Genomic DNA, 56,659 nt, shown 5'->3' on the forward strand with positions numbered 1-56,659 from the left:
CTCGTACTGGTTGTACGTGGGCTTTCGCCCGGTGCGGCGAGAGTGCGTGCCAGGCGTCGCGGGGCAGGCGGGACTTTGCGGACACGACCTAGGGCTTGTCGAGACAGGCCCGTACCGCCCGTACCAGCCCCTGCGCCCTCGGATCCGCCGTCACCGTCTTGCGGAAGCCGTTCGTCACATAGCCGAACGCGATCCCCGCCTCCGGGTCGGCGAAGCCGAGGGCGCCGCCGCGGCCGGGGTGGCCGAAGGAGCCCGGCCCCAGCAAGGGGGACGCGGTGCCGTGCAGCATGTACCCGAGACCGAAGCGGGTGTTGACGACCAGGACGCGGTCCGGGCCCGCCGACTCCTCGGCCCGCGCCCGTTCCACCGTCGCCGGGTCGAAGAGCCGCACGCCGTCGACGTCACCGATCAATGCCGCGTAGAAGCGGGCCAGGCCGTCGGCGGTCGCGATGCCGTTGGTCGCGGGGAGGGCGGCCGCCCGGTAGGCCGGGTCGTTCTGGTCGGGGAAGGGGGTGATCGCGGCGAACGCGCGGCGCGTGAGGGAGTCCGGGTTCCCGTAGGCCTCGGTGACCGAGCGCTTCGGACGCGCCCGCAGCCCCCCGGCCGGCTCGGGCCCCTCGACCCGGCCGGTACGGCCCACCCGGCCCGCCTCCGCCTCCGGCAGCCCCAGCCACAGGTCCGCGTCCAGCGGACCGGCGATCTCGGCCGCGATCCACTCACCGGCCCACCGCCCCGTCACCCGCCGCACCAGCTCGTCCAGCAGCCAGCCGTAGGTCAGCGCGTGATAGCCGTGGGCGGTGCCCGGCTCCCACGCGGGCGCCTGCGCGGCCACCGCCTCGGGGCCGCTGCTCGGGTCCAGTGCCTGTTCGGGGGTGAGCGGGCGGTCGAGAACCGGGAGCCCGGCGCGGTGGTTCAGCACATGCCGTACGAGCAGCCGTTCCTTGCCGTGCTCCTTGAACCGCGGCCAGTACTCGCCCACCGGCGCGTCCAGGTCCAGCTCGCCCCTTTGGTGCAGGAGCAGCGGTACGGCGGCGGCGACGCCCTTGGTCGCCGAGCGCACGACCTGTGCGGTGCCGTGCTGCCAGGGCAGTGTGCCGTCGACGTCCCTCGTGCCGGCCCACAGGTCGACGACCTTGCGTCCGTCCCGGTAGACGGCGACGGCGGCGCCCCGCTCGCCGAGCGTGGCGAAGTTCCGTACGAACGCCTCCCTGACCGGCTCGAAGCCCTCGGCCACTGTGCCGTTCACGTCCACGCCCGTGCTCCCTCTGCTGCTGACCGTCTCGCGTTCGATTCGCCTGCGACGGTCAGTCCACCATGGGGGTGCTGCCTACGATTTGGATGTGTGGCCGACGTCTCGCTAGCCCAGCACGATCGTGACGTCGATGTTGCCGCGGGTCGCGTTGGAGTACGGGCAGATCTGGTGCGCGGCGTCCACCAGCTTGGCGGCGATGCCCGCGTCCAGCACCGGCAGCGAGACGCTGAGGGCGACCGCGAGGCCGTAGCCGCGGTGCTTGTTGGGGCCGATGCCGACCTTCGCGGCGACCGTGGATCCGGTCAGGTCGTAGCCCTCGCGGTTGCCCACCAGGATCAGCGCGTTGTGGAAGCAGGAGCTGTAGCCGGCGGCGAAGAGCTGCTCCGGGTTGGTGCCGTTGCCGTCGCCGCCCAGCTGCGGCGGCATCGCGACCTTCAGCGCGATCTGGCCGTCCTGACTGGTGACATGACCGTCCCGGCCGCCGTGCGCGGTGGCCTCGGCGACGTACATGATCTTCGTCGGCCGGGAGTCGACGGTGGTGCCCTCGGCGGTCATGGTTGGCCCTCCCCCAGAAAGAACGCGCACAAATACATTGTGCACAAGGTACTGGCCGGTAGGAAGGGTGTGCTCACCAGGGGGTGAAACCGTGAGCGGTCCGAGGCCGGCGGTCAGCCGGTGCGGCCCGCGGCGGCCTCCGCCCGGTCGGCCAGCCGCAGCAACTCCTCACGCATCCGGGCGATTTCGGACATGCGAAGGTCCGTAGCCGCCAGCAACGCGCCCGACACGCACGCCGCGCGCCCCCGCAGCCGCGTCCCGCGCTCCGTCAGGGTGACGAGGACCGACCGCTCGTCCCGCGCCGACCGCTCACGCCGTACCAGGCCCGTCGACTCCAGCCGTTTGAGCAGCGGGGAGACGGTGCCGTAGTCGAGCCGCAGCGCCACCGCCAGCTCCTTGACCGTCGACTCGCCGCGCTCCCACAGCACCAGCAGGACCAGGTACTGCGGATAGGTCAGCCCCAACTCGTCGAGGAGCGGGCGGTACACCGCCGTCACCGCGCGATGGGCGGCGTACAGCGCGAAACACAGCTGCTCGTCCAGCAGCAGCGAACCCTCGGTCTCCTCGTTCGTCACGCGCCCATTGTCACGGACCGCGGGTCGAAGCCGAAGGGCAGCTCCAGCCGGTGGGCACGCATCAGCTCGTCGTCCGCCAACAGCCCGGCCGTCCTCCCGTCCGCGGCGATCACCCCCTCGCTCAGGATGAGCGAGCGCGGGCACAGCTCCAGGGCGTAGGGCAGGTCGTGCGTGACCATGAGGACGGTGACGTCCAACGAGCGCAGGATGTCGGCGAGTTCACGTCGGGAGGCGGGGTCGAGGTTGGAGGAGGGCTCGTCCAGGACGAGGATCTCCGGCTCCATCGCCAGCACGGTCGCCACCGCGACCCGGCGCCGCTGGCCGAAGGAGAGGTGGTGCGGCGGCCGGTTCTTGAACTCCGCCATGCCGACCCGCGCCAGCGCCCGGTCGACCCGCTCCTCCAGCTCCAGCCCTTTCAGCCCCGCCGCGGCCGGCCCGAAGGCCACGTCCTCACGGACCGTCGGCATGAACAACTGGTCGTCCGGATCCTGGAAGACGATCCCGACCCGGCGCCGGATCTCGGCCATGTGCTGCCGCCCGACCGGCAGCCCCGCCACCCTCACGCTGCCCGTGCCGCCGGTCAGGATGCCGTTGAGATGCAGGACGAGCGTCGTCTTCCCGGCGCCGTTCGGCCCGAGCAGAGCGACCCGCTCGCCGCGCCCGATGCGGAAGTCCACACCGAACAGGGCCTGGTGGCCGTCCGGGTAGGCGAAGGCCAGGCCCGCCACTTCCAGCGACGCAGTCGGTTCAGTCACAGCGACCATCCCAGCAGACAGACGACGAGGGCGGCGAAGGGGAGAGCGAGGGCGTACGACCACTGCGCCCGGGACGCGGTCACCTCGTCGATCACCGGCATCGACCCGGCGTACCCGCGGCTGACCATGGCCAGATGCACCCGCTCGCCGCGCTCGTAGGAGCGGATGAACAGCGCGCCCGCCGACTTCGCGAGCACGCCCCAGTGCCGTACACCGCGCGCCTCGAAGCCGCGCGACTCCCGGGCGACCCGCATGCGCCGCATCTCGTCGGTGATGACATCGCCGTAGCGGATCATGAAGGACGCGATCTGCACGAGCAGGGGCGGGAGCTTCAACCGCTGCAGACCGAGGAGCAGTTCGCGCAGCTCGGTGGTGGAGGCGAGGAGCACGGAGGCGGCGACGCCCAGGGTGCCCTTCGCGAGCACGTTCCAGGCGCCCCACAGTCCGCTGACGCTCAGCGACACGCCCAGCACCTCGATCCGCTCGCCCTCCGCGACGAACGGCAGCAGCACCGCGAACGCCACGAACGGCACCTCGATCAGCAGCCGCTTCAGCAGGAAGCCGGCGGGCACCCGCGCGGCGCCCGCGACGAGGGCGAGCAGCACGGCGTACAGCCCGAACGCCCACATGGCCTCGCGCGGCGTCGACACCACGACCAGCACGAAGGCGAACACCGCCGCCAGCTTGGTGTGCGGGGGCAGCGCGTGCACGGGCGAGTGCCCCGGCCGGTAGAGCCTGTGCGCGTGCCCGGCGCCCATGTCAGACCCCGGTGCTCGCGGGCGAGGTGTCGGCCGGCTCGTGCGTACGACGCCGGCGCACCGCCCAGAAGACGCCGGTGCCGGCCACGACCGTGGCGCCGACGCCGATCACACCGGCGAGGCCGCCGGACAGCCGGGCGTTGTCGATGCCCTTGACGCCGTAGTCGGCGAGCAGGGAGTCGGCGCCCGTGTGCTCCTCGGCGGAGTCTGCGAAGCCCTTGTCCTCGGCGACCTTCTCCAGACCGTCGGGGCTCGCGGAGGCGTAGAAGCTGACGAACCCGGCGAGGACGAGCGAGGTGACCAGACCGCTGATCCACACGGTGCGGCGGGAGGCCCGGGCCGGGACCGGCCGCTCGGCCTCGGGCGCGGGGGCGTCGACGAGTTCGTCGCCCACCCGCAGCTTGAGCGGCTGCCGCAGATCGCGGGCGCCGTACACGAGGTCCGGCCGCACCGCGACCACCGCACCGACGGTCAGCGCGGTGATCGCGGCCTCGCCGATGCCGATCAGCAGGTGGACGCCGCCCATGGCGGCGGCGACCTTGCCGATCGAGACGTCGGTGGTGCCGCCGATCCAGAACAGGAACGTGAACGCGAGGGCCGCGGCCGGCACCGACACCAGCGCGGCGACGAACGAGGCGGCGGTGATCGAGCGCCGGGTCCTGGGCAGGACCTTCACCAGGCCGCGGAAGACGGCGTAGGCGACGAGGACGCCGACGACCGCCATGTTGGTGATGTTCACGCCGAGTGCGGTGAGGCCGCCGTCCGCGAAGAGGACGGCCTGCATGAGCAGGACGACGGAGATGCACAGCGCGCCGGTGCAGGGGCCGACGAGGATCGCGGCCAGCGCCCCGCCCAGCAGGTGTCCGCTGGTGCCGGCCGCCACCGGGAAGTTCAGCATCTGCACGGCGAAGATGAACGCCGCCACCAGGCCGGCCAGCGGCGCGGTCCGCTCGTCGAGCTCACGGCGGGCGCCGCGCAGGCTCACGGCGACGGCGGCAGCGGCGACCACTCCGGTCGCGACCGAGGTCGGGGCGTCTATGAATCCGTCAGGTACGTGCACCGTTCGATGATAGTGGCTTGATGCGAACGGCTTGCAAGAGCGAGTACTTGTCTATCGCACAGATGAGATACCTACGGCTCCAGGGAGCGCTTTCCGGAAGATATGCGACATTGGAGGGGGAACGGATGCATGGATTTCGCATAGGTCACCCAGCGTGAGAGGGCCGTCCGATGTCTGTAGTCGAGCAGTACGCGCGAGCTCATATCGTCACGGACGCGGACATCCTGGCCGAGGAACAGGACGCGGTGCCGGTGATCCTGCGCTACGACCCCGATACCGACCCGCGTTCGGTGCGGATCCGGCTGCCCGGACGCGAAGCCCATGAGTACACGTTCTCCCGTTCCCTGCTGGAACAGGGGCTGCGGGCCCCGGTGGGCAGCGGTGAGATACGCGTCTGGCCGTGCGGGCGGGTGCAGGCCGTGGTGGAGTTCCACTCCGCGCAGGGGGTGTCCGTGGTGCAGTTCGAGTCGAAGACGCTGATGAGGTTCCTGCGGCGGACCTATCTGGCCGCCGCTCCCGTGGCCCGCTGAGTTTCAGCCACCCAGCTTGAGCAGCGCCGCCACGATCGGGCCCGCCGTCTCCCCGCCGTGGCCGGCCGCCTGGACCACACCCGCCGCGGCCAGGTCTCCCCGGTAGGCGGTGAACCAGCCGTTCGGCTTCTTCTGGCCGTCGACCTCTGCCGAGCCGGTCTTCGCGCCGACGTCACCGCTGACCCCGGCCATCGCCTCGGCCGCCGTTCCGTAGGCCGCCGTGTAGGCCATGAGCCCGCGCAGCTGGGAGAGCGTGGACGCCGACATCGTGCGCGCGGCCGTCGCCAGCCGCCGGCCGTCGACCTCCGGGGAGACCAGGTACGGCTGCTTGAACGTGCCCGCCTTGACGGTCGCCGAGACCGACGCCATGTTCAGCGGGTTCATCCGCACCCCGCCCTGGCCGATGAGCGAGGCCGCCATCTGGGCCTGGGACTGGACGGGGACGGAGCCGTCGAAGGTCGGGACCCCGACGGACCAGTTGTTCAGGGAGAGGCCGAAGACCTGCTGGGCCTGCTTGGTCAGGCTGTCGTCGTCCAGCTCGGGCGCCTGGCTGATGAAGGCCGTGTTGCAGGAGCGGGCGAAGCTCGCCTTGAACGTGCCGTCCTTGATCTCGAACTTGTCGTCGTTCTGGAACTTCCAGTGGCCGTACGTGAAGTACTTCGGGCAGGGGTGCTGCTTGTCCGCCGTCGCCAGGCCCTTCTCGATCAGCAGCGACGAGGTGACGACCTTCATCGTGGAGCCGGGCGCGAGGGAGCCCTGAAAGGCCGTGTTGAAGCCGTGCGAGGAGTTGGCGGCGGCCAGGATCTCGCCGGTCGAGGGGCGCAGCACCACCACCGACGCCTTCGGCTTCGCGGCCACCTGCTTCTCCGCGGCGGCCTGCAGCGTCGGGCTCAGCGTCGTCTTCACCGTGCCCGGTGTGCCCTTGCTCAGCTCCAGCAGCGTCTTGTCGGACAGCTCGGCCTTCTTGGACGCCTCCCCGCGCACCACCTGGAGTTCCACGCCCGCCTTGCCGCCGGCCTTCTTGCCGTACTTCTCGCGCAGCCCGTCCAGGACCGAGCCCAGCGACGGGTACTCCTTCTCGGTCAGCTCGCCGCCGTCCCGGTCGAGCGCCCTGACGGGCGGGGTGCCGGACTCGCCGGTGACGAGTCGGTCGCCGTCCTTCAGGTCGGGGTGGACGATCGCGGAGCGCCATGCGACGAGCGGCTTGCCGTCCTCGGCCCGGCGGGCGACGGTCAGTGAACTGTCGTAGGCCACCGGCTTGCTGGTGCCCTTGTACGACACCGTCCCCTTCACCGAGAAGGAGACCTTGTCGCCGGTGCGGGCGCCCGCGGTGAGAGCGACGTCCTCGATGTGGGCGTCCTTGGAGTAGGCCGCCAGCAGGGCCTTCGCGGCGGCGGTGTCGTCCGTGGCGGCGGCCGCCTCGGTCACCTTGCCCTTCTGCCAGGCGGTGAGGAAGGTCTCGGCCGCGGTGGTGACCTCCTCGGCCGACAACGGGCCGGTCTTCACGTCCTCGGCCTTGTCGTCGGCGGACGAGGAGGCCGACGTACGGCTGTCGGCCACCGCTCCGCCGCCGTACAGGGCGTAGACACCGAACCCGGCGCCGCCGACGACCACGGCGATCATCCCGCCGAGCACGGCGGGGTTGGTCTTCCGTCGCTCGGCGACGCGCCTTCTGTTGCCCACTGCTTTCCGTTCCCTCGCGAAATCCCAGGGGTCCCCGCCGCCCCGTTGCCCTCACGCATAACGACGACGACCACCCTAGAGTCCCGTGGCGCCGGCGATGACTTCAGCCGGACGCTCGTAGCACGGCTGCGACAATCGGCCCCGCCGCGTCGCCGCCGTGACCGCCCTGCTGGGACATGGCCGCGGCCGCCACATCATCGCGGAAGCCGGTGAACCAGCTGTCCGAGGTGGCCTTGCCGTCGACCTCGGCGGAACCGGTCTTGGCGCCGATGTCACCGCTCAGCCCGGCCATGGCCCGCACGGCGGTGCCCTGCGGGGCCGTCGCCGTCAACCGCATCATCTGCTTCAGCTGCGCGGCGGTGCTCGACCGCAGCCCCTGGGCGGTGGCGAGCTGCCGGTCGTCCAGCTCGGGCGAGACGAGATACGGCTGCCGGAACCGGCCGGTGATCGCGGTGGCCGTCACCGACGCCATGTTCAGCGGGTTCATCTGGACCTGGCCCTGGCCGATGGCGCCGGCCGCGCGGTCCGGTCCGCCGGCCGCGGGGACACTGCCGTCGAAGGAGGTGATGCCGGTCTTCCAGTCGTCCCCGCGCAGCCCGAAGCGCTCCTCGGCCTCGGTCGTCAGGGACGCGTCCGTGAGCGGCTTCTCGTCGACGAGCTTGATGAAGGCGGTGTTGCACGAGCGCATGAAGGCGTTCGCCAGGGTGGCGTCGGCGCTCTCGTCGGGCTGAAGACCCGTGAGGTTCTCGAAGGTCTGGCTCTGCCAGGTGGCGGTGGGCGGGCACGGGGCCGGTCCGTTCATCGACGTCACGCCGTTGTCGATGAGCATCGCCGCGGTGATGATCTTCATCGTGGAGCCGGGGGCGACACGGCCCTCGAAGGCCGCGTTGAAGGCGTCCGCACGGTGATTGGCCACCGCCAGCACCTCCCCGGTGCTCGGCTTGACGGCCACCACCGAGGACTCGGGGTGTTGCTTCACCGCCTTCTCGGCGGCCGCCTGCACACGCGCGCTGAGGGTGGTCTCCAGATTGCCGGGTCTGCCCTTGGCGAGGGTCAGCAGCGAGGTGTCCGGCGACTCGTCGGCGTGCCGTATCGCCAGCTCGACGCCGCCCTCGCCGCTGGCCTTGTCGCCGTAGCGGTCGCGCAGGGTGTCGAGGATCGGGCTGAGCGAGGGGTACTCCTCCTTCGTCAGCACGGTGCCGTCACGGTCGACGGCCTCGATCGGCGGGCTCGCGGCCTCGCCGGTGACGAGGGTGTCGTTCTTCTTCAGCCGCGGATGGATCACGGCCGGCTGCCAGTCGACGAGCGGCCGCCCGGTGGTGAGACCGCGTACGACGGTGAGGCTGCTCTTGTACGTCAGCGGCTTGGACTTCCCGTCGTAGGACACCTTCGCCTTCACCGTGAAGGGCACGGTGTCGCCCTTCGCCGCGCCCGGCGTGATCTTCACACCGGTGATGTGGGCGTCCTCGCCGTACGCCGTCAGCAGCGGCTCGGCGACCGCGTCGTTGTTCGTGTACGACGCCGCCCGCGCCGCCTGCCCCTTCTCCCAGGCCGCGAAGAACTCGGTCGTCGTCTCCTCGACCTCCTCCGCGCTCGGCGGCCCCGACCGCGCCGGCGCGGGCTCCCCGCCCGCCCCCGTCGCCCCGCCGCCGTCCAGCGCGGACATGATGTTGTACGCGCCGTATCCGGCACCCCCCACCATCACGGCGAACACCCCGCCTATGACGGCGGCCTTGACCCCCTTGGCCATGGTCCCCTCCCCGTTCGTCCTCCGCACTGTATGTGGCGCAAGGGGCGGTAGGGAGGAACGTTTTTTGTCACTCGGTTCAAAAGCGACTGCCTCCCGCCCCGTGGTGCCGGGGGCGTTCCGTCACATCCGGGGGCCGGCTCCGTGCCGCCGCGGGGGCGGCCGGTCGAGAACTTCGACGTAGACGATCCGGTGGTCCACGACGTCCAGGCACAGCATGCCCTGCGACGGCAGCAGCGGTACGCAGCGATGGCCGGCGCCGTAGGGCCGGCCCGGCGGGTGCGGCGCGGTGAGGAAGCTCTGGCAGAAGTCGTCGCCGCAGTCGCATTCGGCGACCAGGCGAAGGTCCCGGGCGCAGACGGCCAGCTCCCGTTCTCCCTCGCTCTCCAGGAGATCGATCAACTCCGCGACCAGATCGGGAAACACCTCGCGGACGAGGGGATGGTCCTGTTGCATCAGCGGAGGCTAGCCGGAGCGGGGCGGCCGGCGACCCCCATTTTCGGGTCGCCGCCCTAGCCGCCCACCCGTCCCGCTACACCCAGGTGTCCAGCCACATCCGCGCCCGCCAGTCGTCGATCGGGATCGCCGTGCCCGTGTAGATCGGCCAGAAGTAGATGAAGTTCCAGGCGATCAGCAGCACCAGCACGCCCGCCCCCGTGGCCCCGGCCACCCGGCGGGTGTCGCCGGTGCGGGGTGGGCCGATGATCGCGCCGAGGAGCATGGCCACGGCGAGACAGAGGAAGGGCAGGAAGACGATGGCGTAGAAGAAGAAGATCGTGCGCTCCTGGTAGAGGAACCAGGGGAGGTAGCCGGCCGCGACACCGCAGGCGATCGCGCCGGCCCGCCAGTCGCGGCGCAGCAGCCAGCGCCACAGGACGTAGAGGATGGCGAAGGCGGCCACCCACCACAGCAGCGGAGTGCCGATCGCCAGTACCTCGCGCGCGCACTTCTCGCCCGCGTCGACGGGGCAGCCGTCCTTGCCGGGCAGCGGGGACTCGTAGAAGTACGACACGGGGCGGCCGTCGACGATCCAGCTCCACGGGTTGGACTGGTAGGTGTGCGGGGACGACAGCCCGACGTGGAACTCGTACACCTGGTTCTCGTAGTGCCACAGGCTGAGCCACCAGTCGGGGAACAGCCAGGACCAGTCGCTGCTGCGGCCGTCGGCGTTCGCCCAGTTGCGGTAGTAGCCGCCGGTGCCGTCCGTGGGGGAGAGGATCCAGCCGGTCCAGGACGCGATGTAGGTGACGACCGCCACCGGCACGGTCGCCAGGAAGGCGAGGCCCAGGTCGCGCTTGACCACGGCCGTGTACGGGTGCGCGGCACCGGCGACCCTGCGGGCGCCGACGTCCCACAGCACCGTCATCAGGCCGAACGCGGCCAGGAAGTACAGGCCGTTCCACTTGGTGCCGATGGCCAGGCCCAGCATCAGGCCGGCCAGCCAGCGGTAGGGGCGCGGGCCCAGGCGCAGGGTCTCGGCGATGTGCGCGTCCGGGCGGAACCGGCCGTCGGCGTCGGCCGGCAGCGCGGCGGCGAGTTTCGCGCGCGTGCGGTCCCGGTCGATGACGAGGCAGCCGAACGCCGCCAGCACGAAGAACATCAGCACCCCGTCGAGCAGCGAGGTGCGCGCCATCACGAAGGCCAGCCCGTCCACCGCCATCAGCGCGCCCGCGAGGCAGCCGAGGAAGGTCGAGCGGAAGATGCGGCGGCCGATCCGGCACAGCATCAGCACGGCCAGGGTGCCCAGCAGCGCCGTCATGAACCGCCAGCCGAACGGGTTGAACCCGAACATCAGCTCGCCCAGCCCGATGACGTACTTGCCGACGGGCGGATGCACGACGTACGCCGCGTCCGTCGGGATCTGGACCTGGTCGCCCAGTCTCAGGACCGCGTCGTTGGCGTTCTTGTCCCAGCTGACCTCGAAGCCGCGGTGGACGAGCGCCCACGCGTCCTTGGCGTAGTACGTCTCATCGAATATCACCGCCTTCGGGCTGCCCAGGTTCCAAAAGCGCAGCACCCCCGCCAGCAGCGTCACCAGCAGCGGGCCGCCCCAGCCCGCCCAGCGCGCGATCCGCTCCGCGAGCGGGCCCGGGACGCCGAGGAACTGCCACATCCGCGGGCTGGGCTGGACGTACGGCGGTACGAGCCGGTCGCGTACGTCGCTTCCGGGCCCCGCCGTGTAGCCGAATCGGCGCAGCCGCTGCTGCCACGACGGCCGCTGCTCGTGCGGTGCCTGGCCCTGCCGGGTGTCCATGGAGGACGCGGTACTGGTCACCGCGCCATCGTAGGGAACCGTTCTGTGGGAGTCCCGTGCATGTGCGGTAAGGGGGCGGAACCGTTCGCCCCCGACGGTGGTGGTGCTCGGGCTCCGCGGTCCCCGCGCCGAGCGGTCCCTGCGAGGATGGGGGGCGTGACTGGAACCCTCGTACTGGCAGGCACCCCCATCGGTGACATCGCGGACGCGCCGCCCCGGCTCGCCGAGGAGCTGGCCGGCGCCGACGTCGTCGCGGCGGAGGACACCCGGCGGCTGCGGCGGCTGACCCAGGGGCTGGGGGTGACGCCCAAGGGGCGTGTCGTGTCGTACTTCGAGGGCAACGAGGCCGCCCGTACCCCTGAACTGGTGGAGGAACTGCTTGGCGGCGCGCGCGTGTTGCTGGTCACGGACGCCGGGATGCCCTCGGTGTCGGATCCCGGGTACCGGCTGGTGGCGGCGGCGGTCGAGCAGGACATCCGGGTCACCGCCGTGCCGGGGCCGTCCGCGGTGCTGACCGCGCTCGCCCTCTCGGGTCTGCCGGTCGACCGGTTCTGCTTCGAGGGGTTCCTGCCGCGCAAGGCGGGTGAGCGGCTGTCCCGGCTGCGGGAGGTCGCCGAGGAGCGGCGCACGCTCGTCTACTTCGAGGCTCCGCACCGGCTGGTCGACACCCTCGCCGCGATGGCCGAGGTGTTCGGCGGTGACCGGCGCGCCGCCGTGTGCCGTGAGCTGACCAAGACGTACGAGGAGGTCAGGCGGGGTGGGCTGGGGGAGCTCGCGGCCTGGGCGGCCGAGGGGGTCCGCGGGGAGATCACCGTCGTGGTCGAGGGCGCGCCGCCGAAGGGGGCCGAGGAGGTCGACGCCGCGGAACTCGTGCGCCGGGTGCGGGTGCGCGAGGAGGCGGGGGAACGCCGCAAGGAGGCCATCGCGGCGGTGGCCGCGGCGGCCGGTGTGCCCAAGCGCGAGGTCTTCGACGCGGTCGTGGCAGCGAAGAACGCGGGCGGGTGACGGGGGCTCGGTACGGATGTCCGAGGGGGCGGGCGGGGGCTTCGGCGTCCTCGATCCGGAAGAGGTGCAGTGGCCGGGGGCCCCGACCCCCGGCCGGGGCGGGGCGCAGAGACGGGCCCCCGACACCGTCGGCCCGGTGCCGAAGTGGCGTGAGCGCCCTAGCCGGCCGGCTCACGCAGATCATCCGTGCCGCCCCCGGCCGGCGGGGTTCGGACCGGGCCGTGGCGCCGGCGCCTCGCACGGATGTGCGACGCGGTGTGCATGCCGTCTGAGCAGGGCGTATCTCGGCTGAGCGGGCGCCCCATGGCCGGGTAAAGCACCCGGGCTGTTGCGGCAAGGAACGTTCAAAGGGCCCCAAACACTCGACAGGATCCGTGCGTTCACCCCGGCCGGGGAGTCCACTGGGCGAAGGGACGCAACCCGTCCCACCAGCGGACCACAGGAGCTGGCATGAGTGAGATCGCACAGCAGACCACGGGCCTTCGCAGCGCCGCGACCGCCGTCGTCCACGAGTCGTATTCCTTCGCCTGCATGCGATGCGGGCACGGCTGGGAGCAGTCGTACGAGATAGAGCACCACATCGACGGTGACGGCCACGAGTTCGTGATGTACGTCGCGGACGGGCAGGTCGTCCCGTCGCCGCTGAGCAGGCCCACGTGCCAGAACTGCGACGGCCACATCGTCCGGATCATGCGTGCCGGACAGGTGTCCTCCGCGCAGAACTCCCTGCACCGGCCCCGCCCGGTCCCCCGGCAGTCGGTCCCCCGCCAGCCGGGCCCCGGGCAGTCGGGCCCCGGGCAGCCGGAAGCGGCGGCCGGGGAGCAGCCGCAGCACCACTGGCACCTGTCCGATCTCCTGAACGTCTTCCACCGCAGGGCGAGCTGAGCGCGGCGAGCAGCCGGGCTTCGGCTCCGGGACCGAGCGCCGTCCGGTGAGGCATGCCCCTTTCGTAGGATCGGGGCATGCCTTCGAACGCCTCCGACAAGCACGCGGCCCCACCCCTCCCGGAGCCCCTCCGGGTGCCGGTCGCCGACTCCCACACCCACCTCGACATGCAGTCCGGCACGGTGGAGGAGGGCCTGGCGAAGGCGGCGTCGGTCGGCGTGACGACCGTCGTCCAGGTCGGCTGCGACGTACGCGGCTCGCAGTGGGCGGCCGAGACGGCGGCGGCGTACGACGCCGTGCACGCGACCGTCGCCCTGCACCCGAACGAGGCGCCACGCATCGTGCACGGAGACCCGGACGGCTGGTCCCGGCAGGGCGCGCGCGAACCCGGGGGCGCGCGGGCGCTCGACGAGGCGCTCGCGGAGATCGATCGCCTCGCCGCACTCCCTCAGGTGAAGGGCGTCGGTGAGACCGGCCTCGACTACTTCCGCACCGGGCCCGAGGGCAAGGAGGCGCAGGAGACGTCCTTCCGCGCCCACATCGAGATCGCCAAGCGCCACGGCAAGGCCCTCGTCATCCACGACCGTGACGCCCACGCGGACGTGCTGCGCGTCCTGAAGGAGGAGGGCGCTCCCGAGCGGACGGTGTTCCACTGCTACTCGGGCGACGCCGAGATGGCCGAGGTGTGCGCCGCAGCCGGCTACTTCATGTCCTTCGCCGGCAACGTCACCTTCAAGAACGCCCAGAACCTGCGGGACGCGGTGGCGGTGGCCCCGCTGGAGTTGCTCCTCGTGGAGACCGACGCGCCCTTCCTCACTCCGGCGCCGTACCGCGGACGGCCCAACGCGCCGTATCTCATTCCGATCACGGTGCGCGCCATGGCCGCCGTGCGGGGCATCGAGGAGGACGCGCTGGCGGCGGCCCTCGGCTCGAACACGGCACGCGCCTTCGGTTACTGACCGATCACCGCCCGATCACGCTCGCGCGGGCCCGCCGACACCCGCTCTACTACGCTGCGTAGTCGAGTCGCTTTGGAGAGTAACGGGCCCTCCGCTAGGTTCTGGGGGCCCGATCCGGAGTCCTCCGCTGGAGCGTGTCGTCGTGAGCAACGCGCAGTTCGAGACGTATGGCCCGAGCCCCGGCCACGAGCCCCCGGCTTACGGCGGCTTCGACCCGTACGGCGTCCAGACGCCGGCGTACGGGATGCAGGGCCCGTACGGGACGCGTACGGACACGTACGCACCCGCCTATGAGACGCGCGGGATCTACGAGGCATACGAGGCATACGAGGCGTACAAGGCCTACGGCGCTGACGAGGCGTACGAGGCGTACGAGGACACCTACCGGCCCGCGTACGAGGACTCCGAGGCGGCGGCGCCCGCGCCCGACCGGCGAACCCGGGGTGGTCGGCGGGCCGCACACCGGCGCAGGGCGCGACCAGCCGAGCGCGGTGAGGGGTCCATGCGCCGGCTCGTACCGCAGGCGCTGGTCGTGGCCTTCCTCGCGGGTGGGACGACCGCCTTCGTCGCCAAGGACAAGGCGATCGAGCTGAGCGTGGACGGCACTCCGCGCACACTGCACACCTTCGCCGACGACGTCACGGAACTGCTCGCCGAGGAGGGCGTGGAGGTGGGGGCGCACGACGTGGTCGCGCCCGCCCCCGACGCGGGGCTCGCCAGCGGGGACGAGGTCGCGGTGCGCTACGGGCGGCCGGTGCGGCTCACCCTCGACGGGCAGCGGCGCGAGGTGTGGACGACGGAGCGCACGGTGGAGGCGGCGCTCAGGCAGCTGGGGGTGCGTGCGGAGGGCGCGTACCTGTCGACGTCACGCTCCCGGCGCATCGGGCGGGAAGGGCTCGCGCTGGATGTGCGCACCGAGCGCGCGGTGACGGTCATGGCGGACGGCCGGGCCCGCACGATCCGGACGAACGCGGCGACCGTGCGCGAGGTCGTGGAGCAGGCCGGCATCACCCTGCGCGGCCAGGACACCACGTCCGTGCCACTGGACGGCTTCCCGCGCGACGGGCAGACGGTCACGGTGCTGCGGATCACCGGCCGCAAGGAGATCCGTGACGAGGCGATCGCGTTCGCCGTGGAGCGGATCGAGGACCCGTCGGTCTTCCGGGGCACGGAGGTCGTCGAACGGGCGGGGGAACCGGGCCTGCGGCGGGTCACCTACTCCCTGCGCACGGTCAACGGCGTCACGCAAAGGCCCCGGCGCCTGCGCTCCGAGGTGGTGCGCGAACCGCGGACCCAGGTGGTGAAGGTGGGAACCAAGCCGCTGCCGACCGTGCGCGGCGCGGACGGGCTGAACTGGCAGAGCCTCGCCTCGTGCGAGTCCGGCGGCCGTCCCGACGCGGTGGACTCGTCGGGGACGTACGGGGGCCTGTACCAGTTCGACACCCAGACCTGGCGCAGCCTCGGCGGGAAGGGCCGGCCGCAGGACGCCCCGGCGGCGGAGCAGACGATGCGGGCGAAGAAGCTGTTCGTGCGGCAGGGGACGAGTCCCTGGCCGCACTGCGGGGGCCGGTTGCACGGGTGACACCGGCCGGGGAGCCGGCTCGCTCGGGCGCCCGGGCCACGCGGGTCGGAGCGCGCCCGGCGGCGCCCGTACCCTTGTCGGGTGAGCAGCCCCACCCCCGACGCCCTCCTGGGCCCCGCCGACATCCGTGAACTGGCGGCAGCCCTCGGCGTGCGCCCCACCAAGCAGCGCGGCCAGAACTTCGTGATCGACGCGAACACGGTCCGCCGTATCGTCCGCACCGCTCAGGTCCGCCCCGACGACGTGGTCGTCGAGGTCGGCCCGGGGCTCGGCTCCCTCACGCTGGCCCTGCTGGAGGTGGCCGACCGCGTCACCGCCGTCGAGATCGACGACGTCCTGGCCGCCGCGCTGCCCGCCACCGTCGCGGCCCGCATGCCCGAACGCGCCGAGCGTTTCGCGCTGGTGCACTCCGACGCGATGCATGTCGCCGAGCTGCCCGGCCCGCCGCCCACCGCCCTGGTCGCCAATCTCCCCTACAACGTGGCCGTGCCGGTGCTCCTGCACATGCTCGACACCTTCCCGAGCATCGAACGCACCCTCGTCATGGTGCAGTCGGAGGTCGCCGACCGCCTCGCCGCGGCGCCCGGCTCCAAGGTGTACGGCGTGCCGTCGGTGAAGGCCAACTGGTACGCCGAGGTCAAGCGGGCCGGTGCCATCGGCCGCAACGTCTTCTGGCCCGCGCCGAACGTCGACAGCGGCCTGGTCGCCCTGACCCGGCGTACCGAGCCGATCAGGACCACCGCCTCGAAGCGCGAGGTCTTCGCGGTCGTCGACGCGGCCTTCGCCCAGCGCCGCAAGACCCTGCGGGCCGCGCTCGCCGGATGGGCCGGATCCGCGGCGGCCGCCGAGGCCGCACTCGTCGCGGCCGGCGTCTCGCCGCAGGCCCGCGGAGAGGCCCTCACCGTCGAGGAGTTCGTCCGCATCGCCGAGCACAAGGAGGCCGCGGACCGGCCGCAGGAGTCCGCCGCCCCGTCGACGCGGTCCGCCGCCCAGCCCGAGGAGTCCGAGTAAGTGAGCGCGAGCGTCACGGTCCGCGTCCCCGCCAAGGTCAACGTCCAGCTCGCGGTCGGCGCCGCACGCCCCGACGGGTTCCACGACCTGGCCAACGTCTTCCTCGCCGTCGGCCTGTACGACGAGGTCACCGTGACCTGCTCGCCGGAGGGCCTGCGCGTCACCTGCGACGGCCCCGACGCCGACCAGGTCCCCCTCGACCGTACGAACCTCGCCGCCCGCGCGGCCGAGGCGCTGGCCGCGCGCCACGGGCGTACGCCCGACGTGCACCTGCACATCGCCAAGGACATCCCGGTCGCCGGAGGCATGGCGGGCGGCAGCGCGGACGGCGCGGGCGCCCTGCTCGCCTGCGACGCGCTATGGGGCACCCGCACCTCCCGCGAGGAACTCCTCGACATCTGCGCCGAGTTGGGCAGCGACGTGCCGTTCAGCCTGGTCGGCGGCGCTGCCCTCGGCACCGGCCGGGGCGAGAAACTGCGCCCGCTCGACGTCGGCGGCACTTTCCACTGGGTGTTCGCGATGGCCGGGCGCGGGCTGTCGACGCCCGCCGTCTTCCGGGAGTTCGACCGGCTCGGCGCGGGCATGGACATCCCCGCGCCCGTCGCCTGCGAGCCGCTCCTCGACGCCCTCGCGACAGGTGACCCCGACGCGCTCGCCGCCACGGTCTCCAACGACCTCCAGCCCGCGGCCCTCTCCCTCTTCCCGGAGCTCGCCGACACCCTCGCCGTCGGCCGGGACGCCGGCGCCCTCGCGGCACTCGTCTCCGGCTCGGGCCCGACGACGGCGTTCCTCGCCCGCGACACGGAGGCTGCGGCGAGGGTCGCGGAAGCCCTGCGGGCCTCGGGCACCTGCCGGACCGTGCGCACGGCCGACGGCCCTGCGCCGGGAGCCACCGTGCTGTCGAGGTGACGTGCGGGCCTGCGCCGGGTGCCATCGTGCTGTCGAGGTGACGTGCGGCCCCGCGCCGGGTGCCACCGTGCCCTGCCGCGGTCATCGCGACTGGCTGCGGACCGAGTGCCCCGGCCGGGCGATGTACGACCTCCTCGCCGAGGTCCGGGCGGCCGCCGCCCGCCGCTTACGCCGTGCACAGCGCTGCGCCCCGGGGATCGGAATCCCCGGGGCGGGCGTGGGGGGTGGTACGCGAGTGCGTACGAACACCGTCGCCCCGTTGATGAATCCACGTCAATTAGGGGAATCCCTACGTCCGAGCAGGGGCCGTCCGCCGCGGGGACGGAGGTGTCGTACGGGCCGACTACCCTGGGAGGCTGACCCGCGCGGCGGAGCCGCATGTCGACACAGCCCCCGGGCAGGAGCGAAATGGCCGTCAACCTCGTCAATGTCGAGAACGTCAGCAAGGTGTACGGCACCCGTGCCCTGCTCGACGGCGTGTCACTCGGCGTCTCCGAGGGCGACCGCATCGGCGTGGTCGGACGCAACGGCGACGGCAAGACGACCCTGATCCGGATGCTGGCCAAGCTGGAGGAGGCCGACACCGGCCGGGTCACCCACTCCGGCGGGCTGCGCCTCGGAGTGCTCACCCAGCACGACTCGCTCGACCCCGAGGCGACCGTCCGCCACGAGGTCATCCGGGACCTGGCCGACCACGAGTGGGCCGGGAACGCCAAGATCCGCGACGTGCTCACCGGACTGTTCGGCGGACTCGACCTGCCCGGATTCCCGCAGGGCCTGGACACCGTCATCGGTCCGCTCTCCGGCGGCGAGCGACGCAGGATCGCGCTCGCCAAGCTGCTCATCGACGAGCAGGACCTGATCGTCCTCGACGAGCCCACCAACCACCTCGACGTCGAGGGCATCGCCTGGCTCGCCCAGCACCTGCGCGAGCGCCGCTCGGCCCTCGTGTGCGTCACGCACGACCGCTGGTTCCTCGACCAGGTCTGCACCCGCATGTGGGACGTCCAGCGCGGTGACGTCTACGAGTACGAGGGCGGTTACTCCGACTACGTCTTCGCCCGCGCCGAGCGCGAGCGCATCGCCGCGACCGAGGAGGTCAAGCGGCAGAACCTCGTCCGCAAGGAGCTGGCCTGGCTGCGCCGCGGCGCGCCCGCGCGCACCTCCAAGCCCCGCTTCCGGGTCGAGGCGGCCAACGAGCTCATCAAGGACGTCCCCCCGCCCCGGGACAGCAGCGAGCTGATGAAGTTCGCCTCGTCCCGGCTCGGCAAGACCGTCTTCGACCTGGAGGACGTGACCGTCCAGGCCGGTCCCAAGATGCTGCTGAAGCATGTGACATGGCAGCTCGGGCCAGGCGACCGCATCGGGCTCGTGGGTGTCAACGGCGCGGGCAAGACCTCACTGCTGAGGGCCATGGCCCAGGCGGCGCGGACGGACGGCGAGACACAGCCGGCCGGCGGACGGATCAACGTGGGCAAGACCGTCAGACTCGCCTACCTGTCCCAGGAGGTCGACGAGCTCGACCCGAACTGGCGTGTCCTGGAGGCCGTCCAGCGCGTGCGTGAGCGCGTCGACCTCGGCAAGGGGCGCGAGATGACCGCCGGGCAGCTGTGCGAGACGTTCGGCTTCGGCAAGGAGAAGCAGTGGACGCCGGTCGGGGACCTCTCCGGTGGTGAGCGGCGCCGACTCCAGCTGCTGCGCCTGCTCATGGACGAGCCCAACGTCCTCTTCCTCGACGAGCCCACCAACGACCTCGACATCGAGACCCTGACCCAGCTGGAGGACGTCCTCGACGGCTGGCCGGGCTCCATGATCGTCATCTCCCACGACCGGTTCTTCGTCGAGCGCACGACGGACCGCGTGTTCGCCCTGCTCGGCGACGCCACCCTGCGGATGCTGCCCCGCGGTATCGACGAGTACCTGGAGCGGCGCCACCGCATGGAGGCGCAGGTCACCGCCGCGGCCACCGCCTCGGCCGTCGAGAAGGCCGCCCCCGAGAGGAGCGCGGCCGACCTGCGGGCCGCCAAGAAGGAACTCCAGAAGATCGAGCGGCAGCTCGACAAGATCTCCGAGCGCGAGACCAAACTCCACGCGCAGATCGCCGAGCACGCCACCGACTTCGCGAAGGTGGCCGAACTCGACGCCGAACTCCGCGACTTGGCCGGTCAGCGGGACGAACTGGAGCTGCGCTGGCTGGAACTCGCCGAGGACGCCTGACCCCGACGGCCCTCGGCGTACGCCGCCACCGGGCCGTTGGCGGGCGCGGGTGGCGCGTTGCGTGAAGGGGGCGTGAAGGCGCATAACGAGGGCATCACGGGCCGGTCCTCCCTTGGGAACAGGGGCGGACACGGCCCGGTGTGCTGTCTGTGGCGGGTGATAGAAAGGTCCGTCTGAACAGTCCGAGAACCGCTGGTGTGGCGCGAATGTGACGGCACAGGATGTGACACCACACCGGGCACAAGGGGGAACCGCTCATGAGCCAGCCGCCCAACCAGCCGCCGCAGGGCGGCTTCGGCGCACCGCAGGATCCGCGGCAGAGCGGCTTCGGCGCCCCGCAGCCCCCGGCTCAGGGACCCCAGACCCCGCCGCAGGACGCCCCGCAGACACCCCCGCCGCCGCAGGGCCCTCCTCAGACGCCGCCGCCCCCGCAGGGCCCGCCGCCGGCCGCCCCCCAGCCCGGGTACGGCTACCCGCAGCAGCCGGGCCAGCCCGCGGCCCCCTACAACTCCGGCCCGTACGGCCAGCCGCAGCAGCAGCCGTACGGTTATCCGCAGCAGCCCGGCCCCTACGGCCAGCAGCCCGCCCCCGGTTACGGCTACCCCGGCCAGCCGCAGTACCCGGGCGTGCCCGGCACCCCGCCCGGCGGCTCGCGCAACCCCTTCAAGGGCAAGCCCGCCCTCGTCGCCCTCGCGGCCGTCGTGGCACTGGCCGTCATCGGCGGCACCGTCTACGCGGTCACCGGCGGCGACGCCGACCCCAAGAAGCCGATCGCGCAGGGCAGCGGCGACCCGAAGGGCTCCGGCTCCCCGACCGACCCCGAGACCGGCGGCGGCAGCGAGGGAGGCGCGGACCCGGAGAACCTCAACGGCGGTCGTCAGCCCGGCGATGCCAAGGTGCTCTGGTACAAGCAGGCGCCCGACGCGCCCAGGGCCGGCGCCGACGCCCCCGGCCTGTGGATCACCGACAAGTCCGCGGTGAAGGCGGCGTACAAGCAGCTCTTCGCCTACAACATCGCCGACGGCGAGGAGACCTGGGAGCCGATCACCTTCCCGGAGAAGATCTGCGCGGTCACCCCCGAGAAGTCGTCGGACGACAAGATCGTCGTGGCGTACGAGAGCGGCAGCAGCGACCGCGCCAAGTGCAACCAGATCCAGCAGGTCGACCTCACCACCGGCGCCAAGGGCTGGAAGGGCGAGGTCTCCAACGGCGAGCTGTTCGACAACACCATCAAGATCGACCTGTCCATCACCGGCAAGACGCTCATGGTGGGCCGCTCACAGTCGGGCGTGGCGTACGACCTCGACAGCGGCGACAAGCTGTGGGACAAGAAGCGCTACGGCGACAAGTGCTTCCCGGACGCCTTCTCGGGCGGCGAGAAGCTGATCGCCGTGTCCTCCTGCGACGCCACCGGGAGCAACGAGCACGACGAGATCCAGGAGCTCGACCCGAAGACCGGCAAGGCCAAGTGGACCCAGAAGTACGACAAGGGCTGGAAGATCGCCCGCGTCTTCTCCGTCGACCCGCTGGTCGTCTACGGCACCAACGAGGACAAGAAGGCCTGGAACATCTCGACCCTCGGCTCGGGCGGCACGTTCCGTTCCGAGGTCGGTGTCGACCTGAAGCTCGGTGTCGAGTGCGGCTGGGCCATCCTTGAGCGCAACCTGCGCGGCTGCTCCGGTGTGGCCGCGGACGACGACACGCTCTACCTGCCCACCGAGGCGCTCACCAGCGCCAACGAGATCGTCGCGATCAGCCTGTCGAACGGCAAGGAGAAGTGGCGCGTCAAGTCCCCGGCGGACAAGCCGATGATGCCGATCAAGGTCGAGGACGGCAAGCTCATCGCCTACGTCAAGCCGTCGTACGACGCCGGCGGTCAGGTCGTGTCGATCCCGGTCACCGGCGGCAGCCACGAGCCGACGAAGCTGCTGCAGAACCCGGCGGGCGCCGCGCGCATCGAGAACGGCTTCTTCTCCCGGATCTACGACTGGGTCGACGGGCGCTTCTACCTCGCGAGCGCCCGGCTGAGCGGGAACGACGAGGCGAAGGAGAAGCTGATGCTCGCCTTCGGCAAGTGAGGCGTGCGCCAAACCTCCGCTTCGGCGCTCACCGCGTCCCCGCTCCCCGCCGCGTCGTCCCCGTTCGACTCCCCTGAGGTGCCCACGCCATGACCCAGCCGCCGCCCCCACCGCCGCACCAGCCCCCGCCCGGGGGAGGGTTCGGCCCGCCGCAGGACCAACCGCCCCAGCAGGGCGGTGACTTCGGCGCACCCCAGCCGCCGCAGCAGCCCCAGCCGCCCGCGCAGCCTCCGCAGGCGCCGCCGGCGGGCGGGGCGCCGGGCTACGGCTACCCGCAGGCACCCCAGGGGCCGCCCGCGCCGCCGGCCGGCTACGGCTACCCCCAGGCACCGCAGGGATTCCCTCAGAACCCTCCGCCCGGATACGGCCACCCCGGTCAGCAGCCCGGTGCGTACGGGCAGCCGAACCCGTACGGCCAGCCGCCCGGATACGGCTATCCGCAACCGAACACGCCGCTGCACCCCCAGCCCGGCGCGCCGGGCGGCGGCCGGAAGATCAACACGACCGTGGCCGTCGTCGTGGCTTCCGTCGTGGCGATCGCCCTGGTCGTCGGCGGCGTGTGGTACGTCAATTCCGGTGACGACGGCGGAAAGCAGAACACCGCCAACTCCAGCGGCGGAACCGGCGGCGGTGACGACGGCAACGCCACCGGCGGCGGCACCACGACTCCCGGCAAGGAGAAGGTGCCCTCCGACCCCAACTCCCGGGTCATGTTCCAGATCCCGTCCCCCGACGTCCCGGAGGACACCAGCATCACCGTGGCCGGCTCCTGGGTGACGGAGAAGGCGTACGTCAAGAGCGGCGTCTCCAAGATCGTCGGCTACGACCCCGACAAGGGCACGGAGCTGTGGACGATCAAGCTGCCCGGCCCCGTCTGCCGGGCCGGCAAGCACATGACCGAGGACAACCTCACGGCCATCGTCTACGAGCCGGCGAAGCCGACCAAGAAGAGGCCGTCGCACGGCTGCAGCCAGATCGCGGCGATCGACCTCGACGCCGGTGAGAAGCTGTGGACGAAGACCGCCGAGGTCGACGGCCGGGAGATCTACTTCGACAACGTCACCGTCAGCGGCGGCACGGTCGCCGCGGGCGGCACCAGGGGCGGCGTCGCGTTCGACCTGAAGACCGGCAAGCAGCTGTGGGTCCCGAAGGCCAACGACAGCTGCTACGACCTCGGCTACGCCGGCGGCCCGAAGCTGGTCGTGCTGCGCAAGTGCGGTTCCTACCAGAACCCGCAGCTCAACGTCCAGACCATCGACCCGAAGTCCGGGAAGGTGATCTCCGAGTACAAGATGGCCGAGGGTGTCGAGTACGCCAGCGTGCTCTCCACGGAACCGCTCGTCGTGGCCGCGGAGCTCGGCGAGACGGAGTCCGTCGGCATCTCGGACGTCTTCTCGATCGACAACAAGACCGGCAAGCTGCGCATCCGTATCTCCCTGCCGGCCGCCCAGTACGCGGCCCGGTGCTCGGGCGTCACCACCATCGAGGCATGCACGGGGCTCGTGGTGGGCAACGACCGGCTGTACGTGGAGACCAAGCCGCACCAGGGCGGCGGCGAGTACGGCCAGACCAACGAGATCGTCGTCTTCGACCTTGCCACCGGCAAGCAGACCGGGCAGCGCGCCGACGCGGGCGACCGGTACACGATCACGCCGCTGCGGATGGACGGCGGCAACGTGATCGCGTACAAGCGTCCGCCGTACGACAAGGGCGGGCAGGTCGTCAGCATCGACGGCGGCAGCTTCAAGGAGACGAAGCTGCTGGAGAACCCGGCCGCGCGGACCGTGCGGGATGTGGAGACCCGGATGCTGCCGGAGAACGCCGAAGTCCTCTACGCACAGGGACGCCTGTACATGTCGGCGCGTTATGCGAGCGAGTTGGGCAGCACGTTCCAGAAGAAGTACCACGTGATCGCGTTCGGCGCGGGCGGCTGACCGACGCGGCGGCCACCGCCGACGAGCACGTTGCCCGGCCTGGCGAGACCTGGTCAGCCCACGTCTGGGCACTCGCGGGCAAGCCGCCCACAACTCGTCGTCCACCACCCACGGTTGGGCATCACACGCCTCACATTCAAGCAACCGAGCCACTCAGCCGGAGGTCACAACCAACCGCATTCCGTGAGGAACTCCAAGAGTGAGTACGGCCCCGCTGGGTGAAGAGGCGTCAGCTAGGCTGAACGCCTCGAACTGATGACTGAGAAGCAACGGGGGTTGCTTTATGTCTACTGGTGTGGGCTTGCTGCGTCCTGGAGATACCTGGGGTCGTCCGAGCAGGAGCCGACATGGCTTCTGACTTCTCCCGGCTGATGAAACAGGACTTCTCCGACCTGGAGGCCGCGGCCAAGGCGTGGCGAGGACTGTCGACGACCATGGACTCCCTTGCTGACCGCCACCGTCGGCAGGTGACCGGACCGTTACACCAGTCCTGGAAAGGGGACGACGCCAACGCTGCCCTCTTCTACCTGGAGGACGTCGAATCGCGGATCGGCGTGGTGGAGACGGAGGCCATGGCCATCGCCTCCGTCCTGGAATCCACCAGGTTCTGGATGGAGCAGGCCCAGACGGCCCTGCGCAATGCGGTGCGGCGTGCGGAGGGCGACCGCTTCAAGGTCGACGACGACGGGTGGGTCGGCGACCCGACGACCACGAATCTTCCGCGCCAAGATCCCGATGCACAGAGAGTCATCGCGGATCGCAGCGTCCTCCTCGGGGAGCACCGTGCAGCCATCGATGATGCTCTGGCCGACGCGCACAAGGCCAGCAACGACGGTGCGAAGGCCCTTGCCGAGCTGAACGGCGACATCCTCACCGACCCGCTCAGCCACGACGCGGCAGCGGAATCCGCCCAGGACGTCAAGAATGCGATGAAGGCGCTGGGTGAGCAGCCCCCGCAGATCCCCAAGGACGACCCCAAAGCCGCTGCGGAGTGGTGGAAGGCTCTCAGCCCCGAGGAGCGTCAGACCTACACCACGCTTTATCCGAAGCAGATCGGAGCGACCGACGGCCTGCCGTCGAACGTACGCGACGACGCCAATCGCACGGCCCTCGCTCAAGAACTCAATTTGGTCCAGGAAGGCAACTGGGACGCAGGGTTCCCAGGTGAGAGTGACGAAACGGTCCACAAACGCCTGAGCAACCTACAGGTGCTCAACGAGCAGCTCGAAGCTGCGGACGGCGCGCCCAAGGGGAAGGAACTGTATCTCCTCGGCTATGACTCCAAGGGAGACGGACGGGCCATCATCGCCATGGGCAACCCGGACACGGCCGACAATGTCGCGGTCCAGGTGCCGGGTACTGCCACCACGATGGACTCCACCAGTGGCCAGCTGAACCGAGTCGAAAAACTGCAGCGATCAGCCGAGAGTGCCGATCACACAGCGGACACCTCCGTGGTGTACTGGCTCGGCTACGACGCCCCCGAGGTCCCTGTCACCGAAGCCGCGAACGTTGAGGTTGCGGACACCGACCGGGCCGAAGCCGGAGCCCAGGACCTGAGGGATTTCACGCATGGTCTGCGCGCCTCCCATGAAGGTGAGCGGGCAAACCTCACCGTGCTCGGTCACAGTTACGGGAGCACCACCGTGGGAGCCGCGGCATCCGGCGGCGGCGGTCTGGACGCCGACAACATCGCAGTGGTCGGCAGCCCCGGGATGACGGTGGCCAGGGCGGACCAGCTCAACGTCGCCCCAGGCCACGTCTACTTCGGCCAGGCCTCGGACGACCCGGTCGCCTGGGCCCAGGGCACCGCCCTCGGCCGGGGCCCCACTCATCCCGACTGGGGCGGGTCCCGGTTCGAAACCGACACCAGCGGCCACAGCGGGTACTGGGACGACGGCAGTGAGAGCCTGGCCAACCAAGGAAGGATCATTGCCGGTCGGCAGCCCGGAGCGCACGCGCCCAACTAGCCGCCCGCCCGCCAGTCCGCTCACCCGTGTCCGGAGCCGCCCGCATCATGGTGTCCCCCGGCCCGGGAACACTCCAGAGGCCCCATGCCCCGCAAACGTGCCTACGTGACAGCTCTGCTCCTCTTGCCCCTCCTCCTCACAGGAGCCTGCATGACCCAGCAGCCGGACGACATCAACAAGCCCCTCCCGCGCAAGAGCCGCGCGGACTCCCTGGCCTGGGCCAAGGAGTACACCGCAGCCATGGCGCACTACGCAGAGGTGAAGATCGCTGATGAACCCGGTCCGAGGAAAGACTTCGAGACCTGTGTCGGCCGGAACGATGAGGTGCCCGAGGACGGGCGCTACACCCTCACCTATACCGTCTATGCCGAACTCCCCGAGGACCAGCACATAGCCACCGTCCGCAAAGTCCGTAAGGCGCTCGAAGCGCATGGAGTGCGCATCACCAGTCACACCGAGCGGCCCGAGGTTCCCGAATCCATCCTGTACGGCAAGAACGACAAGGAGGGCACCTTCCTCGTCGCGGACTCGGTGAACCCGCCCGGCACTCTCCGGCTCTCCGTCTCGACCCCTTGCTTCCTCCCTCCAGGAGCCGAGCAGCAGCAGTTCTGACCGCCTGAGAGGAACCCGACATGTCCCAGAACACCAAGGTCGACCCGTCCGAGTTACGCGCTTCCGCCGGCGCATGCGAGGACATCGCCCACACCATGAAGGGCCCGGCCGACAAGGCCGTCAAAGAGGCTGGCACCGCGGGCGGTTCACTCAAGGGGTGGTCGATAGGGCCGGCCCTGACGGAGATCGCCGGTAGCTGGAATCCAGCGCTCAACGGTCTGCACGCCCGCATTAAAGCCGGCGGTGACAACCTCAGGTCGTCTGCGGGTGGCCATGAGTGGAACGACCAGCGGGTCTCCCAGGACTTCGAGAAGACCGGCACGGACACCGCGACGCAGGCCACGCCCGGCGAGATGCCCGCGGCGCTGAGGCCGAACGTAGGCGAAGGTCGTGTCGTCGGTCATCCGGGCACAGGACCTATCGCTGGGACGCCCGGCGACGCACCACTGGACCCGCGCGCTTCGTACGGCACGAATATGCCGACGTATGACGAGACCATCGGTACTCGCCCCACGCCCGGCGCGAACGACTTCGGCTGACCTGCGCTATGTGGGACGGCCGTACGACGGCCTCGGAAGCATCCGGCTTCCGAGGCCGTCTGCGGCTCCCCTGACCCGCGCCCTGTCCATGAGCAGAGGGGCCGGGGGCAACGTGTCGGAGTGGCCTGCGGAGTGGTGAGGATCAATGGTCGCTGCCGGGGGATGGGAAGCGCTCAGCCCGGATAGAGTGCCAGTCCTGCACCGCCTTCTGGGTCGGCGGGACGGGTCGGGGTGCGGGCTGTCGCTGGTAGGGGTTCGGGGTGGATCCTGGATTGGATTTCAGGCCACGGCACATCGATGCCCCATCGTCCTCGAATGTGGGGAAACGCAGAAATTCCGCCGCTCCGGGGTACTTCTCACCGGTAGGGGCAGCGCGACGTCGAACAAGCGTGTAGCTTCCGGGGGCATGAAGGGCCGGGGGAGTCGGGAGGGGGCTCTTTCCGCCCGTGCGGAGGGGGCTGGGGACTTGGGGGACTGGGGGGTTGCTCGATGGGAGTGCGGCTCATGGTGGTCGACGACCACCGATTGCTCGCCGAGGCGCTGGCCTCGGCACTGAAGTTGAGGGGGCACCGGGTGCTGGCCGCGGCGGCACCGGCCGCGGGGGCGGCGGAGCTGGTGATCACGCGGGCTCCTGAGGTGTGCCTGCTGGGCACGGCGACTCCGGCCGAGCCGGGGATCTTCGACCCGGTGGTGAAGATCAAGCGGGAACGGCCGCAGGTGGCGGTGCTGGTGCTGGGCCCGGTCCCGAGCCCGCGCGGCATCGCGGCGGCCTTCGCGGCGGGGGCCTCCGGATACGTGCGGCACGACGAGCGCATCGAGGGCGTCGAGCGGGCGATCATGAAGGCGCGGGCCGGGGAGGCGGCGGTTGCGCCGCAACTGCTGCAGGGGGCGTTCAGCGAGCTGCTCAACCCGGCGGTCCAACCCGACGACGAGGGCCAGCGGTTGCTGTCGATGCTCACGCCCCGGGAGGTCGAGGTCCTGGTCCGCGTGGCGGACGGCGAGGACACCCGCCTGATCGCGGCGGGCATGGGCATCGCCCCTTCGACGGCACGTACGCATGTCCAACGCGTGCTGATGAAACTGGGCGTGGGCTCCCGCCTGGAAGCGGCGGCCCTGGCGGCGCGGACGGGGTTGCTGGATCGGGCGGGGCCGGTGGCCGCCCGCGACCCGGGGCCGGAAGCCTGACGGGCCGCACGCCGGATCGTGTCCTGCCGGCCGAACACCACCGCAGAGCGCGTACGCCGGCGCCCGGTCGTGAAACCGGGCGCCGCCCTCACCCCCTCGTTTCGTCCTCCGGTGCCGGTGTCGGCGGCGCGGCAGGACGCAGCTTCAGCCAGGCCAGGAAGAACAGGCCCAGGAGCAGCATTCCCAACCCGGTCCACAGGTTGATGTTGACGCCCTCCGCCTTGTCGATGTCGGCGTCCGACGCCGTGATCCCGGCGATCGTCACGATGACGCCGTAGACCACGAACAGGCCGCCGATGATCCGCCGGATGTCGAACAGCCTCGCGGCGGTGGCCGACCTGCCCTGCAGGTCGGTGACTTCCCGCTGTACGTCCTTGTCGGAGTAGTGCTCGGACATCTGTCGATCCTCCCTCGGTCAGAACGAGAACGGGATGTAGCAGGCCGCGGCCAGGATGATCGCGCCCCAGCCGAGCAGCGCCGGCTTGCGGTACCAGGCCTCGTCCCCGGGCGACGGCGGCTCGGCCATGCCGGGTGAGGTCGTGCCGTAGACGAGTCCCTGCAACTCCTCCGTCGGCTTGGGCGCGGTGAAGAGCGACACCGCCACCATGACGACGGCGCCCGCAGCGAATCCCGCGATCGCCGAGACGAAGTTGGCGCCCTGGTCGGAGGGGATGTCGATGATGTCCCGCTTGTAGAGGACGAAGTAGTTGACCATGGCCGCCGTGGTGCCCGCGAGCAGTCCCCAGAAGCCCGATTTCATCGAGGCCCGCTTCCAGAACATGCCGATGATGAAGACGACGAACATCGGCACGTTGAAGAAGGAGAACAGCGTCTGGAGGTAGGACATGATGTTGGAGAAGGAGCGCGCGAGGAACGCCGTGCCGATGGAGGCGAGGACTCCGATCGCGGTGATGAGCCGGCCGAAGCGCACGTAGTACTCGTCCTGCCGGCCCTTCACCACGTACTTCGCCCAGATGTCCGTCGTGAACACCGTGTTGAAGGACGACACGTTCGCCGCCATGCCCGCCATGAAGGCGGCGAGGAGGCCGGTCACCGCGATGCCCAGGACGCCGTTGGGGAGCAGGCCCTCCATGAGGTACGGGATGGCGTCGTTGTACTGGTAGCCGGACTCCTCGGTGCCGAAGCCGGGCACCAGGGCCGCGACGGCCAGTCCCGGGATCATCACCAGGAAGACGATGAAGATCTTCGGGAATGCCGCGATCAGCGGGGTGCGCTGGGCCGCCGAGAGGTTCTTGGCGGAGAGGGCTCGTTGGACCTCCGCGAAGTTCGTCGTCCAGTAGCCGAAGGAGAGGACGAAGCCGAGGCCGAGGACGATCGTCAGCCAGTTCGCGCCGAGCGGGTTGGCCTCACCGATGCCCGTCCCGCCCCACGCGGTGACGAAGTCGTCGCCGTGGGACTTGGTCAGGGTGTCCGTCAGGCCGTCCCAGCCGCCCACCTTCTTCAGCGCCAGCACGGTGATCGGGATCAGCGCGGCCAGGATCACGAAGAACTGCAGGACCTCGTTGTAGATGGCCGATGACAGGCCGCCGAGGGTGATGTAGGCGAGGACGAAGAAGCCGGCGACGACGATGGCCACCCACTGCGGCCAGCCCAGCAGGGCCTCGACCACGATCGCCAGGGCGTAGAGGTTCACCCCGGCGATCAGGATCGCGGCCAGCGCGAACAGGATCGAACTGAGCAGGTGGGCCGGCCTGTCGAAGCGCAGGAGCAGGAACTCGGGGACCGAGCGGACCTTGCTGCCGTAGTAGAAGGGCATCATCACCAGGCCCAGGAAGACCATGGCCGGGATGGCGCCGATCCAGTACCAGTGCACGGTGTAGGCGCCGTACTGCGCGCTGTTCGCGGCCATGCCGAGGATCTCGGTGGCGGCCAGGTTGGCCGAGATGAAGGCCAGACCGGTGACCCACGCGGGCAGCGAGCGGCCGGAGAGGAAGAAGTCGAGGCTGGTCTTCACCGAGCGGCGGGCGGCGAAACCGATGCCCAGCACGACGACGAAGTAGATGCCGAGCAGCGTGTAGTCGAGCCAGTTCGTGGGGAGCCGCAGCTCGGCGGCGAGGTGGAGGGGGGAGGGAGCAGGGGATGGGACGGGGGATGGGGTGAGGGATGAGGTGAGGGATGAGGTGGGGGCTGACGTGGGGGGAATTGTGGGGGTTTGCATGTGTACTCGCTTCGTTTCGCGAACCGATACAGAGCGGAACCTACGCCCCTGTGTTCGTTAATTGAACATGCCCGGTGATGCTCTTTGTTTGATTGTGATGTTGACTGACCTGGTGAGTTGTGTTTCTCTGTGTTTAGTTCTGTTTGATGGAGCCTCGGAAGACCTGAGTGGCTCGAAATGGAGTCCGCCGTGAAGAAGACCTCGACCCAGCTGGCCGACGGTCGTGAGCTCGTCTACTACGACCTGCGTGACGACACGGTGCGCGACGCCGTCGACCGCCGTCCGCTGGAGCGGACCGTCACCACCTCCGAGGTCCGCCACGACGTGCTGCTCGGCGACGAGGTCGCCATCGCCTCGCACCGGCAGGGACGGACGTACCACCCGCCGGCCGACGAGTGCCCGCTGTGCCCCTCCGAGGGCGACCGGCTGAGCGAGATCCCGGACTCCTCGTACGACGTCGTCGTGTTCGAGAACCGCTTCCCCTCGCTCGCCGGTGACTCCGGGCGCTGCGAGGTCGTCTGCTTCACCTCCGACCACAACGCGTCCTTCGCCGACCTGACCCACGAGCAGGCGCGGCTCGTCCTCGACGCGTGGACCGACCGGACCTCCGAGCTGTCATCACTGCCCTCCGTGGAGCAGGTGTTCTGTTTCGAGAACCGCGGCGCCGAGATCGGGGTGACCCTGGGGCATCCGCACGGGCAGATCTACGCCTACCCGTTCACCACCCCGCGCACCGCCCTGATGCTGCGCTCCGTCGCGGCCCACAAGGACGCGACCGGCGGGGAGAACCTCTTCGACACCGTCCTGGAACGGGAACTCGCCGGTGAGCGGGTCGTCCTGGAGGGTGAACACTGGGTGGCCTTCGTGCCGTACGCCGCGCACTGGCCGTACGAGGTCCACCTGTACCCCAAGCGCCGGGTGCCCGATCTGCTCGCGCTCGACGAGGAGGCGCGCACAGAGTTCCCCCAGGTGTATCTGGAACTCTTGAGGCGCTTCGACCGGATCTTCGGGGAAGGTGAGCCGCCCACGCCGTACATCGCCGCCTGGCACCAGGCGCCGTTCGGGCAGCTGGCGGACTTCGAGGGCGTCGTGCGCGAGGACTTCGCGCTCCACCTTGAGCTTTTCACCATCCGCCGCACTTCCGGCAAGCTGAAGTTTCTCGCGGGTTCCGAATCCGGCATGAGCGTGTTCATCAACGACGTGCCGCCGGAGCGCGCGGCCGAGCGACTGCGAGAGGTAGCGAGTTCATGAGCGGGAAGTATCTGGTCACCGGTGGTGCGGGCTATGTCGGCAGTGTGGTCGCGCAGCACCTGATCGAGGCGGGCGAGGAGGTCGTCGTCCTCGACAACCTCTCCACCGGCTTCCGCGAGGGTGTGCCGTCGGGGGCGTCCTTCGTCGAGGGCGACATCCGCGACGCCGCCAAGTGGCTGGACTCCTCCTTCGACGCCGTGCTGCACTTCGCCGCGTTCTCGCAGGTCGGCGAGTCGGTCGTGAAGCCGGAGAAGTACTGGGACAACAACGTCGGCGGCACCATGGCCCTGCTCGGCGCCATGCGTGAGGCGGGCGTGCGCACGCTCGTCTTCTCCTCCACGGCGGCCACCTACGGCGAGCCTGAGCAGGTGCCGATCGTCGAGTCGGCGCCCACGCGGCCGACGAACCCGTACGGCGCCTCCAAGCTCGCCGTCGACCACATGATCACCGGCGAGGCGGCGGCCCACGGCCTCGGCGCCGTGTCGCTGAGGTACTTCAACGTGGCGGGCGCCTACGGCGACTGCGGCGAGCGCCACGACCCCGAGTCGCACCTCATCCCGCTCGTCCTCCAGGTCGCCCAGGGCAGGCGCGACGCGATCTCCGTGTACGGCGACGACTACCCGACGCCGGACGGCACCTGCGTGCGCGACTACATCCACGTCGCCGACCTGGCCGAGGCCCACCTGCTGGCGCTGAAGGCCGCCCGGCCCGGCGAGCACCTCGTCTGCAACCTCGGCAACGGCAACGGCTTCTCCGTCCGCGAGGTCATCGAGACCGTCCGGCAGGTCACCGGGCACCCGATCCCCGAAGTCGTGGCCCCGCGCCGCGGCGGCGACCCGGCGGTCCTGGTCGCCTCCGCCGACACCGCCCGCGAGCGGCTCGGCTGGACCCCGTCCCGCGCGGACCTCGCGGGGATCGTCGCGGACGCGTGGCGGTTCGCGCAGCGACGCGCGGGTTAAGGTCTACGGCCGGTACGGACGGCCGTAGGTTCCACGGCTGTTCGGCCGGTCAACTCATCGGCCCCAGCGGCCGGTTCAGCAGGGAAGGTCAGGGTCAGGGGATGAGCGTCGACACGGCAGCCGCGGTCGCCGAGCGGTTCAGGGAGCTGTACGGGACCGAGCCGGAAGGGGTGTGGGCCGCGCCGGGCCGGGTCAACCTGATCGGCGAGCACACCGACTACAACGACGGCTTCGTCATGCCGTTCGCGCTGCCGCACACCGCGGTCGCCGCCGTCGCCCGGCGCGAGGACGGCGTACTGCGCCTGCACTCGGCCGACGTCGAGGGCGGCGTGGTGGAACTGCGCGCCGACGCCCTGACGCCCGAGACGGACAAGGCCTGGACGGCGTACCCGGCGGGCGTCGTCTGGGCGCTGCGCGAGGCCGGGCACGCGGTGACCGGCGCCGACATCCACCTGGCCTCGACGGTCCCGGCGGGCGCGGGCCTGTCGTCGTCGGCGGCCCTGGAGGTCGTGGTGGCGCTGGCGCTCAACGAGTTGTACGGCCTCGGTCTGAGGGGCTGGCAGCTGGCCCGCCTGTGCCAGCGCGCCGAGAACGTCTACGTCGGCGCCCCGGTCGGCATCATGGACCAGACGGCGTCCGCCTGCTGCGAGGCCGGTCACGCCCTGTTCCTGGACACCCGGGACCTCTCCCAGAAGCAGATCCCCTTCGACCTGGCCGCGGAGGGCATGCGCCTGCTGGTCGTCGACACCCAGGTCAAGCACTCCCACAGCGAGGGCGAGTACGGCAAGCGCAGGGCCGGCTGCGAGAAGGGCGCGGCGCTGCTGGGCGTGGACGCGCTCCGGGACATCGCCTACGACGACCTGGACGCGGCCCTGGACCGCCTCGGCGACGACGAGGAGGTACGCCGCCTGGTGCGCCATGTCGTCACCGAGGACCAGCGCGTCGAACGCGTCGTCGCCCTGCTGGAGTCCGGTGAGACCCGCTCGATCGGCCCGGTCCTGACCGAGGGCCACGCCTCCCTGCGCGACGACTTCCGTATCTCCTGCCGCGAACTGGATCTGGTCGTCGACACCGCCCTGGCCAGCGGCGCCCTCGGCGCCCGCATGACCGGCGGCGGCTTCGGCGGCTCAGCGATCGTGCTGGCCGAGGTGGCCGACGTCGACACCATCACCAAGGCGGTCGAGGAGGCCTTCGCCACGGCCGGCCTCACCGCACCGCGCGTGTTCGAGGCGGTGCCGGCGGCGGGCGCTCGGCGGGTGGGCTGACCTGCCTCACCCCAGCCGCTTGGTCAGCGTGTACTCCGTGACCCCCGGCGGGTAGTCGGGGATCACGCACACCACCTCGTATCCCTGTTTCCTGTAGAACTCCGGCGCCTGGAAGTCCCATGTCTCCAGGCGCACGGAAGCACAGCCGCGCTCGTCACGCGCGACGCGCTCCGCCTGTGCGAGCAATTGCGAACCGAGGCCGGTGCCGCGGTGGCGTTGGTCCACCCAGAGGTACGTGACGTGGAGCCAGCTGGTCCAGGTGTGGCCGACCAGGCCGCCCGCCACGGCGCCGGTGCCGTCCAATCCCCAGACGTGGAGCGGGCGTTCGCGTTCACCTGGGGTTCCGCGCAGGGCGCGCAGCACCGGGGAGGCCGCGGTGTTGGTGTCCCGCAGACGGCGGCGGAGCAGATCCTGCCGCGATTTGTCGACTTCTGTCTCTAGACGAAACATGCGGCTCACCATAAACGCGTCGGACAACCAGTTCTGCAAATTACCTTCCGCTCGTGGCCCCCGGCCGTACTCTGATGAACAGCACCGGTGGGGGCCGGTGCTGATCAGGGGGCGAGACAGTCGGGTTCGGCACCCGAAGTGGGGGGTAGCAGTTCTTGCACGGCGGCGGCCGTGCGGCCATCCCTGCTTCGGGCGTCGCGCCTGCGACGGTGTTCGTCTCCCGGTGTCGTCCTCATGACGATGGGGTATCCCCTGCTCTTCGAGAGCTTGGGGAAGGGGGTTTCGTGGTTCGCATCCGAGTCCTGGTCGTCGACGACCATCGCATCTTCGCCGAGTCGCTCGCCGCCGCCCTGGCCGCCGAGCCCGATGTCGACGTCTCCGCCGCGGGCAGCGGCCCGGCCGCGCTGCGCAGTCTGGAGCGCGCGGCCGCCGAGGGGCGGCGCTTCGACGTGCTGCTCGTCGACGCCGACCTGGGCGGCAACGTGCCGGGGGTCCGGCCGGCCGTGCCCGTTCCGGAGGTGGGCGAGGACGGGCTGGTCGACGGGATCTCGCTGGTCGTCGGCGTCCGCGCCGCGCAGCCTGCCGTACGGATCGTCGTCCTCGCCGAGAAGGACGATCCACGCCGGGCCGCGCTCGCCCTGCAGGCCGGGGCGTCCGGGTGGGTGGCCAAGGACTGCTCGCTGTCCCGGCTGCTCACCGTCATCCGCGGGGTGCTGCGTGACGAGACCCATCTGCCGCCCGCCCTGCTCACCGGGGTGCTGCGGGAGCTGACGGCCGCCCGCAAGCACCGCACCGAGAGCGAGCGCCTGGTCGAGTCGCTGACTCCGCGTGAACGCGAGGTCCTGCGCTGCATGGTGGCCGGCCTGGGCCGCAAGGCGGTCGCCGAACGCCTGTTCCTGTCCCCGCACACCGTCCGCACCCACATGCAGAACGTCCTCGGCAAACTCGGCGTCCACTCCACCCTCGCCGCGGTCGCCCTCGCCCGCCGCGCCGGGGTCGGCCCGGTCGATCTGGCCGGGGATGTCGTGGAGCGCGGCGGTCAGCTGGCGTAGGAGGGGGGTGGGTTCGCGGTCGGGGTGAGCGCGTCCACTCCGCCCTTGGGCCTCGGCTCCGGGGATGTCGTGGAACGGGGCGGTCAACCGGCTCGCCGGCGGGCGGCTTCGGGGCGCAGGGCGGGCGGGTGGTGCCGGACGCGCCGACGTCGGCTTCGCCCTTCGCCGCCGTCGTCCATGACGCCTCGACCGTCGCGGTCCCTGCGGCACCCTCGCCGGGGTCGTCCACGCGGTCCCTACGGCACCCTCGCCGACGTCGTCCACGACTCCCCCGGCGCGATCGCCCCGCCCACCCGTCGGGCTCGGCCCGCCAGCCTCAACCGGGGATGTTGTCGAACGGGGCGGTCAGCTGGCGCAGGAGCGCGGCCAGTTCGCCGCGCTGGGCGCGTGAGAGCTCCGCGAGGATCGCGCGCTCCTGGTCGAGGAGGCCGGCGAGGGCCTGGTCGGCGCGGTCGCGGCCCTCGTCCGTGAGGCGGACCAGGACTCCGCGTCGGTCGCTGGGGTCGGGGAGGCGCTCCACCAGGCCCTTCTTGGCGAGGCGGTCGATGCGGTTCGTCATCGTGCCCGAGGTGACCAGGGTCTGGGTCAGGAGCTGGCCGGGGGAGAGCTGGTACGGCGTTCCCGCGCGCCTGAGCGCGGTCAGCACGTCGAACTCCCAGGGCTCCAGGCTGTGCTCGGAGAAGGCCAGTCGGCGCGCGCGGTCCAGATGCCGGGCCAGTCTGCTCACCCGGCTGAGCACCTCAAGCGGTTCCACGTCGAGGTCCGGGCGCTCCCGGCGCCACGCTGCGACCAGCCGATCGACCTCGTCCTCCATGACGATCAGTGTAGTGGTTGTGTCGACGTGAAGTCTCTTGACGTCAAGATACCTTGGGGGGCAGGCTGGAGAGCGAGAAGACAGGAGGCCCTGCCCATGTCCGCTGCCGCCGCCCCCACCTGGGACCCGGCCCAGTACCTGCGCCACGCCGGCCACCGTGCCCGCCCCTTCGCCGACCTCCTCGCTCGCGTCCCGGATCTGCCCCAGGACCGGCCCCGCATCGCCGACCTCGGCTGCGGTCCCGGAAACGTCACCGCCCTGCTCGCCCGGCGCTGGCCCACCGCCCACATCACCGGCTACGACAACTCCGCCGAGATGCTGGACAAGGCCCACGCCGAGTACGAGGGCCCGACCGAGGGCGGCGGCCGCCTCGACTTCGCCCACGCCGACGTGCGGACGTGGCAGCCGGGTGAGCCGTACGACCTGATCGTCAGCAACGCCACGCTGCACTGGGTGCCGGGCCACGTCGAGAGCTTCGGCGCCTGGGTGGAGGGCCTGCGTCCCGGCGGCACCCTCGCCTTCCAGGTGCCCGGCAACTTCGACGCCCCCAGCCACCGCCTCATGCGCGACCTCGCCCACCGCTACGGCCTCACCGACACCCTGCGCCACTCCGGCGCCGTGCTCCGCCCGCAGGACTACCTGGCCCGCCTGGCCGACCTGGGCTGCGCGACGGACGTGTGGGAGACGACGTACGTGCATCTCCTGACCGGTGAGGACCCCGTCCTCGACTGGGTGAAGGGCACGGGACTGCGCCCCGTGCTGACGGCCCTGGCCGACGACCCCGAGCGGCGGGAGGCCTTTCTGCGCGACTACCGGGCGGTCCTGCGGGAGGCCTATCCTGCGGGTCGGCACGGAACCCCCTTCCCGTTCCGCCGGATCTTCGCCGTGGCCCGCCGGGAGGTCCGCGCGTGATCACCGCTGTCGACCACGTCCAGCTCGCCGCACCGCCCGGCTGGCGGGAGCGGCTGCGGGCGTACTGCGGGGGCGTCCTCGGGACGACCGGGATCCCCGAGCCGCGGCGTGCTCGCCGCCCGTGGGGGCTGCTGGTTCCAGACCGGCGCCGTCCAGCTGCACGCCGGTGCCGACGCGGACTTCCGGCCCGCGCGGAGGGCGCACCGCGGGCTGCGGGTCACCGGGATCGAGGAGTGCGGCGCCCGCCTGCAGGCGCTGGGGGCGCCCGTGGAGCGGGACGAGGACCTGCCGGGGCACAGGCGGTTTTTGGTCCTGCGACCCGGTCGGCAACCGCCTGGAGTTCCTGGAGCCGGTGACCGAAGATCGCGGGCCGCGGTTTGACCGGTCGCGGAAAGGTCACCCGTGTCGAGAGACCGACGTCGACCCTCGCGAGGAGTGAGGAACGTGGCGAAGGAAGAGAAGACCCGGGCCAAGAAGGAACAGCTCAAGGGCAAGGCCAAGGAAGCGATGGGCCGCATGGCCGGCAACGAGCGGATGACCGCCGAGGGCAAGGCCGACCAGATGAAGGGCGACGCACGTCAGGCCAAGGAGAAGGGCAAGGACACCTTCAAGCACTGAGCGCAGCCGCACCGGTGCCCCGCGCATGCGGCGCGGGGCACCGGTCTGCGCGGGGCGAGGCGCGTCAGTTCTTGCGGCGCCCTATGAGGTGCGGCTTCGCCTCCAGCCCGTCCAGCCCGTGCCAGGCCAGGTTCACCAGATGGGCCGCCACCTCCGCCTTCTTCGGGCGGCGCACGTCCAGCCACCACTGGCCGGTCAGCGCGACCATGCCCACCAAGGCCTGGGCGTACAGCGGGGCCAGCTTGGGGTCAAAGCCGCGGCTCTTGAACTCGCGGCCCAGGATGTCCTCCACCTGGGTCGCGATGTCGGAGATCAGCGAGGCGAAGGACCCCGTCGACTGCGGGATGGGCGAGTCACGGACCAGGATGCGGAAGCCGTCCGTGTACTCCTCGATGTAGTCCAGCAGGGCGAACGCCGCCTGTTCGCACAGCTCACGCGGGTGGCCGGCGGTCAGGGAGCTGGTCACCATGTCCAGCAGGCGCCGCATCTCACGGTCCACGACGACCGCGTACAGGCCCTCCTTGCCACCGAAGTGCTCGTACACCACCGGCTTGGACACCCCGGCCTTCGCCGCGATCTCCTCCACCGAGGTGCCCTCGAAGCCCTTCGCGGCGAAGAGGGTACGACCGATCTCCAGCAGCTGCTGGCGGCGCTCCGCACCGGTCATCCGGGTACGGCGCGCCCGCCGCGGCTTGTCGTTGCTGGGGGTGCTGCTCGAGTCGGTCGCCACAGCGACCATCATGCCGCCTTGACGGGCTCCTTCCCGTGCCGGGAGCCGCCTTCCCCGGTGTTACGGCGCGAATCGATACGCGAGCGTGACGGCCAGCGCACGTCGTAGGCCCAGCCGAGCATCTCGAACCAGCGGATCAGCCGGGCGGAGGAGTCCAGTTGGCCGCGCATCACACCGTGCCGCGCGGACGTCGGGTCGGCGTGGTGCAGGTTGTGCCAGGACTCACCGCACGACAGGACGGCCAGCCACCACACGTTGCCCGAACGGTCCCGCGACTTGAAGGGGCGCTTGCCGACCGCGTGGCAGATCGAGTTGATCGACCAGGTCACGTGGTGCAGCAGGGCCACCCTGACGAGCGAACCCCAGAAGAACCCGGTGAAGGCGCCCCACCACGACATCGTGACCAGACCACCGATCAGCGGGGGCAGCGCCAGGGACACCACCGTCCACAGCACGAACTGGCGGGAGATCGTCCGGAGCGTCCTGTCCTTGATCAGGTCCGGCGCGTACTTCTCCTGCGAGGTCTGCTCCTCGTCGAACATCCATCCGATGTGCGCCCACCACAGGCCCTTCATCAGGGCCGGAAGGGTCTCGCCGAACCGCCACGGCGAGTGCGGGTCGCCCTCCGCGTCGGAGAACTTGTGGTGCTTGCGGTGATCGGCCACCCAGCGCACCAGCGGCCCCTCCACCGCCATGGACCCCGCGATCGCCAAGGCGATCTTCAGGGGCCGCTTGGCCTTGAAGGAACCGTGCGTGAAGTGGCGGTGGAAGCCGATCGTGATGCCGTGGCAGCCCAGGTAGTAGAAGAAGACCAGCAGACCGAGGTCCAGCCAGCTCACCCCCCAGCCCCAGGCCAGCGGCACGGCCGCCAGCAGCGCGAGGAACGGGACGGTGATGAAGAGGAGGAGGGCGATCTGCTCGATGGAGCGCTTCTGCTCGCCGCCCAGCGTGGCGGAGGCCTCGGCGGCGTCGGTGTCCGGACCGGGCACCTTCGGGGTGTCTTCGATCACGTCGGAACTACTGGTCATACGCGTCCCCTGGGGGGTATGTGGATGGAGAGGGCAACCGGGCCACGGGAACCCGTGCAGTGCTTCCTACGGTTCCGTAACCTACGGCATCGTAAGTATGGCAGTGCGTCGCCCGGCGGCAAGAGCCCCAGAGCCTGCGCGTCCCGACCGGCACATATCCTGGGGTCGGTCGGACAGCGCGGTCCGCTCTGATTTCTTCCCGGACGTCCGGCTCCGTAAGCGGCGCCCGCCGCGCGAGACGCCGTCCGGGTTCCCCTCCCAGACGAGCTTCAACACTGCAAGGAGCCGCACCTGTGAGCAGTGCCGACGACCAGACCACGACGACGAACAGCGAGCTGCGCGCCGATATCCGCCGACTGGGTGACCTGCTCGGCGAGACCCTGGTCCGCCAGGAAGGCCCGGAGCTGCTGGAGCTCGTCGAGAAGGTACGCCGCCTCACCCGAGAGGACGGCGAGGCCGCCGCCGAGCTGCTGCGCGGCACCGAACTGGAGACCGCGGCCAAGCTGGTCCGCGCCTTCTCCACCTACTTCCACCTGGCCAACGTCACCGAGCAGGTCCACCGAGGCCGCGAGCTGCGGGCCCGGCGCGCCGCCGAGGGCGGCCTCCTCGCCCGGACGGCCGACCGGCTCAAGGACGCAGACCCCGAACACCTGCGCCAGACCATCCAGCACCTCAACGTGCGCCCCGTCTTCACCGCGCACCCCACCGAGGCCGCCCGCCGCTCCGTCCTCAACAAGCTCCGGCGTATCGCGACCCTCCTGGAGACCCCGGTCCTCGACGGCGACCGCCGCCGCCACGACACCCGACTGGCCGAGAACATCGACCTCGTCTGGCAGACCGACGAGCTGCGCGTCGTACGCCCCGAACCCACCGACGAGGCCCGCAACGCCATCTACTACCTCGACGAACTGCACGCCGGCGCCGTCGGCGACGTCCTGGAGGACCTCACCGCCGAGCTGGAGCGCGTCGGCCACAAGCTGCCCGACGACACCCGCCCGCTCACCTTCGGCACCTGGATCGGCGGCGACCGCGACGGCAACCCCAACGTCACCCCCCAGGTGACCTGGGACGTCCTCATCCTCCAGCACGAGCACGGCATCAACGACGCCCTGGAGATGATCGACGAGCTGCGCGGCTTCCTGTCGAACTCCATCCGCTACACCGGCGCCACCGAGGAACTCCTGGAGTCCCTCAAGGCCGACCTCGACGCCCTGCCCGAGATCAGCCCCCGCTACAAGCGCCTGAACGCCGAGGAGCCCTATCGGCTCAAGGCCACCTGCATCCGGCAGAAGCTGGAGAACACCAAGACCCGCCTGGCCAGGAACATCCCGCACGAGGCCGGCCGCGACTACCTCGGCACCGGCGAGCTGCTGCAGGACCTCACCCTGATCCAGACCTCGCTGCGCGAACACCGCGGCGGCCTCTTCGCCGACGGCCGCATGAACCGCACCATCCGCACCCTGTCCGCGTTCGGTCTCCAGCTCGCCACCATGGACGTCCGCGAGCACGCCGACGCCCACCACCACGCCCTCGGCCAGCTCTTCGACCGGCTCGGCGAGGAGTCCTGGCGCTACGCCGACATGCCCCGCGACTACCGCGCCAAGCTGCTCGCGAAGGAACTGCGCTCCCGCCGTCCCCTCGCGCCCACCCCGGCGCCCGTCGACGCGGCCGGCGAGAAGACCCTCGGCGTGTTCGAGACGATCAAGCGGGCCCTGAAGGTCTTCGGACCCGAGGTCATCGAGTCGTACATCATCTCGATGTGCCAGGGCGCCGACGACGTGTTCGCCGCGACCGTCCTCGCCCGCGAGGCCGGCCTGATCGACCTGCACGCCGGCTGGGCGAAGATCGGCATCGTCCCGCTCCTGGAGACCACCGACGAGCTCAAGGCCGCCGACACCATCCTGGAGGACATGCTCTCCGACCCGTCGTACCGCAGGCTCGTGGCACTGCGGGGCGACGTCCAGGAGGTCATGCTCGGCTACTCCGACTCCTCCAAGTTCGGCGGCATCACCACCAGCCAGTGGGAGATCCACCGCGCCCAGCGCCGCCTGCGCGACGTCGCCCACCGCTACGGCGTCCGCCTGCGCCTCTTCCACGGCCGCGGCGGCACCGTCGGTCGCGGCGGCGGCCCCTCCCACGACGCGATCCTCGCCCAGCCCTGGGGCACCCTGGAGGGCGAGATCAAGGTCACCGAGCAGGGCGAGGTCATCTCCGACAAGTACCTCGTGCCCTCGCTCGCCCGCGAGAACCTGGAACTGACCGTCGCGGCCACCCTGCAGGCCTCCGCCCTGCACACCGCGCCCCGCCAGTCCGTCGAGGCCCTCGCCCGCTGGGACGCCGCCATGGACGTCGTCAGCGACGCCGCCCACGCCGCCTACCGCAAGCTCGTCGAAGACCCCGACCTGCCTACGTACTTCCTCGCGTCCACGCCGGTCGACCAGCTCGCCGACCTGCACCTGGGCTCACGGCCCTCCCGCCGCCCCGGCTCGGGCGTCTCGCTCGACGGCCTGCGCGCCATCCCCTGGGTGTTCGGCTGGACCCAGTCCCGGCAGATCGTGCCCGGCTGGTTCGGCGTCGGCTCCGGCCTGAAGGCCCTGCGCGAGGCCGGACTCGACACCGTGCTCGACGAGATGCACGAGCAGTGGCACTTCTTCCGCAACTTCATCTCCAACGTCGAGATGACCCTCGCCAAGACCGACCTGCGGATCGCCGCCCACTACGTCGACACGCTCGTGCCGGACGAGCTCAAGCACGTCTTCGACACCATCCGCGCCGAGCACGAACTCACCGTCGCCGAGGTCCTGAAGGTCACCGGCGAGAAGGAGCTCCTCGACGCCGCCCCCGTCCTCAAGCAGACCTTCGCCATCCGCGACGCCTACCTGGACCCCATCTCCTACCTCCAGGTCGCCCTCCTCAAGCGCCAGCGCGACGCCGCGGCCGCCGGCACCGAAGTCGACCCGCTGCTCTCCCGCGCCCTGCTGCTCACCGTCAACGGAGTGGCGGCGGGCCTGCGCAACACCGGCTGACCCGCCGGACGGGGACCCACCAGGAAGGGCAGTGCCCCCGCGCTCGCAGCGAGCGCGGGGGCACTGCCCTTCCCCTCGTCACAGGCGGAACATCAGGCCTTACGACGGCGAAGCAGCAGATAACCGCCCGCCGCCACCAGAGCGGCCGCCGCACCCGACAGCAGACCCACCGGGGCACCGTTGCCGGTCTCGGCCAGATCGCCCCCGCCGCCCTGCGAGGACGGCGACGACGACGGCGACGCGGCACCCTCGGCCGGCGCCGACGGGCTCGTAGCCGGCTCGGTGGCCGACGCGCTCGGCGTGGCGGGCTCCGAGGCGGACGCACTCGGCGTCGTCGTGGCGCCGGGCTCCTCCTCGTCCTCGCAGTCCGTCCAGAACACCTTGTGCTTGGCCGAGCCGTGCTCGCCCTCGAAGTTCCAGAACAGCTTGTAGTGCCCGTCGGGCAGGGTCATGTCCTCGGTACGGCCATGACCTTCACCGTCCAGCGTGATCTCACCGGACTTCACGGTCTCGCCCTTGACGCCGGCCGTCGGGGCCCAGGACTCGATGTGCCAGTCGACCTGCTGGACGCTGTCAAAACCGAACGCGTCGAGATAGAACTCGCACACGTGCGGCTCGTTCTTGCGCAGCTCCTCGCCGGTGGAGGCGTCATGGATCTTGACGGTGCCGTTGTCCCCGGGAGGGGTGGCGTGTGCGGCGGTCGGACCGCAGAGAACCGCGGCCGCGGCGACGGCGGACAGGGCGCCGACGCGGGTGAGGGTACGCATGAGGCAGTAGTCCATCTTCGAGAAGGAACGGGAAGATGTGGAGGGGGCGGCTCAGCTTCCAGCCCGGACTGACCGCCGGTCAATCACGAACCGGCAACAAACAGATCCTCCACACACCACAAGAACGGCGCAGACCCTCAGACCGTCACGAACGCCGCCGTGAGCAACGCGAAACCCGCCCCCGCCAGCACCCACGCGCCCCGCGTCCGCCGCAACCCACCCCCCACGACGACCGACGCCAGCAGCAACGCACCACCGAACGGAACCCACGCGTACAGAACACCCGCCGGCCCCGACCGCACCACCGCGTCACTGCCCGGCTTCACCACGACCGTGTACGTCTCCCCCGTCCGCACGGCCACGTTCTTGGCGATGACGACCGACCGCCGCGGCTGCGACCCCGCCGACACCGGCGTGTACGGCCCACGGCACGTGTCCGCACCACACCGCGCCACCACGATCGTGCCGCGCTCCCGGCCCTTGGTGAGCATCACATGCTGAGCGCTGCCCCACGACGCCCACACACCCGCGATCAGAATCAGCATCGCGACCGTACCCATCGCCGCGAAACGACCGAACCGCAACGCGGTCACAGCGCCCTGACTGGAGACAACGGCAGAAGGCATGGCCGCGATCCTTGGCCATGCCCCTACTGCCGGTCAACTTCTGCTGTTCGAGCAGCCGGACAAGTCAGGAGTTGTACGTGCTTTGCGCCCGCTCCAACCCCTCGATCACCAGACACTCCACCGCGTCCGCCGCCCGGTCCACGAAATAGTCCAGCTCCTTGCGCTCCGCGGAGGAGAAGTCCTTCAACACGAAGTCCGCCACCGGCATACGCCCCGGAGGCCGCCCGATCCCGAACCGCACCCGGTGATAGTCCGAACCCATCGCCTTCGTCATCGACTTCAACCCGTTGTGCCCGTTGTCGCCACCACCCAGCTTCAACCGCAGCGTGCCGAAATCGATGTCCAACTCGTCATGAACCGCCACGATGTTGCCCACCGGCACCTTGTAGAAATCCCGCAGCGCGTTCACGGGCCCACCCGACAGATTCATGTACGACATCGGCTTCACCACAACCACCCGACGGCTGCCCGGCCCCGGCGGCCCGATCCGCCCCTCCACGACCTGCGCCTGAGCCTTGCCCGCCCGCTTGAACCTCCCCCCGATCCGCTCCGCCAGCAGATCCACCACCATGAACCCCACGTTGTGCCGGTTCATCGCGTAGTCGGGCCCCGGATTACCCAGACCGGCGATCAGCCAAGGCGCGCTCGGGTCGCTCGTCACGTCCATGTCTCCTTGATACGCGCCAGCCGCTGCCCCCATCGGGAACAGCGGCTGACAAACCGATGACAGAGCCGAGGAACACGCCCCTGCCGGAACCGAGGATCAGGCCTCGGCGACTTCCTCGCCCTCGGCGGCCTCGCCCTCAGCGGCCTCCTCGGCCTGCGCGGCCAGCACCTGCAGGACGACGGCGTCCTCCTCCACGGCCAGCGTCGTGCCCTTCGGCAGCGCGATGTCCTTGGCCAGGACCGAGGCACCGGCCTCCAGACCCTCCACGGACACCGTGACGGCCTCGGGGATGTGCGTCGCCTCGGTCTCGACCGGCAGCGCGTTCAGGACGTGCTCCAGCAGGTTGCCGCCCGGGGCCAGCTCGCCCTCGGTCTGCACCGGGATCTCGACCGTGACCTTCTCGCCGCGCTTGACCAGCTGCAGGTCCACGTGCTCCAGGAAACCCTTCAGCGGGTCACGCTGCACAGCCTTCGGGATCGCCAGCTCGTTGGTCTTGCCGTCGATGTCCAGCGCGATCAGAACGTTCGGCGTACGCAGCGCCAGCAGCAGGTCGTGACCCGGCAGCGTCAGGTGCAGCGGGTCCGAACCGTGCCCGTACAGCACACCCGGAACCTTGTTGTCACGACGGATACGGCGCGCGGCACCCTTACCGAACTCGGTGCGCGTCTCGGCGCTGAGCTTCACCTCGGACATGTGGATCACTCCTCGTAGAAGTAGAAACGGACGTGGTCACCCGGCCACGAACGGCCTGCTACGAAGAGCGCGTCGATAACGGACCACCGACACCCGAACACACGGATGCGGCCTCCCTCGCCGAGCAACTGCAGCAGTCTACTCGGACCAGGAGGCCGCACCCAAAAGGATCTCTACTGCTCGTCGAACAGGCTCGTCACCGAACCGTCCTCGAACACCTCACGCGCCGCACTCGCGATCGTCGGCGCGATCGACAGCACCGTCAGCTTGTCCAGATCACGGCTCAGCTCACCCGGAGTCGGCAACGTGTTCGTGAACACGAACTCGCTCACCCGCGAGTTCTTCAACCGATCCGCCGCCGGACCCGACAGCACACCGTGCGTCGCCGTCACGATGACATCCTCCGCCCCGTGCGCGAACAACGCGTCCGCGGCCGCACAGATCGTGCCACCAGTGTCGATCATGTCGTCCACCAGGACACACACCCGGCCCTTGACCTCACCCACGACCTCGTGGACGGTCACCTGGTTCGCCACGTCCTTGTCACGCCGCTTGTGCACGATCGCCAGCGGCGCACCCAACCGGTCACACCAACGGTCCGCCACCCGCACACGCCCCGCGTCCGGCGAAACGACCGTCAGCTTCTCCTTGTCGACCTTGGCGCCCACATAGTCCGCCAGCAGCGGAAGAGCGAAAAGATGATCCACCGGGCCGTCGAAGAAACCCTGGATCTGATCCGTGTGCAGATCCACGGTCAGGATGCGATCCGCACCCGCCGTCTTCATCAGATCCGCGATCAGACGCGCCGAGATCGGCTCACGCCCACGGTGCTTCTTGTCCTGGCGCGCATAACCGTAGAACGGCACGATCACCGTGATGGAGCGAGCCGACGCACGCTTCAGCGCGTCGATCATGATCAACTGCTCCATGATCCACTTGTTGATCGGAGCCGTGTGGCTCTGGATCAGGAAACAGTCCGCACCACGCGCCGACTCCTGATACCGCACATAGATCTCGCCGTTGGCGAAGTCGAACGCCTTCGTCGGGACGACCCCGACACCCAACTGCCGGGCGACCTCCTCGGCAAGCTCGGGGTGGGCGCGGCCGGAGAAGAACATCATCTTCTTCTCGCCGGTCGTCTTGATCCCGGTCACAGCACTGTCTCCTCAGAGGTGTCGCAGCTGGGTGTCGAGCAGGCCGTCCCGACTAGCAGCGGGAAGCCGTCTCAGCTGGTGGGGTGCGGGTCTGCACTTATCACGGTACGCCGTGTTTGACGCACCGGTTTCCGGTCAGTCCTCCCGCTCACCCCGGCGAGAGGCCTCCTCGGCCGCCCGCGCGGCCGCACTTCCCGGACGCTTACGAGCCACCCAACCCTCGATATTCCGCTGCTGGCCACGGGCCACGGCCAGCGAACCGGGCGGCACATTCTTCGTGATCACAGAGCCGGCAGCCGTATAAGCACCGTCCCCGACCGTGACAGGAGCCACAAACATGTTGTCCGAACCGGTACGACAGTGCGAACCGATCGTCGTGTGGTGTTTGTCCTGTCCGTCATAGTTCACAAACACACTCGCGGCACCGATGTTCGAGAACTCCCCGATCGTCGCATCACCGACATACGACAGATGCGGGATCTTCGTACCCTCACCGATCGAAGCGTTCTTCGTCTCGACGAACGTACCGATCTTGCCCTTCACACCCAGCCGCGTACCCGGCCGCAGATACGCGAACGGCCCCACCGACGCGTTCGGCCCGACATGAGAGCTGTAAGCCACGGTGTTGTCCACACGGGCACCGGCACCCACACGCGTATCCGTCAACCGGCTGTTCGGCCCCACCTCGGCACCCTCACCGACATGCGTGGAACCCTGCAACTGCGTACCCGGATGCACCACCGCGTCCCGCTCGAACGTGACCGTCACATCCACCCAAGTCGTAGCAGGGTCGACCACCGTCACACCGTCCAGCATCGCCCGGGTCAACAACCGGTCATTGAGGATGCGACGCGCCTCCGCGAGCTGCACCCGGTTGTTGATCCCCGCGATCTCCCGGTGATCACCCGCAACGGAAGCACCGACACGATGACCGGCCTCCCGCAGAATCCCCAGGACATCGGTCAGATACTCCTCACCCTGGCTGTTGTCGGTCCGCACCTTCCCGAGCGCGTCCGCGAGCAACCGCCCGTCGAACGCGAAAACCCCCGAGTTGATCTCCCGGATCGCCCGCTGCGCCTCGGTCGCGTCCTTGTGCTCGACGATCGCCGTGACCGCACCGGAGACACCGTCGCGCACGATCCGGCCGTAACCCGTCGCGTCCGGCACCTCGGCGGTCAGCACGGTGACGGCATTGCCGTCGGCGGAGTGGGTCGCAGCGAGGCGGGTCAGGGTCTCACCGGACAGCAGCGGAGTGTCCCCGCAGACGACGACCACGGTCCCGTCGACGGCACCGCCGAGCTCCTCCAGGGCCATCCGTACGGCGTGCCCCGTACCGTTCTGCTCCGCCTGGACCGCGGTCCGCACACCGGGGTCGATCTCGGCGAGATGCGCGGCGACCTGCTCACGTGCGTGCCCCACGACCACGACGAGGTTCTCGGGCTGCAACTCGCCTGCGGCGGCGAGCACATGGCCTACGAGGCTGCGTCCGCACAGCTCGTGCAGGACCTTGGGTGTGGCCGACTTCATACGGGTGCCCTCACCCGCTGCGAGAACGACGACGGCTGCCGGGCGAATGGCGCTCACGGGATGCCCTTCGGCTGTGGAGAGGGTGGGTGACATCCGCAGGATACCGGGGCGTTTCGTGGGGGACATGGGAGCGGGCCCTGACTTGGCTGTCAGGGCCCGCGAGAGCAGCTCCGCCGCTAGGACTCGAACCTAGACCGAACACCTCCAAAGGGTGTCGTGCTGCCAATTACACTACGGCGGATCGCTGCATCAGACCTTACCGGAGCCTGGCTGGATGCCAAGAACGATTCCGCTCCACCACCCCTCGATGCGGCGGTACAGGTCGGCGCACCGCCGCACGCTGACTACGAGGCATCCCCGGTAGTTTTCGCCCACGTTCTTGCGGACCGTCTTGGGGTTGTGCTTCTTGATCGTCGTTGGCTGGAAGGCCGAGACATCCACGCCGACCAGTTCAGCCCAGTAGCGCTCGGCTCCTTCAACGTCCCCGGTCGCGTGGATCATGACCCGGTAGCGAAGACGTTCGCTGTCAACGCCTAGGAGATCCAGCCAGGCCAGGTAGATGCGGATCACGCCCGGGTCGCTGTTGACGAACTGGACGTTTTCGCGCCTCGCGTACGGCTTGTCCTTGGCGCCCTCGGCCCAGTAGAGGGCCACGCCGGTCATGAATAGATCGCGGGGTGTCATTGCGCCGACCTCAGCCGCTGCAGCCGCCTTGGTCCGCTGCCGCTCCTCGTCCCGCACGGCCAGTTCGTGCTCCCACCTCTTCCTCGCCGCCAGCTTCGCCTGCTCCGATGGATCACGCCGCTGCGGCTTCGGCAGATCCCGTACCCACAGGGAGATCGAACTCTTCGAGCAGCCCAGCTCCACCTGGATCCGGTCGTACGTCCAGCCCTTGAGTCGCAGCTCCCTCGCCCGGTCCCTCAGGTCGTCCTTCGCGTTCGGGCGTTTCGTCCACTCCGGTGGGGGCTCGCCCTCCAGGAGGCGGTTGAGGATGTCGTTGTTGTCGACGTGCAGTCGGTCGCGGATCTGGCGCCGGCTGAGGCCCGCGCGCCGCAGTGTCGCCGCCTGCTCCCGCAGCCCCTCGAAGTCGGCGTATTTGCCCGTTGAATGTGCCATGGGCATACCGTCCAGCCGGAATGATCGCTTCCTGGGTCGAACGTGGGCTGGTTCAGCAGTTCGAGGGATTTCGGGCTGTTTCGTGCGTGCCCGGTCACGGGCTGTGGTGTAGGCCAGTCCGTAAAAGTCGCCGGAAAACCGGGGGCGCCCGCCCGTAGGCTGGAGCCATGACCACGACGGGGGAAGACCACGCCGGGAACCCGCCACCGGGGGCGGGACCGTGGTGGTGGGGCAGGTTGCGCAGTGCCGTGCTGGATGTGGGGCTGGGCGTGGCGTCCGCGCTGGAGTGCGGGGCCGAGGGGGTTCGGTTCGCGGGGGATGCCGGGATTCCGGTGGCCGCGGGGGTGGTGTTCGGGGTTGTGGCCGGGTCGGTGCTGGTGCTGCGCCGCCGGTGGCCGATCGCCGTCGTGTTGGTGTCGATCGCGGTGATGCCTGCCCAGATGGGGTTCCTGATGGGCATCGTCGGCCTGTACACCCTGGCCGCGTCGGAGCTGCCGCGGCGGATCATCGCCTCGCTCGCGGGGATGTCGTTCGTGGGGACGTTGATCGTGACGTTCGTGTGGGTGCGGCAGGACGTGGCGCGGGGGAATCTGACGTTCGGGGACTGGGTGATTCCGTTCGCCTCCGGTACCACCGCGATCGGGTTGACGGCGCCTCCGCTGCTGCTGGGGCTCTATGTGGGGGCGCGGCGGCGGCTCATGGAGAGTCTGCGGGAGCGGGCGGACAGTCTGGAGCGGGAGCTTCAGCTGCTGGCCGAGCGGGCGGAGGAGCGTGCGGAGTGGGCGCGGGGTGAGGAGCGGACGCGGATCGCTCGGGAGATGCATGACGTCGTCGCGCATCGGGTGAGTCTGATGGTGGTGCATGCGGCGGCGTTGCAGGCGGTGGCGCGCAAGGATCCGGAGAAGGCGGTGAAGAACGCCGCGCTGGTGGGGGACATGGGGCGGCAGGCGTTGACCGAGTTGCGGGAGATGCTCGGGGTGCTGCGCAGTGCCGGTGGTGGGGAGCGGGAGCGGGCTGTGGTGCCGCTGGCGGCGGTGGGGGCCGCTGCGGCTGCCGCCGCTGATCGGGGGCGGTCCGGTGGGGACGAGGGGGCCGGTGAGGGGCCTTGTCTGTCGGAGTTGGACGAGTTGATCGGGCAGTCGGCCGCTGCGGGGATGGTGGTGGATCTGTCCGTGGAGGGGGAGTCGCGCTCGTATGCGCCGGAGGTGGAGCAGACGGCGTTCCGGGTGGTGCAGGAGGCGCTGACGAACGTCCACAAGCATGCTGCGGGGGCGAAGACGTATGTGCGGCTCGCGCATCGGGTGTCGGAGATCGCGATGCAGGTGGAGAACGAGCCGCCGCCGGAGTTGTCGTCGGCGTCGTCGGCGCGGTTGCCGTCGGGGGGTAATGGCCTGGTGGGGATGAAGGAGCGGGTCGTGGCGCTGGGCGGGGTGTTTGTGTCGGGGCCGACGGACGCGGGTGGTTTTCGGGTGTCTGCGGTGATTCCGGCGGTGTAGTGCTGGGCTGGGGCGTTGGGGGTTTCGTCCGGTGCGGGTTCGGTCCGGTGCGGGGTGGGTTCAGCCTGCTGTGAGTCGTACCGGTTCTATGCCTACGACGAGTCCGGTGAGGGCTTGGTCGATGTCGGGGCCGAGGTACCAGTCGCCGGTGTGGTCGAGGGTGTATACGCGGCCTTCGGTGTCGATGGCGAGGAGGGCCTGGGTGTCGGTTTCGGCGCCGAGGGGGCAGACCTGGGTGTCGAGGGCGCGGCCGAGGTCGCCGAGGGTGCGGGCCATGTGGAGGCCGTGGAGGGGGTCGAAGTGGAGGTTGGCGGGGGCGACCTGGCGGCCGGGGCCGGTGGGGGTGAGGCGCAGGCCGCCGAATTCGGCCCAGGCTTCCACGGCGGCGGGGAAGACGGTGTGGCGGTGGCCGGCGGGTGAGGTGTGTTCGCGCAGGGTGTCGGCCCAGATCTCGGCTTGTTTGATGTCCCAGCGTCCGGGTTGCCAGCCGGCGGCGCGCAGGGCGGCGTCGACGGGGACGGGGAAGCGGGTGGTGGAGGTGCGGTCGGTGTGCATCTGCCCTTCGTTCGTCTGTTGCCTGTGCGGTGTGCGGTGTGCGGGGTGCTGTAGGGCCGGGGTGTGGGGGTCAGTCGTCGGCTGGCGTGGGGTCGATGATGCGGACGCCGAAGTGGGCGCTGAGGGCGGTGCAGGCGCGGCAGGGGGCGGCGAAGCTGCCGTGGAGGGGGTCGCCGTCCTCGCGGATGCGGCGGGCGGTGAGCTTGGCCTGTTTGAGGGCTTTGCGGGCTTCGCCGTTGGTCATGGGTTTGCGGGCGGCGCGTTTGCTGCGGGCGGCGTCCGCGGTGGCGATGTGGCGTGAGATGAGGATGGTTTCGGCGCAGCGGCCGGTGAAGCGGTCACGTTGGCCGCTGGTGAGGGTGTCGAGGAAGTCCTGGACGAGGTGGTGCAGGGCGGGGGGCTGGTCGCCGCGGGCGGCGGTGCCGGTGAGGGTGGCGCCGCGTACGGAGAGGGCGGCGGCGACGGTGGGGAGTATGCCGTCGCGGCGGTGCCGGAGGGTCGGCGCGTGGGGTGTTTCGGCGGTGCTCCAGCCGATGCGGGGGTCGCCGGAACTCGCGGCGTGTGGGCCTGTCTGCGTCACGTTCATGCTCATCATCCCCTCCTGAGCATCCCCCGGGCATGCTCTCGGACGTCACAGAGTGCCAAATGGCGTGGTGGGTGCGGAAGCTGGGGCGGTGCGACACGCCCGGGTTTGGGCGGGCTGTCACGGCGAGGTGACGGCTGGTCACGGAGGCGGAGGGGTCGTGGCCGGTGCCGGTGACCGGTGTCGTCGTACCGCATAGGCTGTCGGCACCGCTTTCCATGCGGTGACGCGTGGAGGCAAGAGAGACAGTGGATACGAGGCCGTTGTGACCGAGAGTGGTCGTGGCGGGCCGTATCAGGACGCCGCAGGGGGCAACCGCCATGACGACAGGTCGGCTCGGGCAGCGAGCCGCGCCGCCGAACGCGGCCTACGCCGGGCAGGTCGTGCATTTCCCGGATCCGGTCCGGGCGGCCCGTCACCCGAGAGGAGTACGGGTCGACGAGGGTGGTTATCCCGACTTCTCACCGTATGCGCGGGCTGCGGCGGAGATCGCGGAGCCGCCGGAGGGTTTCGGTGTCGACGAGTTGCGGCTGACGGACTATGTGTCGGCGAACGCGGCGCTTGCGGCTTCGGGGCACGATCTGTGGGACACGGTGCCGGCGGTGGCGACGCCGCACGGCTGGACGTGGCATCACGTGGTGGGTTCGCGGCGGCTGGAGTTGGTGCCGGTCGAGGTGAAGGCGTTGCTGCGGCATCACGGTGGCATAGCGACGTCGGGGGTGGACCAGGACAAGCGGGGGACGCGGCCGTTGCAGGAGACGCGGCCGGCGCATTTCCGGCTGCCGAAGTCGGGTGTGGCGGTGACGGAGTCGCAGGTGCTGGGGGTGGAGGAGGACCTCGGGTACCGGCTGCCGGGTGCGTATCGGTCGTTCTTGAAGGCGGCGGGCGGGTGTGCTCCCGTGGGGACGGCGCTGGACCCGGAGTTGGGTCTGCTGGTGGACCAGCCGCTGTTCACGGTCCGGGACGAGGCGGCGGTCAACGACCTGGTCTATGTCAACAAGTGCCTGCGGGACCATCTGACCAAGGATTACCTGGGTGTCGGGTTCGTGCAGGGCGGGTTGCTGGCCGTGAAGGTGAAGGGCGACCGGATCGGTTCGGTGTGGTTCTGCTCGTACGACGACGTGCGCGATGTGGAGCCGTCGTGGCCGCCGGCGGAGCGGGTGGAGCGGTTGCTGCTGCCGTGCGGTGAGGACTTCGACGCGTTTCTGTCCCGACTGGCGGGTTCTCCGCCGGAGTTGGAGACGGTGGCGAATCTGATGGTGGACGGTGGGTTCGCGCGTGCGGTGCCCGTGGCTGCCGCGGCTGTGGGGGAGTGAGCTTCGCGATGGTGACGTTCGCGCAGGCGCAGGAGCGCGCGGAAGAGTGGATCAACGGGGATGTGCCAGCGTACCAGCATCGTGAGGTGCGGGTGCGGGAGTTCGAGCTCGGGTTCGTGGTGTGGGCCGAGGACCGGGCGGACGGGCCGCGTTCGGAGGGGGGCGAGCAGCGGCTGGTGATCGCGCGGGACAGCGGGGAGGCGACGCTGTGGCCTGCGTTGCCGGTGGGTGAGGTCGTTCGCCGGTACGAGGAGGAGTACGGCCGTGCGGACGCGGTCGCGGAACCGGCGCCGGCTGCTCCGGCTCGGGTGGACCTGAACCAGACGTCGTTCCTGCTGACTCCGCCGGAGTGGTTGCAGGAGGCGGCGGATCGGATGGGTGGTTCGGATTCCGCTGGTTCGGATTCCGCTGCCGGGGCGCTTGCCGAGACGCAGGGCGGGGTGCCGGCGGGGGGCGGTTCTGCCGGTACGGGAGGGTCTTCGGCCGCTCCCGCGCCGGGGGTGCCCGGTGTGCCTGACGGGGCGACTCCCTGGGCCGGGACGGACACCAACGCCGATGCGGGTGAGGACCGTTCGGTGCCGTTGCCGGAGACGGTGTTCGCGCCGCCGCTGAGCGCTGACGACATCGCCCCCGCGCCGGTGGCGCCGGATGACAGGACGGCGTTGATGTCGGGTGGTAGTCAGCTTCCGCCGACGGCGGTGGAGCCGGCGCTCGCCGACCCGAACGCGCCGGGTGCGCAGGGCACGCGGGGTGGGTCGTCGTACGGCTACCCGCAGGGTGCGGGCGTGCCGGGTACGCCGCCTGCCGGGGTTCCGGGGCCGGGTGCCACGCCTCCGCCGGGTGCCACGCCTCCGCCTCCGCCGGGTGCGCCGTCGTACGGCTCGCGGGTCGGGCAGCCGGTCGGGCCGGACGCCGGGGACATCGCCGACGCGGTGACGAGCAAGGCGGCGCCTCCGGTGGGCCGTCCGGGGGCCGGGGCGACGCCGCCTCCGCCGCCGGGCCCGCCCGGGACGCCGGGTGCGGGGGGTCCGGGGGTGGGCGCTACGCCTCCTCCGGCGGCCGCTCCGGGTGCGCCCGCCGGTGGGTACGTTCCTACGCAGATGGTGTCGGCCTTGGGGCCCGACGGGCCTGAGGGCGCTGCCGGGCCGGGGGCTCCGCAGCCGCCCGGTGTGCCGAGTCCGCCCGGTGTGCCGAGTCCGCCCGGTGCGCCGAATCCGCCCGGTGTTCCGCATGCGCCGGGTGCGCCCGGTGGTACGCCTCCGGGCGGTGTGCATCACGCCGCGACCGTGTTCGCCGACCCGGGCCGGGCGGGCGGTCCGCCGCCGCCTCCGGGTGTGCCCGGTGCGCCTGGCGCGCCGAATCCGCCCGGCGTTCCCAACCCGCCCGGCCCTCCGGGTGCCCCCGGGATGCCGGGTGGGCAGGGCGCCCAGGGTGCCGTGGGCGGCGACCGAGGTGCCGTGCACCATGCGGAGACGGTGCTGGCCGCGCCGCCGGTCGGCGGCCCCGGCGTGCCTCTGCCACCGCAGGCCCCCGGCGCTCCCGGTGTCCCGGCGGCTCCCGGCATGCCCGGCGCTCCCGGTGTCCCGGCGCCCCCCGGCGCACCAGGCGCCCCCTCCGTCCCCGGCCCTGCCACCCCGCCCGGTCCTCCCGGCATGCCGCCCGGCGCTCCCCAACCCCCCGCGCCGCCCGGCGCCGTCGCCCAGCCGCCCGGGCAGCCCGGAGCGGTGCCGCCCCCGGCGTACGGCTACCCGCAGCAGCCCACCGGTCAGCCGACCGTCGGTCCCGGCTACCAGGCCGTGTTGCGCTACCGCGCGCAGGACGGGTCGGAGCAGCAGCTGATCCGGCGTTCGGCACCGGGTATGCCGCATCCGGAGTGGCAGATCTTCCACGAGCTGCGGGGCATGAACGTGCCCCCGGACCAGGTGCTGGAGCTGCACACCGAGCTGGAGTCGTGCGAGCTGCCGGGCGCCTATTGCGCGCGGATGATCCGGGAGCAGTGGCCGCAGGCGCGGATCACGTCCATCGCGCCGTACGGCACGGATCACGCGAGCCGGCAGCAGGGTATGCGGCAACTGCTCGCGCACCAGGGCGAGTTGCACCAGGTGGCCGACGGTCCCGCCCGGCCTGCGCCGGTGCGTGCGCCGCTTCCGCAGGTGCAGCCGGTGCCGCCGGTTCCGCCGGAGGCCGTGGCGCAGGAGCTGGCGGGGGCGTTCGGGCCGGGGATCTTCCGGTTCGAGCAGGCCGCCGTGTCCCGGCAGGGCGTGCCGCCGGTCGTGGCGCACAGCCTGGTCGTCGGTGGTCTGCCGATGGACATGGGCCCGTTCTTCTGGGCGCAGGCCCAGCCGGGGCGGCCCGTTCCGACGCTGGCGGAGCTGGCGCAGGAGCGGGGGGTGCAGCCGGCGTCGGACGCGGGTTCGTACCTGGTGATGGGCAGCGACTTCGGCAGGGCGCTGTGTGTGCAGTACGGGACGGCGAACATCGTCGCCGTGCCGGTGGAGGCGGGGCCGGGCGGTGCGCCCGTGCCGCCGCAGTTCGTGAACACGGGGCTGCCCGAGTTCCAGCGCTGTCTGGCGTTGCTCGGCCGGATGTGGCGGCTGCGCTTCGGTCTGAACCAGGAGCAGGCGGGTCGTTGGACCGTCGACTTCCAGGCCCAGCTCGCCGCGCTCGACCCGGCGGCGCTCGGCTCGCCGGAGAGCTGGTGGTCGGTGCTGCTGGAGCAGATGTGGGACGGGCTGCTGTGACGCCGTCCGCCCTCGTGCGGTGACGTCGCGGCCCCGCTGCCGCTGAGGGCGGCGGGCGGGCGGCGGGAAAGGGCCGGCCTTCGGTTGTACGACCGAGGCCGGCCCTTTCGTGTGCGCAGGGGAGGCGGCGTACCGCGGCGTCCGAGCCCTGTGCTCCGCGTGCCGGTGGCCGCTTCCCTTGTCCGTCTCCGGCCTGCACCCCTTCTCACCTGCGCTTCTCGTGCTGCCTCGGAGCCAGCCGAACGGTCCGCGCGGAGTGTCGCGTTATGAACGGTTCTGCCCGATACATCAAGATGTGCGCTAAATCATCATTTCGCATCCGTTCGGCGGAAAGGGGTCCCAGGATGAGCGGCGCACCGGTCTCGCGGCACGACTTCGTGGTCGTGCGAGGGCGCGGCTACCGTCCCGAACAGGTCGACGCCTACGTCGAAGCCCTCTTCCGCGACCGTGACGCCGCCTGGGAGCGGGCCGCCCGGCTCACCGTGCTGGCCAAGGAGATGGACGCCGAGGCGGAGCGGCTGCGGGAGGTGGTGGCGCAGCTCGCCCCACAGACGTACGAGACGCTCGGCGAGCGCGCGCACCGGATCTTCGAGCTGGTGCAGGAGGAGGCCGCGGTCGTCCGGGAGGGCGCGCGGCAGGAGGCGCAGCGCCTGATGGACGCGGCGCAGGCGCACGCGGACCGCGTGCGTGAGGCGGCGCAGGCGCACGCCGAGGCCGTGAGCGCCGAAGCCGACGCGTACGCCCGGGAGAGGGTCAGCGCCGCCCGCGCCGAGGCGGGCGAGATCCGTATCTCCTCCCGGCGGGCGGTGAAGGAGGGGCGCGGGGAGGAACTCGGCTTGTTGCGCGAGGTGCGCCAGCGCACGTCCAGGTTGCAGGCCGAGTACGCCAAGGAGCAGGCCCAGCGGTTGGCGGAGGTCGAGCGGGAGGCCGGTGAGCGGCTGGCGGCCCTGGAGCTGGCGGAGGAGGAACGGGTGGCTCGGGCCGAGGCCTCGCTGTTCGCGGCGAAGCAGGCGGTGGCGGATGCGGAGGCCTCGGCGGAGCGGTTGCAGGAGCGGGCCCGGGCACGCGCGGCGGAGGTG

50 protein-coding genes, 1 tRNA gene and 1 pseudogene (1 of these 52 cut by a window edge) are annotated in these 56,659 nt (G+C 70.7%); 26 read left to right on the forward strand and 26 right to left on the reverse strand.

Annotated elements, in window-relative coordinates; translation table 11 throughout:
* Positions 1-88: 88 nt before the first annotated feature.
* The 6 genes from ACWCPI_RS26380 to ACWCPI_RS26405 all read right to left on the reverse strand — a co-directional run bounded on the left by ACWCPI_RS26380 (position 89) and on the right by ACWCPI_RS26405 (position 4,955).
* Positions 89-1,252, reverse strand: coding sequence for a serine hydrolase domain-containing protein (locus ACWCPI_RS26380; RefSeq protein ID WP_451040465.1), 1,164 nt, complete (start codon positions 1,250-1,252; stop codon positions 89-91).
* A 105-nt stretch (positions 1,253-1,357) separates the two neighbouring features.
* Positions 1,358-1,807 carry an organic hydroperoxide resistance protein gene (locus ACWCPI_RS26385; RefSeq protein ID WP_451040466.1) on the reverse strand — a complete coding sequence of 150 codons (450 nt, stop codon included), beginning with the start codon at positions 1,805-1,807 and terminating at the stop codon, positions 1,358-1,360.
* Between the two features lie 113 nt (positions 1,808-1,920).
* Positions 1,921-2,382, reverse strand: coding sequence for a MarR family winged helix-turn-helix transcriptional regulator (locus ACWCPI_RS26390; RefSeq protein WP_451040467.1), 462 nt, complete (start codon positions 2,380-2,382; stop codon positions 1,921-1,923).
* Entirely contained in the window at positions 2,379-3,146 is a 768-nt protein-coding gene (locus ACWCPI_RS26395) for an energy-coupling factor ABC transporter ATP-binding protein (RefSeq protein ID WP_451040468.1), read from the reverse strand. Before ACWCPI_RS26395 ends, ACWCPI_RS26390 begins: the two co-directional genes overlap by 4 nt.
* Positions 3,134-3,895, reverse strand: a complete 762-nt coding sequence (gene cbiQ, locus ACWCPI_RS26400; RefSeq protein WP_451040469.1) for a cobalt ECF transporter T component CbiQ — start codon at positions 3,893-3,895, stop codon at positions 3,134-3,136. The genes ACWCPI_RS26395 and cbiQ overlap by 13 nt, the downstream gene beginning before the upstream one ends.
* A 1-nt stretch (position 3,896) precedes the next feature.
* Entirely contained in the window at positions 3,897-4,955 is a 1,059-nt protein-coding gene (locus ACWCPI_RS26405; RefSeq protein WP_451040470.1) for an energy-coupling factor ABC transporter permease, read from the reverse strand.
* A 170-nt stretch (positions 4,956-5,125) separates the two neighbouring features.
* Between ACWCPI_RS26405 and ACWCPI_RS26410 the strand changes: the two genes are divergently transcribed.
* A complete protein-coding gene (locus ACWCPI_RS26410; protein ID WP_451040471.1) occupies positions 5,126-5,485 on the forward strand; it encodes an SsgA family sporulation/cell division regulator in 360 nt (119 codons plus the stop codon).
* 3 nt (positions 5,486-5,488) lie between these two features.
* Here ACWCPI_RS26410 and ACWCPI_RS26415 read toward each other — a convergent pair whose 3' ends face one another.
* The 4 genes from ACWCPI_RS26415 to ACWCPI_RS26430 form a co-directional block, all read right to left on the reverse strand.
* Positions 5,489-7,168, reverse strand: a complete 1,680-nt coding sequence (locus tag ACWCPI_RS26415) for a penicillin-binding transpeptidase domain-containing protein (RefSeq protein WP_451040472.1) — start codon at positions 7,166-7,168, stop codon at positions 5,489-5,491.
* Between the two features lie 103 nt (positions 7,169-7,271).
* A complete protein-coding gene (locus ACWCPI_RS26420) occupies positions 7,272-8,918 on the reverse strand; it encodes a penicillin-binding transpeptidase domain-containing protein (RefSeq protein ID WP_451040473.1) in 1,647 nt (548 codons plus the stop codon).
* A 120-nt stretch (positions 8,919-9,038) separates the two neighbouring features.
* Positions 9,039-9,371 carry a hypothetical protein gene (locus ACWCPI_RS26425; protein WP_451040474.1) on the reverse strand — a complete coding sequence of 111 codons (333 nt, stop codon included), beginning with the start codon at positions 9,369-9,371 and terminating at the stop codon, positions 9,039-9,041.
* A 76-nt stretch (positions 9,372-9,447) separates the two neighbouring features.
* Positions 9,448-11,190, reverse strand: a complete 1,743-nt coding sequence (locus ACWCPI_RS26430) for a dolichyl-phosphate-mannose--protein mannosyltransferase (protein WP_451040475.1) — start codon at positions 11,188-11,190, stop codon at positions 9,448-9,450.
* Between the two features lie 135 nt (positions 11,191-11,325).
* On the opposite strand from ACWCPI_RS26430, the gene rsmI reads away from it, so the two are divergent.
* The 13 genes from rsmI (at position 11,326) to ACWCPI_RS26495 (ending at position 28,055) form a co-directional block, all read left to right on the forward strand.
* Positions 11,326-12,174 (forward strand): 16S rRNA (cytidine(1402)-2'-O)-methyltransferase, encoded by an 849-nt coding sequence (gene rsmI, locus ACWCPI_RS26435; protein WP_451040476.1) that lies wholly within the window; start codon positions 11,326-11,328, stop codon positions 12,172-12,174.
* A gap of 450 nt (positions 12,175-12,624) precedes the next feature.
* Positions 12,625-13,059 (forward strand): hypothetical protein, encoded by a 435-nt coding sequence (locus tag ACWCPI_RS26440; protein ID WP_451040477.1) that lies wholly within the window; start codon positions 12,625-12,627, stop codon positions 13,057-13,059.
* 77 nt (positions 13,060-13,136) lie between these two features.
* Positions 13,137-14,018, forward strand: a complete 882-nt coding sequence (locus tag ACWCPI_RS26445) for a TatD family hydrolase (protein WP_451040478.1) — start codon at positions 13,137-13,139, stop codon at positions 14,016-14,018.
* Between the two features lie 142 nt (positions 14,019-14,160).
* Positions 14,161-15,600 carry a ubiquitin-like domain-containing protein gene (locus ACWCPI_RS26450; RefSeq protein ID WP_451040479.1) on the forward strand — a complete coding sequence of 480 codons (1,440 nt, stop codon included), beginning with the start codon at positions 14,161-14,163 and terminating at the stop codon, positions 15,598-15,600.
* Between the two features lie 81 nt (positions 15,601-15,681).
* Positions 15,682-16,611: a 16S rRNA (adenine(1518)-N(6)/adenine(1519)-N(6))-dimethyltransferase RsmA gene (gene rsmA / locus ACWCPI_RS26455; RefSeq protein WP_451040480.1), complete on the forward strand. Its 930-nt coding sequence runs from the start codon at positions 15,682-15,684 to the stop codon at positions 16,609-16,611.
* Positions 16,612-17,520: a 4-(cytidine 5'-diphospho)-2-C-methyl-D-erythritol kinase gene (locus ACWCPI_RS26460; RefSeq protein ID WP_451040481.1), complete on the forward strand. Its 909-nt coding sequence runs from the start codon at positions 16,612-16,614 to the stop codon at positions 17,518-17,520.
* Between the two features lie 408 nt (positions 17,521-17,928).
* The gene (locus ACWCPI_RS26465; RefSeq protein WP_451040482.1) at positions 17,929-19,737 is read left to right on the forward strand and encodes an ABC-F family ATP-binding cassette domain-containing protein; all 1,809 of its coding nucleotides are present in this window, start codon (positions 17,929-17,931) and stop codon (positions 19,735-19,737) included.
* 257 nt (positions 19,738-19,994) lie between these two features.
* A complete protein-coding gene (locus ACWCPI_RS26470; RefSeq protein ID WP_451040483.1) occupies positions 19,995-21,815 on the forward strand; it encodes an outer membrane protein assembly factor BamB family protein in 1,821 nt (606 codons plus the stop codon).
* 89 nt (positions 21,816-21,904) lie between these two features.
* Positions 21,905-23,749 (forward strand): outer membrane protein assembly factor BamB family protein, encoded by a 1,845-nt coding sequence (locus ACWCPI_RS26475; protein WP_451040484.1) that lies wholly within the window; start codon positions 21,905-21,907, stop codon positions 23,747-23,749.
* Positions 23,750-24,096: 347 nt separating this feature from the next.
* Positions 24,097-25,719, forward strand: a complete 1,623-nt coding sequence (locus ACWCPI_RS26480) for an alpha/beta hydrolase (protein WP_451040485.1) — start codon at positions 24,097-24,099, stop codon at positions 25,717-25,719.
* 150 nt (positions 25,720-25,869) lie between these two features.
* Positions 25,870-26,331: a hypothetical protein gene (locus ACWCPI_RS26485; protein ID WP_451040486.1), complete on the forward strand. Its 462-nt coding sequence runs from the start codon at positions 25,870-25,872 to the stop codon at positions 26,329-26,331.
* Between the two features lie 20 nt (positions 26,332-26,351).
* The gene (locus ACWCPI_RS26490) at positions 26,352-26,870 is read left to right on the forward strand and encodes a hypothetical protein (protein ID WP_451040487.1); all 519 of its coding nucleotides are present in this window, start codon (positions 26,352-26,354) and stop codon (positions 26,868-26,870) included.
* Between the two features lie 489 nt (positions 26,871-27,359).
* Positions 27,360-28,055, forward strand: a complete 696-nt coding sequence (locus tag ACWCPI_RS26495) for a helix-turn-helix transcriptional regulator (protein ID WP_451040488.1) — start codon at positions 27,360-27,362, stop codon at positions 28,053-28,055.
* A gap of 88 nt (positions 28,056-28,143) precedes the next feature.
* Here ACWCPI_RS26495 and ACWCPI_RS26500 read toward each other — a convergent pair whose 3' ends face one another.
* A complete protein-coding gene (locus tag ACWCPI_RS26500; RefSeq protein WP_451040489.1) occupies positions 28,144-28,452 on the reverse strand; it encodes a hypothetical protein in 309 nt (102 codons plus the stop codon).
* 18 nt (positions 28,453-28,470) lie between these two features.
* Complete coding sequence (locus ACWCPI_RS26505) at positions 28,471-30,234, reverse strand: sodium:solute symporter family protein (protein WP_451040490.1); 1,764 nt, start codon at positions 30,232-30,234, stop codon at positions 28,471-28,473.
* 189 nt (positions 30,235-30,423) lie between these two features.
* Here ACWCPI_RS26505 and galT point away from each other — a divergent pair, with 189 nt between their 5' ends.
* The 3 genes from galT (at position 30,424) to galK (ending at position 33,709) form a co-directional block, all read left to right on the forward strand.
* Positions 30,424-31,485, forward strand: a complete 1,062-nt coding sequence (gene galT / locus ACWCPI_RS26510; protein ID WP_451040491.1) for a galactose-1-phosphate uridylyltransferase — start codon at positions 30,424-30,426, stop codon at positions 31,483-31,485.
* Positions 31,482-32,444: a UDP-glucose 4-epimerase GalE gene (galE, locus tag ACWCPI_RS26515; protein ID WP_451040492.1), complete on the forward strand. Its 963-nt coding sequence runs from the start codon at positions 31,482-31,484 to the stop codon at positions 32,442-32,444. Before galT ends, galE begins: the two co-directional genes overlap by 4 nt.
* A 101-nt stretch (positions 32,445-32,545) precedes the next feature.
* The gene (gene galK / locus ACWCPI_RS26520) at positions 32,546-33,709 is read left to right on the forward strand and encodes a galactokinase (protein ID WP_451040493.1); all 1,164 of its coding nucleotides are present in this window, start codon (positions 32,546-32,548) and stop codon (positions 33,707-33,709) included.
* Between the two features lie 6 nt (positions 33,710-33,715).
* Here the strand turns inward: galK and ACWCPI_RS26525 are convergent, their stop codons facing one another.
* Entirely contained in the window at positions 33,716-34,171 is a 456-nt protein-coding gene (locus ACWCPI_RS26525) for a GNAT family N-acetyltransferase (protein WP_451040601.1), read from the reverse strand.
* A 272-nt stretch (positions 34,172-34,443) separates the two neighbouring features.
* Here ACWCPI_RS26525 and ACWCPI_RS26530 point away from each other — a divergent pair, with 272 nt between their 5' ends.
* Positions 34,444-35,211, forward strand: coding sequence for a LuxR C-terminal-related transcriptional regulator (locus tag ACWCPI_RS26530; RefSeq protein ID WP_019753617.1), 768 nt, complete (start codon positions 34,444-34,446; stop codon positions 35,209-35,211).
* A 316-nt stretch (positions 35,212-35,527) separates the two neighbouring features.
* Here the strand turns inward: ACWCPI_RS26530 and tamR are convergent, their stop codons facing one another.
* Positions 35,528-36,025 (reverse strand): MarR family transcriptional regulator TamR, encoded by a 498-nt coding sequence (gene tamR, locus ACWCPI_RS26535; RefSeq protein ID WP_019753616.1) that lies wholly within the window; start codon positions 36,023-36,025, stop codon positions 35,528-35,530.
* Positions 36,026-36,121: 96 nt separating this feature from the next.
* Here tamR and ACWCPI_RS26540 point away from each other — a divergent pair, with 96 nt between their 5' ends.
* The 3 genes and pseudogenes from ACWCPI_RS26540 (at position 36,122) to ACWCPI_RS26550 (ending at position 37,555) form a co-directional block, all read left to right on the forward strand.
* Positions 36,122-36,937, forward strand: coding sequence for a trans-aconitate 2-methyltransferase (locus ACWCPI_RS26540; RefSeq protein WP_451040494.1), 816 nt, complete (start codon positions 36,122-36,124; stop codon positions 36,935-36,937).
* Positions 36,934-37,376 (forward strand): annotated as a pseudogene (locus ACWCPI_RS26545) (glyoxalase). Before ACWCPI_RS26540 ends, ACWCPI_RS26545 begins: the two are co-directional and overlap by 4 nt.
* A gap of 5 nt (positions 37,377-37,381) precedes the next feature.
* Positions 37,382-37,555, forward strand: coding sequence for a CsbD family protein (locus tag ACWCPI_RS26550; protein WP_363039606.1), 174 nt, complete (start codon positions 37,382-37,384; stop codon positions 37,553-37,555).
* Between the two features lie 64 nt (positions 37,556-37,619).
* Here ACWCPI_RS26550 and ACWCPI_RS26555 read toward each other — a convergent pair whose 3' ends face one another.
* Together ACWCPI_RS26555 and ACWCPI_RS26560 are read right to left on the reverse strand one after the other, a co-directional pair.
* Positions 37,620-38,297, reverse strand: coding sequence for a TetR family transcriptional regulator (locus ACWCPI_RS26555; protein ID WP_019753612.1), 678 nt, complete (start codon positions 38,295-38,297; stop codon positions 37,620-37,622).
* Entirely contained in the window at positions 38,294-39,313 is a 1,020-nt protein-coding gene (locus tag ACWCPI_RS26560) for an acyl-CoA desaturase (RefSeq protein WP_451040495.1), read from the reverse strand. The genes ACWCPI_RS26555 and ACWCPI_RS26560 overlap by 4 nt, the downstream gene beginning before the upstream one ends.
* Before the next feature lie 293 nt (positions 39,314-39,606).
* Here ACWCPI_RS26560 and ppc point away from each other — a divergent pair, with 293 nt between their 5' ends.
* The gene (gene ppc / locus ACWCPI_RS26565; RefSeq protein ID WP_451040496.1) at positions 39,607-42,339 is read left to right on the forward strand and encodes a phosphoenolpyruvate carboxylase; all 2,733 of its coding nucleotides are present in this window, start codon (positions 39,607-39,609) and stop codon (positions 42,337-42,339) included.
* A 92-nt stretch (positions 42,340-42,431) separates the two neighbouring features.
* Here the strand turns inward: ppc and ACWCPI_RS26570 are convergent, their stop codons facing one another.
* The 8 genes from ACWCPI_RS26570 to ACWCPI_RS26605 all read right to left on the reverse strand — a co-directional run bounded on the left by ACWCPI_RS26570 (position 42,432) and on the right by ACWCPI_RS26605 (position 48,889).
* The gene (locus tag ACWCPI_RS26570; protein ID WP_451040497.1) at positions 42,432-43,106 is read right to left on the reverse strand and encodes an LPXTG cell wall anchor domain-containing protein; all 675 of its coding nucleotides are present in this window, start codon (positions 43,104-43,106) and stop codon (positions 42,432-42,434) included.
* A 137-nt stretch (positions 43,107-43,243) separates the two neighbouring features.
* A complete protein-coding gene (locus ACWCPI_RS26575) occupies positions 43,244-43,732 on the reverse strand; it encodes a hypothetical protein (RefSeq protein ID WP_451040498.1) in 489 nt (162 codons plus the stop codon).
* 64 nt (positions 43,733-43,796) lie between these two features.
* Positions 43,797-44,399, reverse strand: a complete 603-nt coding sequence (pth, locus tag ACWCPI_RS26580; protein ID WP_451040499.1) for an aminoacyl-tRNA hydrolase — start codon at positions 44,397-44,399, stop codon at positions 43,797-43,799.
* A gap of 96 nt (positions 44,400-44,495) precedes the next feature.
* On the reverse strand, positions 44,496-45,092 hold the full coding sequence (locus ACWCPI_RS26585) for a 50S ribosomal protein L25/general stress protein Ctc (protein WP_451040500.1): 597 nt from the start codon (positions 45,090-45,092) through the stop codon (positions 44,496-44,498).
* 173 nt (positions 45,093-45,265) lie between these two features.
* A complete protein-coding gene (locus tag ACWCPI_RS26590; RefSeq protein WP_388807804.1) occupies positions 45,266-46,246 on the reverse strand; it encodes a ribose-phosphate diphosphokinase in 981 nt (326 codons plus the stop codon).
* A gap of 135 nt (positions 46,247-46,381) precedes the next feature.
* Positions 46,382-47,830, reverse strand: coding sequence for a bifunctional UDP-N-acetylglucosamine diphosphorylase/glucosamine-1-phosphate N-acetyltransferase GlmU (glmU, locus tag ACWCPI_RS26595; protein WP_451040501.1), 1,449 nt, complete (start codon positions 47,828-47,830; stop codon positions 46,382-46,384).
* A 111-nt stretch (positions 47,831-47,941) separates the two neighbouring features.
* Positions 47,942-48,014 (reverse strand) — tRNA-Gln (locus ACWCPI_RS26600).
* A gap of 8 nt (positions 48,015-48,022) precedes the next feature.
* Positions 48,023-48,889, reverse strand: coding sequence for a hypothetical protein (locus tag ACWCPI_RS26605; RefSeq protein ID WP_451040502.1), 867 nt, complete (start codon positions 48,887-48,889; stop codon positions 48,023-48,025).
* Positions 48,890-49,056: 167 nt separating this feature from the next.
* On the opposite strand from ACWCPI_RS26605, the gene ACWCPI_RS26610 reads away from it, so the two are divergent.
* On the forward strand, positions 49,057-50,385 hold the full coding sequence (locus tag ACWCPI_RS26610) for a sensor histidine kinase (protein ID WP_451040503.1): 1,329 nt from the start codon (positions 49,057-49,059) through the stop codon (positions 50,383-50,385).
* Positions 50,386-50,445: 60 nt separating this feature from the next.
* Here ACWCPI_RS26610 and ACWCPI_RS26615 read toward each other — a convergent pair whose 3' ends face one another.
* Both ACWCPI_RS26615 and ACWCPI_RS26620 read right to left on the reverse strand, forming a co-directional pair.
* Complete coding sequence (locus ACWCPI_RS26615; protein WP_451040504.1) at positions 50,446-50,940, reverse strand: SUKH-3 domain-containing protein; 495 nt, start codon at positions 50,938-50,940, stop codon at positions 50,446-50,448.
* A 70-nt stretch (positions 50,941-51,010) separates the two neighbouring features.
* The gene (locus ACWCPI_RS26620; protein ID WP_451040505.1) at positions 51,011-51,535 is read right to left on the reverse strand and encodes a YwqJ-related putative deaminase; all 525 of its coding nucleotides are present in this window, start codon (positions 51,533-51,535) and stop codon (positions 51,011-51,013) included.
* Between the two features lie 308 nt (positions 51,536-51,843).
* On the opposite strand from ACWCPI_RS26620, the gene ACWCPI_RS26625 reads away from it, so the two are divergent.
* The 3 genes from ACWCPI_RS26625 to ACWCPI_RS26635 all read left to right on the forward strand — a co-directional run.
* The gene (locus ACWCPI_RS26625; protein ID WP_451040506.1) at positions 51,844-52,839 is read left to right on the forward strand and encodes an SMI1/KNR4 family protein; all 996 of its coding nucleotides are present in this window, start codon (positions 51,844-51,846) and stop codon (positions 52,837-52,839) included.
* Positions 52,840-52,847: 8 nt separating this feature from the next.
* Positions 52,848-55,580, forward strand: a complete 2,733-nt coding sequence (locus ACWCPI_RS26630; RefSeq protein WP_451040507.1) for an SUKH-4 family immunity protein — start codon at positions 52,848-52,850, stop codon at positions 55,578-55,580.
* Positions 55,581-55,924: 344 nt separating this feature from the next.
* Positions 55,925-56,659, forward strand: the 5' portion of a protein-coding gene (locus ACWCPI_RS26635) for a cellulose-binding protein (RefSeq protein WP_451040508.1). The gene runs 150 nt beyond the window's last position; 735 of the gene's 885 nt are visible here — the first part of the coding sequence; it begins with the start codon at positions 55,925-55,927; its stop codon lies off the right edge, out of view.

The organism is Streptomyces sp. NPDC001920 (assembly GCF_053594495.1).

Excerpts from the sequence above, each read along its gene's own strand:
- ACWCPI_RS26385 (WP_451040466.1), bottom strand. The coding sequence starts at position 1,807 with ATGACCGCCGAGGGCACCACCGTCGACTCCCGGCCGACGAAGATCATG.
- ACWCPI_RS26395 (WP_451040468.1), bottom strand. The coding sequence starts at position 3,146 with ATGGTCGCTGTGACTGAACCGACTGCGTCGCTGGAAGTGGCGGGCCTG.
- cbiQ (WP_451040469.1), bottom strand. The coding sequence starts at position 3,895 with ATGGGCGCCGGGCACGCGCACAGGCTCTACCGGCCGGGGCACTCGCCC.
- ACWCPI_RS26410 (WP_451040471.1), top strand. The coding sequence starts at position 5,126 with ATGTCTGTAGTCGAGCAGTACGCGCGAGCTCATATCGTCACGGACGCG.
- ACWCPI_RS26420 (WP_451040473.1), bottom strand. The coding sequence starts at position 8,918 with ATGGCCAAGGGGGTCAAGGCCGCCGTCATAGGCGGGGTGTTCGCCGTG.
- ACWCPI_RS26425 (WP_451040474.1), bottom strand. The coding sequence starts at position 9,371 with ATGCAACAGGACCATCCCCTCGTCCGCGAGGTGTTTCCCGATCTGGTC.
- ACWCPI_RS26440 (WP_451040477.1), top strand. The coding sequence starts at position 12,625 with ATGAGTGAGATCGCACAGCAGACCACGGGCCTTCGCAGCGCCGCGACC.
- ACWCPI_RS26445 (WP_451040478.1), top strand. The coding sequence starts at position 13,137 with ATGCCTTCGAACGCCTCCGACAAGCACGCGGCCCCACCCCTCCCGGAG.
- ACWCPI_RS26465 (WP_451040482.1), top strand. The coding sequence starts at position 17,929 with ATGGCCGTCAACCTCGTCAATGTCGAGAACGTCAGCAAGGTGTACGGC.
- ACWCPI_RS26470 (WP_451040483.1), top strand. The coding sequence starts at position 19,995 with ATGAGCCAGCCGCCCAACCAGCCGCCGCAGGGCGGCTTCGGCGCACCG.
- ACWCPI_RS26475 (WP_451040484.1), top strand. The coding sequence starts at position 21,905 with ATGACCCAGCCGCCGCCCCCACCGCCGCACCAGCCCCCGCCCGGGGGA.
- ACWCPI_RS26480 (WP_451040485.1), top strand. The coding sequence starts at position 24,097 with ATGGCTTCTGACTTCTCCCGGCTGATGAAACAGGACTTCTCCGACCTG.
- ACWCPI_RS26485 (WP_451040486.1), top strand. The coding sequence starts at position 25,870 with ATGACCCAGCAGCCGGACGACATCAACAAGCCCCTCCCGCGCAAGAGC.
- ACWCPI_RS26490 (WP_451040487.1), top strand. The coding sequence starts at position 26,352 with ATGTCCCAGAACACCAAGGTCGACCCGTCCGAGTTACGCGCTTCCGCC.
- ACWCPI_RS26495 (WP_451040488.1), top strand. The coding sequence starts at position 27,360 with ATGGGAGTGCGGCTCATGGTGGTCGACGACCACCGATTGCTCGCCGAG.
- ACWCPI_RS26500 (WP_451040489.1), bottom strand. The coding sequence starts at position 28,452 with ATGTCCGAGCACTACTCCGACAAGGACGTACAGCGGGAAGTCACCGAC.
- ACWCPI_RS26505 (WP_451040490.1), bottom strand. The coding sequence starts at position 30,234 with ATGCAAACCCCCACAATTCCCCCCACGTCAGCCCCCACCTCATCCCTC.
- galE (WP_451040492.1), top strand. The coding sequence starts at position 31,482 with ATGAGCGGGAAGTATCTGGTCACCGGTGGTGCGGGCTATGTCGGCAGT.
- galK (WP_451040493.1), top strand. The coding sequence starts at position 32,546 with ATGAGCGTCGACACGGCAGCCGCGGTCGCCGAGCGGTTCAGGGAGCTG.
- ACWCPI_RS26525 (WP_451040601.1), bottom strand. The coding sequence starts at position 34,171 with ATGGTGAGCCGCATGTTTCGTCTAGAGACAGAAGTCGACAAATCGCGG.
- tamR (WP_019753616.1), bottom strand. The coding sequence starts at position 36,025 with ATGGAGGACGAGGTCGATCGGCTGGTCGCAGCGTGGCGCCGGGAGCGC.
- ACWCPI_RS26540 (WP_451040494.1), top strand. The coding sequence starts at position 36,122 with ATGTCCGCTGCCGCCGCCCCCACCTGGGACCCGGCCCAGTACCTGCGC.
- ACWCPI_RS26555 (WP_019753612.1), bottom strand. The coding sequence starts at position 38,297 with ATGATGGTCGCTGTGGCGACCGACTCGAGCAGCACCCCCAGCAACGAC.
- ACWCPI_RS26560 (WP_451040495.1), bottom strand. The coding sequence starts at position 39,313 with ATGACCAGTAGTTCCGACGTGATCGAAGACACCCCGAAGGTGCCCGGT.
- ACWCPI_RS26570 (WP_451040497.1), bottom strand. The coding sequence starts at position 43,106 with ATGCGTACCCTCACCCGCGTCGGCGCCCTGTCCGCCGTCGCCGCGGCC.
- ACWCPI_RS26575 (WP_451040498.1), bottom strand. The coding sequence starts at position 43,732 with ATGCCTTCTGCCGTTGTCTCCAGTCAGGGCGCTGTGACCGCGTTGCGG.
- pth (WP_451040499.1), bottom strand. The coding sequence starts at position 44,399 with ATGGACGTGACGAGCGACCCGAGCGCGCCTTGGCTGATCGCCGGTCTG.
- ACWCPI_RS26585 (WP_451040500.1), bottom strand. The coding sequence starts at position 45,092 with ATGTCCGAGGTGAAGCTCAGCGCCGAGACGCGCACCGAGTTCGGTAAG.
- ACWCPI_RS26605 (WP_451040502.1), bottom strand. The coding sequence starts at position 48,889 with ATGGCACATTCAACGGGCAAATACGCCGACTTCGAGGGGCTGCGGGAG.
- ACWCPI_RS26610 (WP_451040503.1), top strand. The coding sequence starts at position 49,057 with ATGACCACGACGGGGGAAGACCACGCCGGGAACCCGCCACCGGGGGCG.
- ACWCPI_RS26615 (WP_451040504.1), bottom strand. The coding sequence starts at position 50,940 with ATGCACACCGACCGCACCTCCACCACCCGCTTCCCCGTCCCCGTCGAC.
- ACWCPI_RS26620 (WP_451040505.1), bottom strand. The coding sequence starts at position 51,535 with ATGATGAGCATGAACGTGACGCAGACAGGCCCACACGCCGCGAGTTCC.
- ACWCPI_RS26625 (WP_451040506.1), top strand. The coding sequence starts at position 51,844 with ATGACGACAGGTCGGCTCGGGCAGCGAGCCGCGCCGCCGAACGCGGCC.
- ACWCPI_RS26630 (WP_451040507.1), top strand. The coding sequence starts at position 52,848 with ATGGTGACGTTCGCGCAGGCGCAGGAGCGCGCGGAAGAGTGGATCAAC.